Annotated in this window: 44 protein-coding genes (2 of these 44 cut by a window edge); 36 read left to right on the plus strand and 8 right to left on the minus strand. The window is 37.7% G+C overall.

The features are described from left to right. The 5 genes from QME45_00245 to hflX all read left to right on the plus strand — a co-directional run. Window positions 1-603 carry the 3' end of a trehalase family glycosidase gene (locus tag QME45_00245; GenBank protein ID MDI6617089.1) on the plus strand. Its footprint begins 2,109 nt before the window's first position, so 603 of the gene's 2,712 nt are visible here — the last part of the coding sequence; its start codon lies off the left edge, out of view; the stop codon is at window positions 601-603. 132 nt (window positions 604-735) lie between these two features. Further along, window positions 736-1,287, plus strand: a complete 552-nt coding sequence (locus tag QME45_00250; protein MDI6617090.1) for an ADP-ribose-binding protein — start codon at window positions 736-738, stop codon at window positions 1,285-1,287. Between the two features lie 27 nt (window positions 1,288-1,314). Next, window positions 1,315-2,472, plus strand: coding sequence for a glycosyl hydrolase family 28-related protein (locus QME45_00255; protein ID MDI6617091.1), 1,158 nt, complete (start codon window positions 1,315-1,317; stop codon window positions 2,470-2,472). Window positions 2,473-2,873: 401 nt separating this feature from the next. Then, the gene (locus tag QME45_00260) at window positions 2,874-4,172 is read left to right on the plus strand and encodes a D-alanyl-D-alanine carboxypeptidase family protein (protein MDI6617092.1); all 1,299 of its coding nucleotides are present in this window, start codon (window positions 2,874-2,876) and stop codon (window positions 4,170-4,172) included. A 734-nt stretch (window positions 4,173-4,906) separates the two neighbouring features. Beyond that, window positions 4,907-6,169, plus strand: a complete 1,263-nt coding sequence (hflX, locus tag QME45_00265) for a GTPase HflX (protein ID MDI6617093.1) — start codon at window positions 4,907-4,909, stop codon at window positions 6,167-6,169. A 47-nt stretch (window positions 6,170-6,216) separates the two neighbouring features. On the opposite strand, the gene QME45_00270 is transcribed toward hflX, so the two are convergent. Then, window positions 6,217-7,419 carry an MFS transporter gene (locus QME45_00270; GenBank protein MDI6617094.1) on the minus strand — a complete coding sequence of 401 codons (1,203 nt, stop codon included), beginning with the start codon at window positions 7,417-7,419 and terminating at the stop codon, window positions 6,217-6,219. Between the two features lie 5 nt (window positions 7,420-7,424). After that, complete coding sequence (locus tag QME45_00275; protein ID MDI6617095.1) at window positions 7,425-8,270, minus strand: AraC family transcriptional regulator; 846 nt, start codon at window positions 8,268-8,270, stop codon at window positions 7,425-7,427. A gap of 266 nt (window positions 8,271-8,536) precedes the next feature. On the opposite strand from QME45_00275, the gene QME45_00280 reads away from it, so the two are divergent. From QME45_00280 to QME45_00310, 7 genes are all read left to right on the plus strand, one after another. Then, window positions 8,537-9,850 (plus strand): alpha-glucosidase/alpha-galactosidase, encoded by a 1,314-nt coding sequence (locus QME45_00280; protein MDI6617096.1) that lies wholly within the window; start codon window positions 8,537-8,539, stop codon window positions 9,848-9,850. A gap of 167 nt (window positions 9,851-10,017) precedes the next feature. After that, the gene (locus QME45_00285) at window positions 10,018-11,298 is read left to right on the plus strand and encodes a sugar ABC transporter substrate-binding protein (protein MDI6617097.1); all 1,281 of its coding nucleotides are present in this window, start codon (window positions 10,018-10,020) and stop codon (window positions 11,296-11,298) included. A 185-nt stretch (window positions 11,299-11,483) separates the two neighbouring features. After that, window positions 11,484-12,377 (plus strand): sugar ABC transporter permease, encoded by an 894-nt coding sequence (locus QME45_00290; GenBank protein MDI6617098.1) that lies wholly within the window; start codon window positions 11,484-11,486, stop codon window positions 12,375-12,377. A gap of 18 nt (window positions 12,378-12,395) precedes the next feature. Beyond that, window positions 12,396-13,223, plus strand: a complete 828-nt coding sequence (locus tag QME45_00295) for a carbohydrate ABC transporter permease (protein ID MDI6617099.1) — start codon at window positions 12,396-12,398, stop codon at window positions 13,221-13,223. 368 nt (window positions 13,224-13,591) lie between these two features. Next, entirely contained in the window at window positions 13,592-14,254 is a 663-nt protein-coding gene (gene sdaAB, locus QME45_00300) for an L-serine ammonia-lyase, iron-sulfur-dependent subunit beta (protein MDI6617100.1), read from the plus strand. Window positions 14,255-14,265: 11 nt separating this feature from the next. Then, the gene (gene sdaAA / locus QME45_00305; GenBank protein ID MDI6617101.1) at window positions 14,266-15,144 is read left to right on the plus strand and encodes an L-serine ammonia-lyase, iron-sulfur-dependent, subunit alpha; all 879 of its coding nucleotides are present in this window, start codon (window positions 14,266-14,268) and stop codon (window positions 15,142-15,144) included. A gap of 83 nt (window positions 15,145-15,227) precedes the next feature. Beyond that, window positions 15,228-16,145, plus strand: coding sequence for a hypothetical protein (locus QME45_00310; protein MDI6617102.1), 918 nt, complete (start codon window positions 15,228-15,230; stop codon window positions 16,143-16,145). A gap of 166 nt (window positions 16,146-16,311) precedes the next feature. On the opposite strand, the gene QME45_00315 is transcribed toward QME45_00310, so the two are convergent. Then, window positions 16,312-16,545 (minus strand): hypothetical protein, encoded by a 234-nt coding sequence (locus tag QME45_00315; GenBank protein MDI6617103.1) that lies wholly within the window; start codon window positions 16,543-16,545, stop codon window positions 16,312-16,314. A 105-nt stretch (window positions 16,546-16,650) separates the two neighbouring features. Between QME45_00315 and QME45_00320 the strand changes: the two genes are divergently transcribed. From QME45_00320 to QME45_00400, 17 genes are all read left to right on the plus strand, one after another. Then, entirely contained in the window at window positions 16,651-17,259 is a 609-nt protein-coding gene (locus QME45_00320; protein ID MDI6617104.1) for an N-acetyltransferase, read from the plus strand. A gap of 137 nt (window positions 17,260-17,396) precedes the next feature. After that, the gene (locus QME45_00325; GenBank protein ID MDI6617105.1) at window positions 17,397-18,428 is read left to right on the plus strand and encodes a DUF2220 family protein; all 1,032 of its coding nucleotides are present in this window, start codon (window positions 17,397-17,399) and stop codon (window positions 18,426-18,428) included. Beyond that, window positions 18,418-20,034 (plus strand): hypothetical protein, encoded by a 1,617-nt coding sequence (locus tag QME45_00330; GenBank protein MDI6617106.1) that lies wholly within the window; start codon window positions 18,418-18,420, stop codon window positions 20,032-20,034. The genes QME45_00325 and QME45_00330 overlap by 11 nt, the downstream gene beginning before the upstream one ends. 9 nt (window positions 20,035-20,043) lie before the next feature. After that, window positions 20,044-20,760, plus strand: a complete 717-nt coding sequence (locus QME45_00335) for a DUF6063 family protein (GenBank protein ID MDI6617107.1) — start codon at window positions 20,044-20,046, stop codon at window positions 20,758-20,760. Beyond that, the gene (locus QME45_00340) at window positions 20,753-25,147 is read left to right on the plus strand and encodes a hypothetical protein (GenBank protein MDI6617108.1); all 4,395 of its coding nucleotides are present in this window, start codon (window positions 20,753-20,755) and stop codon (window positions 25,145-25,147) included. Before QME45_00335 ends, QME45_00340 begins: the two co-directional genes overlap by 8 nt. 118 nt (window positions 25,148-25,265) lie before the next feature. Further along, window positions 25,266-27,593 (plus strand): alpha-L-rhamnosidase C-terminal domain-containing protein, encoded by a 2,328-nt coding sequence (locus tag QME45_00345; protein ID MDI6617109.1) that lies wholly within the window; start codon window positions 25,266-25,268, stop codon window positions 27,591-27,593. Between the two features lie 27 nt (window positions 27,594-27,620). Continuing rightward, window positions 27,621-29,921 carry an ABC transporter transmembrane domain-containing protein gene (locus QME45_00350; GenBank protein ID MDI6617110.1) on the plus strand — a complete coding sequence of 767 codons (2,301 nt, stop codon included), beginning with the start codon at window positions 27,621-27,623 and terminating at the stop codon, window positions 29,919-29,921. Beyond that, on the plus strand, window positions 29,921-30,445 hold the full coding sequence (locus QME45_00355; protein MDI6617111.1) for a DUF1854 domain-containing protein: 525 nt from the start codon (window positions 29,921-29,923) through the stop codon (window positions 30,443-30,445). The genes QME45_00350 and QME45_00355 overlap by 1 nt, the downstream gene beginning before the upstream one ends. A gap of 47 nt (window positions 30,446-30,492) precedes the next feature. Next, window positions 30,493-32,694, plus strand: coding sequence for an ABC transporter ATP-binding protein (locus QME45_00360; protein MDI6617112.1), 2,202 nt, complete (start codon window positions 30,493-30,495; stop codon window positions 32,692-32,694). 114 nt (window positions 32,695-32,808) lie between these two features. Then, window positions 32,809-33,165 (plus strand): hypothetical protein, encoded by a 357-nt coding sequence (locus tag QME45_00365; protein ID MDI6617113.1) that lies wholly within the window; start codon window positions 32,809-32,811, stop codon window positions 33,163-33,165. A 154-nt stretch (window positions 33,166-33,319) separates the two neighbouring features. Next, on the plus strand, window positions 33,320-34,546 hold the full coding sequence (gene tyrS, locus QME45_00370; GenBank protein MDI6617114.1) for a tyrosine--tRNA ligase: 1,227 nt from the start codon (window positions 33,320-33,322) through the stop codon (window positions 34,544-34,546). Between the two features lie 165 nt (window positions 34,547-34,711). Continuing rightward, the gene (locus tag QME45_00375) at window positions 34,712-35,941 is read left to right on the plus strand and encodes a maltose ABC transporter substrate-binding protein (GenBank protein MDI6617115.1); all 1,230 of its coding nucleotides are present in this window, start codon (window positions 34,712-34,714) and stop codon (window positions 35,939-35,941) included. 107 nt (window positions 35,942-36,048) lie between these two features. Further along, entirely contained in the window at window positions 36,049-36,990 is a 942-nt protein-coding gene (locus tag QME45_00380) for an ABC transporter permease subunit (protein ID MDI6617116.1), read from the plus strand. Further along, entirely contained in the window at window positions 36,987-37,874 is an 888-nt protein-coding gene (locus QME45_00385; protein ID MDI6617117.1) for a sugar ABC transporter permease, read from the plus strand. Before QME45_00380 ends, QME45_00385 begins: the two co-directional genes overlap by 4 nt. A gap of 23 nt (window positions 37,875-37,897) precedes the next feature. Next, entirely contained in the window at window positions 37,898-39,628 is a 1,731-nt protein-coding gene (locus QME45_00390; protein ID MDI6617118.1) for an alpha-glycosidase, read from the plus strand. Between the two features lie 35 nt (window positions 39,629-39,663). Then, on the plus strand, window positions 39,664-41,205 hold the full coding sequence (locus QME45_00395) for an alpha-amylase family glycosyl hydrolase (protein ID MDI6617119.1): 1,542 nt from the start codon (window positions 39,664-39,666) through the stop codon (window positions 41,203-41,205). Window positions 41,206-41,232: 27 nt separating this feature from the next. After that, a complete protein-coding gene (locus tag QME45_00400; GenBank protein MDI6617120.1) occupies window positions 41,233-42,222 on the plus strand; it encodes a LacI family DNA-binding transcriptional regulator in 990 nt (329 codons plus the stop codon). 71 nt (window positions 42,223-42,293) lie between these two features. Here the strand turns inward: QME45_00400 and glgP are convergent, their stop codons facing one another. From glgP to QME45_00415, 3 genes are all read right to left on the minus strand, one after another. Further along, window positions 42,294-43,907, minus strand: a complete 1,614-nt coding sequence (gene glgP, locus QME45_00405) for an alpha-glucan family phosphorylase (GenBank protein ID MDI6617121.1) — start codon at window positions 43,905-43,907, stop codon at window positions 42,294-42,296. 82 nt (window positions 43,908-43,989) lie between these two features. Then, on the minus strand, window positions 43,990-46,308 hold the full coding sequence (locus QME45_00410) for a family 65 glycosyl hydrolase domain-containing protein (protein ID MDI6617122.1): 2,319 nt from the start codon (window positions 46,306-46,308) through the stop codon (window positions 43,990-43,992). Between the two features lie 357 nt (window positions 46,309-46,665). After that, window positions 46,666-47,433 (minus strand): hypothetical protein, encoded by a 768-nt coding sequence (locus QME45_00415; protein ID MDI6617123.1) that lies wholly within the window; start codon window positions 47,431-47,433, stop codon window positions 46,666-46,668. Window positions 47,434-47,722: 289 nt separating this feature from the next. Here QME45_00415 and QME45_00420 point away from each other — a divergent pair, with 289 nt between their 5' ends. Continuing rightward, window positions 47,723-49,066 carry a TrkH family potassium uptake protein gene (locus tag QME45_00420; protein MDI6617124.1) on the plus strand — a complete coding sequence of 448 codons (1,344 nt, stop codon included), beginning with the start codon at window positions 47,723-47,725 and terminating at the stop codon, window positions 49,064-49,066. Window positions 49,067-49,079: 13 nt separating this feature from the next. Then, the gene (locus tag QME45_00425; GenBank protein ID MDI6617125.1) at window positions 49,080-49,748 is read left to right on the plus strand and encodes a TrkA family potassium uptake protein; all 669 of its coding nucleotides are present in this window, start codon (window positions 49,080-49,082) and stop codon (window positions 49,746-49,748) included. A gap of 26 nt (window positions 49,749-49,774) precedes the next feature. Here QME45_00425 and QME45_00430 read toward each other — a convergent pair whose 3' ends face one another. Next, window positions 49,775-50,899: a glycosyltransferase family 1 protein gene (locus QME45_00430; GenBank protein MDI6617126.1), complete on the minus strand. Its 1,125-nt coding sequence runs from the start codon at window positions 50,897-50,899 to the stop codon at window positions 49,775-49,777. Between the two features lie 256 nt (window positions 50,900-51,155). Here QME45_00430 and QME45_00435 point away from each other — a divergent pair, with 256 nt between their 5' ends. The 5 genes from QME45_00435 (at window position 51,156) to QME45_00455 (ending at window position 56,527) form a co-directional block, all read left to right on the plus strand. Continuing rightward, window positions 51,156-52,169 (plus strand): CotS family spore coat protein, encoded by a 1,014-nt coding sequence (locus QME45_00435; protein ID MDI6617127.1) that lies wholly within the window; start codon window positions 51,156-51,158, stop codon window positions 52,167-52,169. 11 nt (window positions 52,170-52,180) lie between these two features. Then, window positions 52,181-52,402, plus strand: a complete 222-nt coding sequence (locus tag QME45_00440) for a hypothetical protein (protein MDI6617128.1) — start codon at window positions 52,181-52,183, stop codon at window positions 52,400-52,402. A gap of 15 nt (window positions 52,403-52,417) precedes the next feature. Next, entirely contained in the window at window positions 52,418-53,404 is a 987-nt protein-coding gene (locus tag QME45_00445) for a hypothetical protein (protein MDI6617129.1), read from the plus strand. Between the two features lie 16 nt (window positions 53,405-53,420). Further along, window positions 53,421-54,455 carry a CotS family spore coat protein gene (locus QME45_00450; protein ID MDI6617130.1) on the plus strand — a complete coding sequence of 345 codons (1,035 nt, stop codon included), beginning with the start codon at window positions 53,421-53,423 and terminating at the stop codon, window positions 54,453-54,455. Window positions 54,456-54,571: 116 nt separating this feature from the next. Continuing rightward, complete coding sequence (locus QME45_00455; GenBank protein MDI6617131.1) at window positions 54,572-56,527, plus strand: PAS domain S-box protein; 1,956 nt, start codon at window positions 54,572-54,574, stop codon at window positions 56,525-56,527. 40 nt (window positions 56,528-56,567) lie between these two features. On the opposite strand, the gene QME45_00460 is transcribed toward QME45_00455, so the two are convergent. After that, window positions 56,568-57,671: the 3' portion of a glycosyltransferase family 1 protein gene (locus QME45_00460; protein ID MDI6617132.1), read on the minus strand. The gene runs 21 nt beyond the window's last position; only the last 1,104 of its 1,125 coding nucleotides appear in the window; its start codon lies off the right edge, out of view — the gene reads right to left on this strand; it ends in the stop codon at window positions 56,568-56,570.

A 57,671-nucleotide genomic window follows, 5' to 3' on the forward strand; every position in this document is an offset into this window, starting at 1 on the left:
AGATTATTAGGGCATTTAAGTTCAAAAAATGAACTGTTTTCAAGAATTGGAATATCGGCTGTCGATCAGTCCGCCCCTTATTATAGAATAGATGGTTACTGGAACGGGACTGTATGGATGCCGCATCAATGGTTCTTCTGGAAGACAATGCTGGACATTGGGCAAGGAGGACTTGCATATGATATTGCAAAGACAGGGCTGGAACTATGGAAAAATGAGGTGGACTATTCATATAATTGTTTTGAACATTTTATAATACAAACGGGAAGGGGAGCAGGCTGGCATCATTTTGGAGGACTTTCGACACCTGTCATGAGCTGGTTTAATGCATATTTTAAACCAGGTCGTTTAACCTGCGGATTTGATATATGGATAATCTCGAAGACGTTTTCAGAAAAGAACAGCAGAATGGATAGTGTGCTTAGATATTTCGGCGAGCCTGGAAGAAAGGTAAATGTGATTGCCGCCATGAATCCCAAATATGAGTATAAAGTCATATGGGATGAGATGGAAGCTCCATGCAAGGTATTGTACCCTGGGATACTGCAGGTGGATTTAACTTTCAAGTCTATGGAAGGGCGACTTACTATCTGCAAAGCATAAAATGGATTAAGCATGCGGCTTAGGGTGAATATATATACACCTTGTGGCTTAAGTTATTAACAGCAGTTATTTTGCAATCTTTGATAAAAGAAAAATCATATTTACATCAAATGCATAGAAAGGGGTCTTGTTATGTTCATATCGCATTTAGATAAGATTACCATAGTGAAGGGCGATATTACAGAGGAAAACGTCGATGCTATTGTCAACGCGGCAAACAGCGGCCTTATGGGTGGCGGCGGAGTAGATGGCGCCATACATTTGGCAGGCGGAAGGCAGATACTTGAGGAATGCAGGGCTATTATAAAAAAAATAGGCAGATTAAAAACAGGTGAAGCTGTTATCACATCAGGCGGAAAGCTAAAGGCAAGGTATGTCATTCACACAGTAGGTCCTGTATGGCATGGAGGAGGAAACAACGAAAAATCTCTTTTGTCCAATTCATACAGAAACAGCTTAAGGATAGCTTCGGAAAACGGAGTGAAAACTATAGCTTTCTCGTGCATCAGTACGGGGGTATATGGGTTCCCGAAGGAATTGGCGGCACAAATTGCGTATGACACGGTTAAAGAGAGCCTCAAGGAATATACCTCGATAGAGGAAGTCAGGTTTGTATGCTTTGATGATTATAATTACAAATTGTATTTGAATTTGCTTGATAATGATGCAGAAAATGGAATATAGCTAAATTACAGATAGGGAGAGGACTTTATGGAGAGCGTAAATGTCAGGGATTTTGGGGCCTTGGGAGATGGAATAAAGGATGATAAAGCTGCGATTCAGGCTGCACTCGATAGTGGTTGCCCGGCCATCTATATACCGGACGGCACATATCGTATCTGCGGCACCTTGAAGATAGGTTCACACAGCCATATTTTCGCCGGACCTTCCGCAAGGTTGGTCGTTTCTTCTTCTTTTCCTAAAAGGCGCGGTGATTTTCTTATAAGCAACAGTGATCCGGGAAATGGCAATATAGATATTTCGATCAAGGGCGGGATTTGGGACGGCAATTTTGATGGCAAAAACAATACGAAAGATAAGGATTTATTCAATCCAAATGCGAGTTCGGGAGCCACAATGAACTTCGTGAATGTCAAGGGTTTGGTTTTACAGGATTTAACGGTGGCAAATTCGGTAACATACTATATCAGGATGTGCAGGCTTGACGATTTCAGAATAAGCGGGATCGGTTTTTCTGCAAAAAGGCTGGCATTTAACCAGGACGGGTTGCATTTTGCCGGAGGCTGTAGAAACGGCGTTGTGGAGAATATCAAGGCGATTACTTATGGAGAAACAAATGACGACATGATTGCTCTTAACGCGGACGATTCCGTAGAGAGGATTGAGAATCTTGATCTTATCTGCGATTGCATAGAGAATATATCATTCAAAAATATTTATGCCGATAATTGTTATACTGCCATACGGATGTTAAGTATACATAATTCAATCCGAAATATTATATTTGAAGACATATATGCCGGATGCCGCACATATGCAATAAATATGGATGCTGCGAGGTATTGCCGTACGCCGTTATTTGATGAAAAGGAATTTCAGGAGGGTGTGGGCTGCATCGATAATGTCAATATAAAAAATTTAAAGATATACTCAACGAATCCCAAAAGTCATGAACCCCTAATCTGCGGCGAAACTCTGGCGGATCATTTTTCAATCGAAAATATGGAACGGCTTTATGATAAAGATGCAAATCCGGATTTACCGACTGCCAAGATAAAAAATGTTTCGGGTACGACTGTCGATTATAAAACGGGTGACAAGCTAAAGAGCATATTCCTTAATAAACATAACGATTGTATTATTATAAACGACGAGATTACAGGTCTCTACATAAATCGTAAAAAATGAAACATTTTGTCGCCTTTTCGTCTGCCGTATTCATTGGGTGCATATAAAATATACACCTATATTCATCTTCAATTTGTAATTTGAAACCAGGCCCTGGCATAAATAGGATTATGCTATTTTGAACAACGAATGAGCATTATGAAAGTTTTGATAAGTTCTTGGCTTTGCTGCCGCAGATAATCCTTAGAGCTTTTGATTGTCTGAGTGAAACGAGTTTCAAAAGCTCTTAGATTATCAAGGTTGCTGGCCTTAGAACTTACAAATGGGTTTTAATTATAAGTTTAATTTGTAAGCTGACAGATGAAAGGGGATTTAAATTGACACGAAGCTTTGTAGGATTGACAGCATTATTTATACTATTGTTTTCACTCATAATCTTTTTTCCGCTAAGAGTCGTATATATGGTAAAAGCTGCTGATACATCGGATATAATCAATTTGGATGCAAGGGGAGCCATACTCATCGATCAGCGAAGTGGCAAGGTGTTATATCAAAAAAACGAAAACGAAAGGCTGTATCCGGCAAGTACCACTAAAATATTAACTGCTCTGGTTGCCCTTGAAAATGGCGACTTGGATGATACTGTAACAGTCGGCAAAGAGGTGCTTATGGTACCATGGGATTCAAGCAAGGCTTACCTCAAAGTAGGTGAGCAGATTACATTAAGAGAACTTCTGATGGGGCTTATGCTTCCCTCGGGCAATGACGCGGCCGATACTATTGCTGTATATATAGGCCGCAAGGCGGCCGGTGATATGTCACTTGACGAGACTAAAGCTATGGACAAGTTTGTTGAGCTTATGAATAAGAGGGCAAAGGAGGCCGGAGCTACCGGTTCACATTTTGTAAATCCCCATGGTTACCATGACGAGAATCATTATGTTACTCCCCACGATCTTGCTCTCATTGCAAGAGAAGCCATGAAAAATGAATACTTCAGGAAAGTAGTAAGTACCTGTAAATATAATGTGGAAGGGGAAAATGTCGTTGACAACGGTCAGGTGCAGGAAAGCGTAGATCACACATGGATAAATAGCAACGAGCTTATAAACAAATCCGGCAAGGATTATTATGAATATGCTACAGGGATTAAAACCGGATATACTACCCCTGCCGGACAATGCGTCGTGTCTTCCGCTTCAAAGGATGGCATGGATCTTATCGCGGTAATTATGGATTCATCCAGCCAGGGGCGATGGGCAGATTCGAAAAGACTTTTAGAATACGGATTCCAGAGTTTTGAAAGTTATAAAGGGGCCGATAAAGATGAGGCTATATCAACATTAAAGGTGGACAATCATTCATCGAGTAGTCCCGAAAGTTTGGTTGCGGTATCCGGCGAGAATTTTATAGATATATTAAGGAAAGAAGAAGCAGAAAAAATTGAAAAGAGTATAGTCTGGAATAAAGATCTCATATTCTCTCTGGATGGGGAAAGAGATAAGATAAAGCTTTTATCTTCTGTAAAGGCCGGAGATGTTATAGGAAAAGAGATATTCACATTAGATGGCAGCGTGCTTAAAGAGATAAATCTTAAGGCAAAGGAAGGTGTGAAAAAACAGGGTATCATGAGTAACAGTATTGTCAGCTTTTTTGCAGGAGTCATATGCGGGGCTGTGGGCATTTTGATAATGCTGAGGAGGATTGCAAAGAAGAGAAGAAGGCTAAGCAGATACGGATACAGAGATTTTAATCTTTAGCCTTGAATCTGGCAAATAAAATATTCTGGCAAAACTTTCATAATGCTCAGTCGTTGCTTAAAATAGCATAATCATATTTATGCCTGATTTCGAATTACGAATTGAAGCCTATGTTAAATTTTGCTTGATTGTAAGTTTGGAATATGATAATATGGAACCAATAAATAGAAAGTGAGGTCAAGGTGGAAATCATGTTCATCAGATTCCGTTATTTAGCTTAAGGAATAACTAAATAAAATAGGGCGATATGCATAAAATAGCATGTATTTTTTGTTTTGCCTTATTTCGAAATCTCTGTAATGAACATTCATGTACACTTTGATATATTTTATAAATATAAGTATGAACGCTCGTGACTTCAGTCATGAGAAGTTTAAAAGCATAGATATGTTTCCGATATTTATAGTGAGTTGAGTTAGAAGTCCCGATGGGGTAAATTTCAACCGGCGTTATCGGTATATTTATAATAGTATATAGGACTGCAGATGAGTTACATTCGTTTGCAGCCTTTTTGTATTGAATTGAGTTGCAGGGATTGTAAAATTAATTTTTAAGTATTGAGGAGGATTATTAAAATGATTATAAAGTGCGGCGTCCACAGCAAAAAACTAAGGGCTTAACGTGCGGTTCATGACACAGTATTTCATATGGCTGGGAGAAACCTTTAAATATGGGAACGAAAAGTCATGATTCCGTAACGGCAAAAATGGCGATATTTAAAGGAGAGATTAATTATGCAAAAAAAAGAAACTGCGCTTTTAATAGGTGTAAATATAAACAATCAGCCCCGTTTCAAAGAGTCGATGGAGGAGCTGAAAAACCTGGCAGTTGCCTGTGAATTGGAAGTCGTAGGCAGTATGGAACAAAACTTGAAATCGATAAATCCAGTTTTTTGTATCGGTTCGGGTAAGGTTAAGGAGGTCTCGTCGTTAGCAGATGAGACTGAGGCTGAGGTCTTGATTTTTAACAATGAACTTTCACCGCTCCAATTGCGAAACCTTGAGAAAGAATTGGAATGCAGAGTTATAGACAGGACGTATCTGATATTGGAGATATTTGCAAAACGTGCCAGGACGAGGGAGGCTAAACTTCAGGTTGAAGTGGCCCGCCTTCAGTATATGCTTCCAAGGCTTATAGGATCCAACGAATCCTTGGGACGGCAAAGAGGAGGGATTGGCACTAAAAACAGGGGGGCAGGAGAGACAAAACTGGAGACTGACCGGAGAAAAATTCAGGCGAGGATACTTGAACTGAATAATGAGCTGGAGCTTTTAGAAAATGAGCATAAAATACAGCGTAAGCTAAGATATGAGTCGGAATTGCCTTCAATTGCGTTGGTAGGCTATACAAATTCAGGCAAATCGACCATTATGAATGCCATGGTCGATATGTTCAGAAAATCCGAAGCTAAAAAAGTACTAGAAAAGGATATGCTGTTTGCAACACTGGACACTACTGTCAGAAGGATTACGCTTTCCAATAAAAGGACCTTCCTGTTGGCTGACACTGTTGGTTTTGTAAGCAATCTGCCTCATAACCTGATTAAAGCATTTCGCTCAACATTGGAAGAAGTGTGTGAAGCGGATTTATTGATCCATGTCGTTGATATTTCAAATCCCCATTATAAGGAGCAGATTGATGTTACCATGAAAACTCTAAAAGAAATCGGAGCAGAAAACATACCTGTCATATACGCTTACAACAAAATAGACCTTGTTGATTTTGATATTCCTCACGATCGATGCGACTGCGTATATATTTCAGCTAAACTTAAAAAAGGAATGGATAAAATGGTAGATCTGATTTGCAGCAAGGTTTTTAGGGAATATGTGCAGTGCAAAATGCTCATACCTTATGACAGGGGAGATATTTTTTCATATCTGAATGAAAATTATGATGTGAAATCTATCGCTTATAAAGACAAAGGGACGTTGATAGACTTAGAATGCAGACAGGTAGATTATAAAAAATATCAGCAATATGTGAGTACAAATTAGCATACGGGTTTAAACATGGCAAGATAGGCATAAAATCCATTTTATGCCTATCTTACTTTTTTATTGAGCAGCATAAACAGTCCGCCTGTAACAGCAACCGGCACTGTAAAGAAAAATGCTGCGTTCCAACTATACTCTTGAACTATGGCTCCGAAGAGAGTCGGTCCCACAACAAAGCCGATATTTTGTCCCATGCATATAAGCCCCATGGCGATACCACTTTTTGAGATGTTATCTATTACTTCAGTGGCGGCTGCAAAAGCACATACAGGCAGTATAGGCGGGATAAAGCCTAATATAATGATAAGAAGTATGAATGAAGATGTTGGTATAAATGGGATAAGTGCAAACAAGCTGGCACTTACTATAAGGCATACTCCACCAAGCACACGCCTTGAACCTAGCTTGTCTGATATAATTCCGGCAATCAAAGAAGAAATTGTTCCTAAAAAACAAGTAATGCTGACCAGACTCGATGCATACGCCATCTCGATGCTTCGCCTGTCGGAGAGATAAATGGGCAAAAACATCTGTATAATTGCATAGCTTATAACATAGAGGCCCATAGATATGAATAAATACCATAGGCTCCTGTTTTTAAGGACAGAGAAAGCATAAATATTTTGGGTATCGGATATTGGCATTGGAGATTGTTTTTGAGAGAAAGCATTTATTTTAAACATTAGCAAAATCCAGATAACAGCAAATATCGCAGTATAAAGTGTGGAAAACCGCCATACGCCTCTCCAGCCCTTAGAGATGATAATCTGTGGGGCAAGGTTATATGTAAGAACCTGACCGATACCGATATAGGAAGAAAAAAATCCCATTGCGATACCCCTTCTTCCGGGATTTACGGTTGTACTGATAATAGAAGGCCCGGCAACGGCTATGAGCGCCATTCCCATTCCTTCGATAATTCGGCTGATTAACAAAAGCGCGAAGGAATCTGAGTATGTGCCGATTATAGAACCTATCAATAAAGATAGCAGTGATACCAGTATGCATTTCCAGGGGCCGAATTTATGAATCAGCAGACCACCCGGCAATGCTAAAATAATACCCGTTAATGAGAACACAGATATAAGCATTCCTAGCTGTGTCTCTCCGATCTTGAAGTACTGCATTAGCTCGGGAGCAATAGGAGAAACCTTGTTAAGATTCAATGGTGCGGCGACGGCAGTTAATAGTAAAATAATTAAAACTAATACCATAGGAGTCTTGCTTTTGTTTTCAATTGTTTTGTTCATGATTGTTATCCTTTTCTTAAATTATTATCGCATGTTTTATTTTTATATTGTAAGGGTGTCATAGCTGTTTCTCTTTTAAAAATTCTAAAAAAATAGGATGGATATTTGAATCCTACAGAACGAGCGATTTCCTCAACTGACAGGTTTGTAGTTTTAATAAGTTCACAGGCCTTGGCAATCCTGTAGTTGATTATATATTGCTGGGGAGATATATTCGTCTGAAGTTTGAACAGCCTGAAAAGCTGTGAACGGTCGACGCCTATGAAGTCTGCCAGTTCTTGAATTGTCAGATCTCTGGAGTAGTTGCATTTGACATAGTTTATAGCTTTTTCCACATAATTTGCATTATTATGCTTTGATTTATTCTGAAATTTGTATTGTTTAATCAACTTGGATAAAAATATATAAAGATAACCGAGTGTTTCGATTTCCGGACAGTTTGGATCTTTTAATGTATAATACATCTTGCTTAATAGTTCTTTTATTACTTTATCGTCATTATGAAATATTATATTATTTGGGCCAAGGTTTGCCATTTCCAGAATTTTTTTGGCCTCCGTGCCGTAAAAACCGATCCAGTAATACTCCCATGGATTTTTCATGGAAGCTTTATACATGGTGCTTACAGAAGGGCAAATCAAAAATCCGTCTCCTTTTGAAAGTTCATATTTCCTTCCGCCGACATTATATTCCCCGCAGCCGCCGACTATATAATGGATCAGATAATGATCGCGGATTGCATAACCATAAGAATGTCCGGGATTACACTTTTCATGACCACATTGATAAACGTCTAATTCGAAAACAGTCTGTTCAGTAGAAGAATTCAAGCAATTATCTAGAACTTTCATTTTTTATATCACACTCCCTATGATATGTCTGCAACAATAATATAATTAATTTTAACTCTGAAAGGTATTTTTTTCAATTCATTTGCAAATTATATGTGATTATATGTGACATTTAAAATATCTAAAATTATTCAACAAGAGTATATAATCCTGCAACATCTGTTTATAGATTTTGTATCTTATTGCATTTATAATTAAGACATAATAGGTACAAAATTTTGAATATTAAATTATATATACAATTTCTGACAATGGAGGTTGAACGGATTATGAAAATAACATTTATAGGTGCTGGAAGCACTGTTTTTGCCAAGAATGTACTGGGGGATTGCATACTGACTCCAGAATTTGGAAAGTTCGATATAGCTCTTTTTGATATCGATAAACAACGCCTTGAAGATTCTAAGAATATGCTTGAAAATATCAATGCAAATGTTAAATCGGGAGCCCGCATTTATGCGACAATGGATAGAAGGGATGCATTGAAAGACGCCGATTTTGTTGTAAATGCCATTCAGGTTGGAGGATATGACCCGTGTACTATTACGGACTTTGAAGTCCCTAAAAAATACGGATTAAGGCAGACGATAGCAGATACATTGGGAATAGGCGGGATTTTCAGGGCACTGCGCACAATTCCTGTTATGGAAGGCATTGCAAAGGATATGGAGGAACTTTGCCCGAATGCATGGTTACTTAATTATGTAAATCCAATGGCCATGATTACCGGCTATATGCAAAGATTTACAGGGGTCAAAACTGTCGGCTTATGCCACAGCGTTCAGGCCTGCGTACCTGGTTTGCTTAAAACATTCAAGATGGAGGACAAACTTGAAGGCTGCAAATGGCAGATAGCAGGTATCAACCATCAGGCATGGCTGCTCAGCATACGCGATAAAAATAATGTCGATCTCTATCCTGAGATAAAGCGCAGAGCAGATAACAATAATGGTGAATACGATGATAAACATGACCTTGTAAGGATAGAAATGATGAGAAGATTTGGATATTACATTACCGAATCAAGCGAGCATACATCTGAATATACTCCATATTTTATAAAATCAAAATATCCTGAGCTTATTAAAAAATATAATATTCCGCTTGATGAATATCCGAGAAGATGCATTAATCAGATTTCCAACTGGCTGAAAATGCGTAAAGAGCTGGTGGAGAATAAAAACCTTAAGCACGAAAAGACCAGCGAATTTGCATCTTACATTATGAAAGCCATATATACAGGAGTTCCATATAGAATCCATGGGAATGTCATAAATAACGGTCTGATAACGAATTTGCCGTTTAATGCCTGCGTCGAAGTTCCCTGCTTAGTCGATGCAAACGGCATATCACCGTGCTATGTGGGAAATCTGCCTGAACAGTGTGCGGCGATTAATCGTACGAACATAAATGTACAGTTATTGACCATAGAGGCCGCAAGGACGCGCAAGAAAAAATATATTTATATGGCGGCCATGCTTGATCCCCATACGAGCTCCGAGCTCTCGATAGATGATATTCGCTCATTATGCGACGACTTAATAAAAGCACATGGCAATTGGCTTCCTGAGTTCAATTAATTTTGTTTATGCAGGTTGGTTACTATGTCAAGAAAAAGTACAGATTAAAATAAGCTAAGTTATCTTCAAATTGTACTATTTATATACTACCATCAAGTGTTGCTTGATTATAGTGAGTATGCAGATGCTTGCTAAATTAAATAATAAAAAAATGGGAGGTAGTTTAAGTGAGAAATGTTAAAAAGTTGTTGGTAATGGTTCTTTGTTTGACAATGATCTCAACATATCTTGTTGGATGCAGTAGTTCAGGATCGAAACAAGGATCAGGTGGAAAAACTACTATAACCTACGCTATATGGGATAAAAATCAGGAACCTGGTATGAAAGCAATGGCAGATCAGTTTATGAAAGAGAATCCTAATATTATTGTTAAGGTAGAAGTTACTTCTTGGGAGCAATATTGGACAAAACTTGAAGCTGCTGCAAAGGGCGGCTCCTTACCAGATGTGTTTTGGATGCATTCAAATAATTTTTTAAAGTATGCTAAGGGCAATATGCTGATGGATCTTACTGAAAAGATCGCTAACAGCAGTTTAGTTAAAAACAGCGATTTTCCTGAAGGACTTGTAAAGCTCTATACGTTGAACGGAAAACAATATGCAATTCCTAAAGATTATGATACTATAGGTTTGTGGTACAACAAGAAATTATTTGATGCAAAGGGCATTAAATATCCAGATGAAACATGGGATTGGAATAAATTACGAGAAGTTGCAAAGCAGTTAACGGATACTAAGGCCGGAGTTTGGGGCTTTTTATCGCCGGTGGATACCCAGGAAATTACCTATGATCTCATGTATCAGAATGGAGGATATCCAATTAGTGATGATAGGACAAAATCTGGCTATGATATGCCTGAATCCATTGCAGCTATTAAATTTGCAGTTGATCTTTCATTAGTCGATAAAGTATCACCAAAACAGACTCAATTCACAAATACATCAGCAGCACAATATTTTGAATCAGGTAAGGCTGCTATGGGTTACTTTGGATCATGGATGACCAGTGAATTTTTTGCAAATGATTACACTAAAAAGAATTGTGATGTAACAGTTTTACCAAAAGGTGTAAAACGGGCTTCTATATATAATGGACTTGGTAATGCCATATCGGCAAAGACAAAGCATCCGAATGAAGCTTGGAAGTTTGATGAGTATTTAGGAACAGAAGAAGCAAATAAGATTCAATCACAATATGGTTCTGCTATACCAGCTTATAAGAATATGACTGAAGGTTGGATAGAGCATTTCAAAGGTTTCAATGTCAAGGCTTATCCTGATATGTTAAGTTATGCAGTACTTTTTCCAAATAACTGGGAGGGAATGTCTACATTCTTCCAGCAGGAAACTGATGGTCTTAATGCAATTTATGGTGAAAAGACTACGGTTGAACAGGGAGCCAAAGATTTAGCAGCAAAGATGAATGCGGATATAGAAGCTACAAAATAATTATACTAAACAAAAATCTTGATAACAGTTGGCATACTTATACTAACTGTTATCAAGGTATTTATAGGGTAAAATTGTTGCTGTATCTCCATCACAGATAGGACTGACCTAAAATTTTTTTGAAAGGAGTAGGAGACGTGAAAAAATTAGCTACAAAAACAAAAATTAAGCCTGGTTCACAAAAAATGTCTAAACTAAGTAATAATAAAGTAGCGGATTATGCTTGGGGCTATTTCATGATTGCTCCCACTATAATTGGTCTAATTATATTGAATGTATGGCCTTTGATTCAAACAGCTTATTTAAGTCTTTGCAAATTTACAGGCTTTGATCAGCCGAAGTTTATAGGGTTAGGTAATTTTATAAAATTATTTCATGATAAAGAGGTAATACAGGCTGTTTATAATACTTTAGCTTATACTGTGATTGCAGTACCCATAGGAGTACTTCTGTCACTGATTATTGCAGTGCTTTTAAATTCGAACATTAAGGGGAAAACTGTTTATAGAACTCTTTATTTTCTGCCTGTTGTTTCCACTCCTGCTGCGGTAGCAATGGTATGGAAATGGCTGATGAATTATGATTATGGTTTAATAAATTATGTTCTTTCAAAGATAGGTATACATGGTCCTAACTGGATAAGTGATCCTCACTTTGTGCTTGCTTCTTTAATTATTGTTGGTATCTGGAGTAGTTTGGGGTACAATATGGTTATACTCCTTGCAGGACTTCAGGAAATTCCTACAACTTATTATGAGGCTGCCAGTATTGACGGTGCAGGTGCGGTAAAAAAGTTTTTCTCCATAACAATTCCGATGGTTTCACCTACTTTGTTCTTTGTCGTTATAACTACAATGATCAGTTCTTTACAGGTTTTTGACTTGATATTTATGATGATAGGCACATCAAATCCAGCATTGCCTAATGTTCAATCATTGGTTTTTCTTTTTTATAAATATTCATTTATGATTTACAATAAAGGATATGGTTCAGCTATTGCAATATTGTTATTTATAATCATAATGATATTCACATTGATTCAATTAAAATATCAGAAAAAATGGGTTCACTATGAATAAAGTATGGAAGGTGAAATAATGAATAGAGGTAAAATAAATTCAAAGATTATTATTCATGTCGTTTTGATAATAGGTTCATTTATTATGGTACTTCCATTTTTATGGATGTTTTTAACGTCAGTAAAAACTCTTTCAGAATCAATGCAGATGCCACCTATAATTATTCCTAAATCTTTTAGATGGCAAAATTATGTAGATGTATGGAACCTGCTTCCATTTGCTAAATTTTATATAAATACATTTGCCATGGTATTTTTTAGAATAGTTTTTGCTATAGTTTTCAGTTCAATGGCTGCCTATGCATTTGCAAGAATTAAATTTCCGGGCAGAGATATGTTGTTTATGATTGTTCTTATACAGATGATGATCCCTTCTCAGCTATTTGTTATACCTCAGTATTTACTTGTTTCAAAACTTGGCTGGCTTAATACAATAAAGGCGCTGGTAGTACCTGGTTTTGTCAGCGCATTTGGAACATTTTTGCTAAGACAGTTTTTCCTTACATTGCCAAGCGAACTTGAAGAGGCAGCCATATTGGATGGGTGTAATAGATGGCAGATATACTGGAAAATTGCAATGCCTCTTGCAAAGTCGGGAATGGCTGCTCTCGGTATATTTACTGCGCTGTTTGCATGGAAGGATTTGATGTGGCCTATGGTTGTCAATATGTCTATTGAAAAGATGCCTTTATCAGCAGGATTGGCAAGTCTTCAAGGACAATATTCCACAAACTATCCACAATTGATGGCGGGTTCTTTATATGCAATTATTCCGATGATTATACTATTTATTATATTTCAAAAGCAATTTATTCAGGGTATTGCAACAACTGGTTCTAAAAGTTAACATTATCTTTAAATTTTGGTGGATAATTAGAGCTAGTTTTTAGTTTGTCGGACACTAAAAAAATATCATATATTTATATTTAATAGTAAAAAAGGACTATCGCTATTTTTGATAGTCCTCTCTTTGCTTAGTGTATAAAAGTTGTAAAAACTCGATTTATTATAAAGGAGAGAAATAAAGGAAACAATAATTGACTTTTTATAAAAAATAATATATTGTATGCTATATGGATTTCAGTTAAATGGAAATAATACGGTTAATATCCGGTTTGATAAATTGAAGACGGATTTGAAAGAGGGATCGATGATGATGGATAGCGTTCAGTATGCGGTTGCATTTGAAAAATTGATTTCTATATGTGGTGCGCCATGGATGTGTTAGATATCATAGGCCCGGTTATGATCGGCCCGTCCAGTTCCCATACGGCGGGAGCTGTGCGTATCGGAAAAGTTGCAGTCTCCCTTCTTGGCACAAAGCCGGTAAAAGCTGAGATCATGCTTCATGGTTCATTTGCAGAGACATATAAGGGACATGGGACGGATAAGGCACTGCTAGCTGGGATAATGGGAATGGAACCGGATGACGAGCGTATCAGAAATAGTCTGGAATTGGCCAAAGAAGAAGGGCTTGAGTATCGGTTCGGAAAAGTATATATTGAAAATGCACATCCTAATACGGCACGTATAATCCTCTGGGATAAGGATGGACGTACCTGCAGCATTGAAGCTGCGTCGGTAGGTGGCGGCAGTATTCTGGTGAAAAAGGTAAATGGCATGAATGTTGAATTTTCCGGACAGTACGAGACGTTGATTGTACTGCATGAGGATGTTGCGGGCATGATTGCCGAGGTTACATATTTCATGGCGGAGAGAGGTATAAACATCGGCTCTTTCCGCTGCGTAAGGAAAGAAAAGGGTGGAGCTGCCGTAATGATAATCGAGTGCGACAGCGTAGTCCCGAAGAGTGTCGTGGATGAAATCAGAAAGCAACCCCATGTGTTAAGTTGTGTCAGAGTAGAAAAATTAAAGTAAAGGGAAAAAATATGTATCAATATGATTCGGTTGATTTTTTAGTTAATGAGGCGGAAAAAAATAATAAAAAAATTTCAGAATTAATTTTAAAAGAACAGGCAGAAAGAATGGAGATAACACGGGACGACCTTTATAGCAAAATGGAAAAGCGGTTTGAAGTTATGGAGGAGGCCGTAAAGAAGGGGAGTATGCCTGGGTTGCGCTCTGTCAGCGGTTTAAGCGGCGGAGACGCCTACAAGATGAAGTGCCAGGTCGATCGTGGTGAAAATCTTTGCGGACCACTTTTTGGCCATGCGCTGACGAAAGCTTTGGCGGTATCGGAACTGAACTCATGCATGGGAAAGATTGTGGCAGCGCCGACGGCCGGTTCCTGCGGCATTATTCCATCTGCCGTCCTGACGATTATGGAAGATAAAAATATAGACCGGAAGGATGCTGTGATGTCGCTGTTTACAGCTTCGGGAATCGGCATAGTGATTGCCAATAAAGCAAGCATATCGGGGGCGGAAGGTGGCTGTCAGGCGGAGTGCGGTACTGCATCTGCAATGGCGGCCGCTGCAATTACAGAGATGGCGGGAGGAACGCCGAGGATGATATCCAATGCTGCTGCCATTGCCTTAAAGAATATCCTGGGGCTTGTATGCGATCCGGTTGCAGGGCTGGTAGAAGTGCCTTGCATCAAGAGAAATGCCATGGGTACGGCCAATGCGCTGACAGCCGCGGAACTGGCGCTTGCAGGAATAGAAAGCCGCATTCCGGTGGATGAAGTAATCGAAGCGATGAAAAAAATAGGGGATATGATGCCTTCCTGCCTTAAAGAGACTGCACAGGGTGGACTGGCAGATACGAAGACCGGGCGTTTTTATAAAAAGGCCGGGTTTGATTTATAAGCTGGGCAAGAGCACCTGTGACTTGAGTCAGGAAAGGTTCAAAGCGGAAGCAGATGTGAATTACAAATGAAAGGGGAAAATATATGAACAGCAGCGATAAAAATAAATTCATAGCAGAAAGTTTTGATGCAATGATTCATGGGCAGTTCACAAAGTTCAAGGAAGATAATACTAAAACAATCAGGAAGGCTGTTAAAAAGGAAGATTATAAAGGATATGAAGAGATCATTACAAATGCAATCAAGGAATCCTTTAAGGCTATAGAAGGATGGGAGAAAACAGCTTTTGATGAATTTGGCGGACAGACACCGCAGCAGTATTTTATGAGTATAAATGCTTTGGATGACTTTCTTGATGTTATGGCTGAGATGATTGAAAGAGATGCTGCTATGTTTCCTGTTTCGCTGACAGACAGCATCAAAAAATTTAGCAAGAGTTTTGAAGCTGAAATACTTACTAAATTGGATATGATCGTGCCGGATAAGGCAGGAAAACTGACGCCGATGCAAAAGGCAGAGATCAAGGCGGCTGACATTATAGCTCCTGAAAAGGAGGTAGAGCCTTTATCCAGGCTTTTATTCAAACTTGATAAGAAGAATGTAGATGAGCAAACAGTCACATATATAATGGATGGACTTAAAAACGCAGGCGAAGCTTCCATACCATGCCTTATAGCTATGTGTGAAAAGAGCGGACATGAGGGGCTTATTTATGGACATTCCATCACAGCACTTGCAAATATCGCATCAGAGCATAAGACTGAAGAGATATACAGGTATTTGAAAGAGTGTTTCAGAAAAAGTAAAACGAAAATTATCGAGGCAAATGCTCTTGGCATATATGGAGATGGAAGGGCGGTTGTCGCCATCCGAAGCTATGTAGAAAATGATGTACCGTATATGGAGGATAGCGAGTACCAACGTTATAGGAATATTATTTTAGACCTTGGCGGGATGGTGGATGATTTAGACAACGCATTTGAAACTTTTCATCGTCGGTAATATAATTCGGTTTAAAGGATACCCTGGAAACTTTGGAATAGTTCTTATAATAAATAAATGGGGTTTAACCCCATTTATATTGTTTTTACTATTTCTTATACCTAAAAACAAGATCATTGTAGATTTAAATGGAAGATAAAATAGTTATAAATATTATAGCCTCAATTTAATCCTTTTTCAAAAGACCAATTGCAGAAATTACTAAACCTGAAAGTGCTATTAAATATTGAAAACCACCAAAATTGGAATTAGAGTCGAGAGCAAGTATGCTTCCAAATAAAGTTATATTTATTCCCATCAACATTATTTTAAAGCCAGATATATCTTTCTTTAATGATAAAATAATAAGACTTGCTACCAAACATAATAAAACCAAAACTAAAAATAGTATAACTGCCATTTTTATTTTTTCCCTTTTAATTCAAAAAATATTGCTATTGTTTATATAGATAAATTATATACTAAATATTTACAGCTATCAAAAAATCATTTGGAGTGGAATAACATGAATATAACGATCAGATTAGAAAAAGAAAGTGACTATAGAAGTGTAGAATATATGACAAGAGAAGCATTTTGGAATGTGTACAAACCAGGATGCGATGAGCATCTGATTGTGCATAAGATAAGGAAAGTACCGGCATTTATTAAAGAATTAAGTTTTATAGCATGTGATAATGATAGGATTGTAGGAAATATAGTTTATTCAAAAGCAAAAGTGGTCGATGATGAAAATAAGGAATTTGAAGTTTTGTGTATGGGACCGATAGCGGTATTGCCTTCTTATCAAAGGCAAGGTATCGGTTCTTTGTTGATGAATTATTCTATTGAAAAAGCAAAGCGATTGGGATATAAAGCCGTAATTATTTTTGGGAATCCCGATTATTATCATCGTTTTGGATTCATTAATGCCAAGGAATATGGTATTCAAACATCTATGGGTAATAATTTTGAAGCATTTATGGCATTGGAACTTTGCAGCGGCGGACTGAATGGCATTTCCGGTAGATATTATGAAGATGAGGTCTTTAAAACAGGGAAAGAAGAATTGGAGATTTTTGAGAAAGAGTTTCCTCATAAAGAGAAATGCATTACGGATACTCAGCTGAAGTAAATATACGCAGGCATTGTTGCTGCCGCGGTAAAATGCTGAGTGATTATAGAAAAATTTTGCAAGACTTCAGATGGTGGCAAATTGAAACATCATATTATGATATAATTATAGATAATATGTCTAAGGGAGAAGTTTGAATGAAGGATATAAGAAAATATAATTATAAGCGTATAGATACACTGAATATGCAAAAATATCTTTCAATAGACGATTATAATGAGTTCGTGAAAGTTATAAATGAGCTTGAAACGAAAAATATAATAACTCCGGTAAAAAGTAGCAAGTTAAATGGGAAAAGGCCTCCGTTATATAACAGATATAATATATTGCCGGAGCAGGAAGATTATTCCGCCATTTATGATGAGCTGATGCATAAGCTGAACTATCGCTTAAACAGTGAATATTACTTAAAACATCCAAAACAGTATGAGAAAGACAGACCGTATGTGCTGAAGCTAAGCGGTTTTTTAAATGACAGGAGATATCTTTTGAACATGCCGATATCGGAAAATGAAAGGTCTTTTCAGATATGGAACAGGGAGAAATATCTAAGGTCCGGCGGCGGAAAAAGGTTGCTGAATAATCTCAGGTTTCCAATCGAAATGCTTAATATATATTCTACAACAGAACCCCTTGCCTACTTTTCAGTCAACAAAAACACTCCTCAAAAAATCCTTATAATAGAAAACATGGATACATTTTATACTATGAGACGATATTTATTGACAGATGGGGAACCCATATTTGGTGAAAATATTGCCACGGTGATGTACGGAAGAGGGAAGGATATATGGAGGACATTCAATGATTTTGGCGTGTGCATGGAGTCATACCTTTTGTGCAGGTATAATGAAATATTGTATCTTGGGGATTTGGATTATGAAGGGATACTTATTTTTGAGGAGCTTCATGAAAACTTTAAGGTGAATTTTTTAATCCATCCATTTGTAAAAGCATATAACTATATGGTGGACAAGAGCATAAAAGAAAATATGGACCTTCCAAAGAGCAAGAAGGGGCAGAATAAAAATCTAAAGGGTATTTTTGTAGAGAGTTTTCCGCTAAATTACAGGGAAAGGATAGATGGCATACTCGAATCCGGGAGATATATTCCCCAGGAGATAATCAATTTAGGAGACCTTAAAATGGAGAAAATAGATGAATCTTGATTTTTTAAAAAAATTTAGTACGAGAATGAAAAAAGTCGGAATGCATACATTGATAGATTATAACAGTATGTTTAAAAATATGTGGAAGAGTTATGGCTTTGAAGAATCATACGAGTATATAAACCTGATATATGCGATGCTGATGTTTATAATGGAGCAGTCCTTAAAAGACGAGGTATGCACTATAGATGATATTGCATCTTATATAGACGAGCTGAACAGCAAATTTTTCGGGAAAAGTTTAACTTATGAGCAGTGCAAGAGCCTTGGTGATTTTATAGTAAACACCATACTATGCGACGAGGGTAGGGCCATGTACTTCAAGGGTTATGATTTTGAGGCAAAGAAGTATGTAGACATACATATATCGTATGTAAGCAATAAAATAGTTTATATAAACGATACTGTGAGGAGGACTTCCTACTATCTAACCGACGACGGTTATTCGCTTCTTTTAGGCACTTTAGAGGTAGAAAACAATATGAAGCTTACCATACAGGAAATGATATTCAAGCTTCACCTGGAAAAGGCCGATTACAGCAAAGCAGTGGATGATATAAAGCAGATATTCAACCTGTCAAGGATACAGCTTCAGAAAATTAAAGAAGGCATCAGGAGAATAAGGGAGAATGTACTCGATTTTTCATCTGAAGAGTATGAGACCACATTAAATGATGATATGGCAATCATAAAAGAGCAGAGGAATAAGTTCAAGGCATACCGTGAGCATGTCAAGGAAAAAATTGAAGAATTTTATGAACAGGGCATAGGCAGAGATAAGTTGAATGACGAGGATCTTGACAAGCTCAATAATTTAGGCACGATAAATGAATATTTATCCAGGGTGATTGGGGAACAGCAGAAGATATTGAGTACCCATTTTGACTTTAAACATGCCTACTCGGAGGCTCTTACGGGAATGACAGCTGTAGCTGCCATAAAAAGGATAAATTTTGCAGGCGAGATTTATGAGCCGATACTCAATGATGTTTCAAAGCTTAAGACACTGGATAAAATATTAAGGCCGTTATATATATCGAAGCCCCACCAATTTTACAATATCAATAAAAGCATCCAGTATCAAAGAGTTATAAGGGAAAGGGATGATGATATTGAAGAGGAGCTGTCCTCGGATGAAGATGTATTTATGGAAGAAAAGGAAAGGGAACGCAGGGAAAAGCTGCTCAAATACAGGGGAGTGCTTGAAGTGCTGTTTGAATATCTGATAAATTTCCAGGATAGAAAGGTATATTTGAGTAAAATTGCAGAAGATATACGGAAAAATAGAGATGTGAAAGGGGCATTTGTGCCGTCAGTTGAAATATTCAGGGAAGTTATGATAGAACTTTTGAAGTCGAATCACATAAATATGGAGGAGCTTAAAAGAGAATCAAAGAAAAGCATTCGGGATGACAGTCCCATAGATTTTGAGTTCAATAAAACAGTTATGGAAATTGTGGAGGAGGATAAAAAATTTTCCAATATAAGGGAGATAGATATCAGTAAGGCTATTGACAGGTCACCTGTTAAAATCTATGGTATCCAAACAGATAAGGGTTATGTAAAGACTGTCATATGCACGGACATAGAATTTAAGGTAAATTAGGAGGCAACAATGTATACGGCTGAACAAATATCAAAGTCATCAAAAATATTATATTATCTTATGCAGCACGGAGAGCTTTCAGACGATAAGGAAAGGGAATTATACAGGACATACAGCGAGAATGAAGATATAATGAATCTAGTCAGGCTCCAGGGCGCTGAGTTTGGATGCGCTATACAAAAGTACAGCGGCGTAATATATTTGATTCCAAATGAGGAGAACGATTTTCTGGGTTATTCAAAGACGGACTTGAAAAAGGAGCTTTGCAGGTCAAATGCCAATGACAAGGACTATTATCTTTCGCAGTTTGTGATACTTACTCTTTTGGTTGAAATATATGGCTCTTCGGGGAAGAGCAGCAAGTCGAGGACATTTATAAAGTATGGGGAAATTTTAAACATTGTAACGGAAAGGCTGAGCAAGGCGGCGCAGAGCGAGAACATCGACGACTTGGAGAAAAAGAGCGGCATAGCATTTACGAATATATCGGAGCGGTGGGAAGCCCTTAAAAGTTCAGACAAGGCATCGCTATCTAAGACAACTAAGGAAGGCTTCGTAGCGACGATACTTAATTTTCTGGAAAGCCAAGGCCTCATAAATTTCATAAGGGAAGATGATATGGTACTTCCAACTCCCAAATTGGACAATTTTATGGATTGGAACATATTAAACAGGAATAACTATAAGAGAATACTACAGGCTTTCAAGGAGGCAGCAAATGAGTAAGATTAATGCGGTAAGGATAGTAAATTTGAATTACAATAAGAATACCATGAGGATAAACGATGAAACGTTTGAATTCGGGGGAGAGAGCACATTGGTGTCCCTAAGAAACGGTGGAGGGAAAACCGTATTGGTGCAGATGATGATGGCTCCTTTTGTAAATGCCAGATACAGGGACCTTAAGGACAGAAAATTTGAAAACTATTTTATATCGCCGATTCCAACGTATATACTTGTCGAATGGCTCCTTGACAATAATTCATCCTATGTCTTGATCGGTATGGGCATCAAGAGAAGGAGCGCTTCACCCGATGATGAATCAAGGGGGGCTTTGGATATATTCACATTCATCCATGAATACAAAGAAGGGAACGAATATGATATACATAACTTCCCCGTGACTGAAAAGACCGAAAGGGGTTTTAAGGTTAAAACATTTTCTTATATTAAAAAGGTTATGGATGGAATAAAGGCAGACAGACAATATATCTTTGACTATTTTGATCTTGATATCGATTCCCAGAGAAGAAAATATTTTGATATACTGAAACAGTATAATATAAATCACAGGGAATGGGAGAGCATCATAAAGAGGATAAATCTTAAAGAATCGGGATTGTCGGATTTGTTCCAGGATTCAAAGACCATCCCAGGGCTTGTGGAAAAGTGGTTTTTGCCTACGGTAGAGGATAAGCTAAACGATAAAGACGATAAAATTAAAAACTTCCAGGAAATAATGAAAAAATTCATATATCAGTATAAGGAAAATGAAAACAAAATATTGAGAAAGAACGGCATAAATGAATTTAAAACATTTTCATCAAATATAATGAAATCATCCCAAGAATTCAGATCTGCCAAGATGAATACCCAAAGGATTAAAAATGATATTGCAAATCTTTACGCCTACATAGTATCCCGGATAAAAAGTATTTCTGATGAAAAGGTATCCTTGGAGGAAAAGCTTGCCGGACTTCGTGAAGAGATAGATGAGATAGAGTATGAAAGGCTTTCATTCGAGTACTATGGGTTGATCGGAGAGATAGATAAGCTTGTGGCAGATGAGCGGGAACTTAAGGTATATATGGAAGGATGTGAGACCCGGATAAAGCAGAGTGAGGATAAAATTGCCCTTCAGGAATGCGCAAAGTTGTATAAGCAATACAAAGAGGCATCAAGAAACGTACAGCAGTATGAAAATATGCTTGATACGGCTAAATCTGAGGATCAGGTGAAGCAGAAGGAGAGGAATAATCTTGGATTTACACTAAGGAAATTGTATGATGGTATAGTCGAAAATCGAAAGAAGAAATTGTCTTCAAAGACTGACGAGAAGCTGAATACTGAAAAGCTTATAGGGGATCTGCGTTTGAATGAAGAGAAACAAAACGGCAGAATTGCAGAACTGACAGGAGAAAAGGCATCCTTGAAGAGCAATATAATGTCTTATAACAAGGAAGAAGACAATTTCATAAAAAAATATAACCAGGTTTTAAGGCGCAATATCATCGGAGAGTATGATAGCATCGTACTTGATTCATATAAAAAAGGTTTTAAAGACAGAATCGATAAAACGGACATAGAATATGGAGAAATGTTAAGGGAACAGGAAAAGGTAACACAGGAGCTGCCGCAAAAAAGAAAACAACTTGAAGATGAAAAGCTTAAAAAAATACAATTAAACGCAAATTTTAAAGATGCGAAAAAAGATGCGGAAGCAATGGAAAAATCCGTAGATGAGATAAGGAAGATATTATTATATAGCAGTATGGAAGAGAACAGAGTCTTTGACAGGGAATATATACTAAAGCAGCTTGCACGGAAAATAGAATCATTAAAAGCCGATAGGGATGTGCTCTCCAAACAAAGGGATGGCCTTGAGAAGGAAAGAGGGATGTATGAGACAGGGAGAAATGTCAGACTGTCCGATGAAATAGAGGAAAGGCTTAGAATTCTTGATATACACATTGTTTTTGGACTTGAATGGCTTAAAAAACAGTATCTTGCGAGAGAAAAGAAGGAGGAACTCATAAAGAAGAATCCATTTTTGCCTTACTCCCTGATAATGACAAGGGATAATTTAGACAGGCTAAAAAATGAAGAAGCGGAAGTGTTTACTTCATTTCCTGTGCCGATAATAGAACAGGAAAGGCTCGAGGACAGCCTCGACGTCAAAGTTGCAAATAATGTTTACACACTTGGGAATATTAATTTTTTTATAGCATTTAACAGCAGGATACTAAATGAAGAGGAGCTAAAAAAGCTTATTGACGTGTTGAGTTCCAAGATAGAGGAAGTTAAGGGGTTTATAAGTATCAAAGATGAAGAGATAGGCAAATATACTGGCGATTATAAAAAGGTAGAAGACTTTAATATAGGGAAAGCCGATATAATAAATATGCAAAAAATGATAGACGAGATCCGGAATGATATCGATGATAACAGCACTGAAATCAGCCTTTTAATTGATAAGGTTCATTTTCTTGAGGAAAACCAGAAAAAGCTGGATAAGGCTGTTAGAAATATAGAGGATAGGAAAAGGGATTTAGAGGATGAAAGGAAAGATTTTTCAGCTCTCATGGATGAATATGGCAGGTATTTAAAAGATAATGAACAATTCAAAGAAAAGGAAATCGAACTGCAAAAGGCAAGAGATGCTAGGGAAAAGATAAACAGTGATCTAAAAAAGCAAGAGGCATTGCTAAATACAATAAATGAACAGCTTACCAACCTTAAAATAAAATTCAACGATGATAATAATAAGGCCGGACAATATCTTAACTTTAAAGAAGGCGAGATAGTTGATAGGGATATTGAGGACATTGAAGCGAGGTATATTTCCCTTACGCAGAAAATCGGTCTTAAAGTTAAACAGCTTGAAGATGTGCTCAGTGAGTTTAGAAGGAATTTTAAGGACTATGAGGATGAACTCATTAAGAAAAGCGATGAATATGGATTCCAAGAAAGCCAGTACAGCATAATCTCATACGATCAAATCGCACTGAAGACTCTTAAAGCTGAGAATATTCAATATGAAAGTGATCTCAAAAAAGCAACTGCAAAACTTCATGATATTGAGATAATAAAAATTCAGAAGAAAGACAAGCAAAGATATAAACTGGATGAGATCCATTCCATGGGAAGAGAGACTCCTAAAGACAGGATGTATATAAGCAATCTTGATTTTAAAGGGAGGAAAGAAATCAAGAGCAGGGAGATAAATGAATGCAACAGGGATATAAAAGAAAAGGAGGATCTTTATATAAACCTTAACGATACTAAAAATAGGATGAATGAATATGCTGATTTTGTAGTATCAGAGCCCAAAACTCCTGATTACCCGTTAGGACAGGTGGATGGCATAAGGGAGGAACTTAGAAAAGCATATATGGAAAGCATCGGAGAGGAAAGGGGAAAGGAAAACATGCTATCCGACTGCTGCCAGGAGTTATCGATGGAAGGCAGGTTTTCAAGGGATGAATTCTTTAAAAATACAGTTGATACGCTTTTGGAGATAAAGCACAATCCGGAAGATGTCATAAAAACTCTGAAAACTATAGATGAAGTACATGTAAAAATGCTAAAGCAGCTGGAGACGGATCTTTCGAAAGTGGAAGAGGAAAAAAGGAATATAATCGATATGTTTTACGAATATGTGGAACAAGTATATGAGCACATAGGGAGAATAGACGATAATTCGTCGATTAATATAAACGGAAAATATATAAAGATGCTGAATATTATACAGCCTGACTGGGATAAGAGAGAAGAGCAATACAGGATGTTATCGAGGGATTTTGTGGAAAATACTACAAAAAGTTGCCTCGATGAGCTATCCAAAGGCGAAAATATCGAGGAAATACTGTCAACAGAGATTACAACCAAAAAGCTATATGATTATATAGTCGGTATCAGCGAGATAGACATAAGGCTTTACAAAATCGAAGCTTCAAGGCAGGTCCAGATAAGTTGGAACCAAGTATCCGAAAACTCCGGAGGAGAAGGATTTTTATCTGCATTTGTAATCCTAAGCAGCCTTTTATCTTATATGAGGAAGGAAGAAAGCGATATATTTAAAACTTCAGAAGAAGGCAAGGTTATCATAATGGATAATCCTTTTGCCCAGACTAATGCTGAGCATCTCTTGAAGCCCCTTATGGAAATAGCAAGGAAAAACAACACGCAGCTTATATGCTTTACTGGTCTTGGAGGGGATTCAATATATAACAGGTTTGACAATATATATGTCCTGAATCTCGTTGACTCGAAATTTAAACCTGGAATGCGGTTTATCGAAGGCGAACATAAAAAAGGTGAGGAAATGACGAATATGACTTCATCCAGATTCAAGATACAGATGGAGAAGACGGAACAATTGAGACTATTTTAGGGGAAATGTGCTATAATTTGATAAATTGAAAGAAAATATAAAATATATTGATTTGTATGTATTACATATATATACTAAAAGAGGATAATTCAAACGGAAACGTTGGGTGGTGAATCTGGTGTATTCAAAGGATTCAAAATGGATAAGCTTTAAGGGCGCACCTTGCGATATCGCAAAGATATACTATTTTAAAAGGATTTTTGACGCGAAAAAGGGCTTAAGTCTTATAATAAGGGTTAGTGCGGACAGCAGGTATAAGCTGTATTTCAATGGAAGACTTGTATCGACGGGGCCGTGCAAAGGAAATGAGTGGACAACCTATTATGAAACAGTCGATCTTTCTTCATATATTAAGGACGGGAGAAATGTTATTGCTGCAGAAGTTATGCACCTGCCGGATGTGAAGGCCTGCAATAAAAATAACATGGGGCTGTGTGGAGTTGCAAGGACTTCAAAGGCAGCTTTTCTGCTTGATGGTGTGGTTGCAGATCAAAATGGCACGGCAGTTGAAGATATCTGCACCGATGGGAAATGGTATGTGAAGCAGGTGGACGGGATTAAGTTTATTTCCCCTGTATCGAGTGTATATGCATGCATTTTTGAAAAAGTGGATTGTAATAAGGCAGATATAAACTGGAAAAAGGATCCAACCACCGACGGGTGGTCAAGCCCCGAAATACTTGGCAGCTCATTTATAAATCGAAAATCTTCAAACCTCTGTGGCGAGTTGACGTTTTGGTACCTTAAGGAAAGGCCCATACCCAAGCTGTATAGGACCAAAAGGAGATTTTTAAATGTTACGAATACCAACTTTGGCAGAAGAGACTTGAACGGTTTTATAAATGATAAATATGAATTAAAGATTCCTCCTAATAAATGTATTTTTTTTGAATTGGATGCAGGTGAACTTACCACGGGATATATTAGAGTAAGGCTTAAAGGCGGAGATAGGAGCAGCATAAAGATAATATATTCCGAATGCTATTTTAAGTGTGACGATGGCAAGTATAAAAAGGGAATCAGGGATGACATAAGCGGAGTAATCATCGGCGATTACGATATAATAAACGTTGGTCGGCGGAAGGCAGACTATGAAACATTTTGGTTCCGGACATTCAGATTTATACGCGTTGAGGTTAAAACCGGAGCCGATGGGCTTACGCTTCAAAGATTGGATTATGATGAGACAGGATATCCCTTAATTGTGAAGGGAAACTATGAATCTTCCGATGCGACCCACACCAGGATGTGGGATGTAAGCATAAGGACATTGAAGAGGTGCATGCACGAAACATATGAGGATTGCCCATACTATGAGCAGCTTCAATATTCTATGGACAGCAGGCAGGAAATATTATTTACATATCAGATATCAAATGACGACAGGTTGGCCCAAAAGTGCATAGAAGATTTTCATAGTTCCCTTATGCCTTTCGGACTTCTGCAATCGAGGTATCCGAGTGAAATAAGGCAGATAATCCCGGGATTCTCGCTACACTGGATCTTCATGCTTCACGATTATCTTATGTATCGTGGCGATATCGATTTTGTAAAGAAATACAGGCCGACAGTGGATGCAATATTGGGATGGTTTGACAGGCACCTGACAAAGCAGGGTATAGTCGGACAAACAGGATACTGGCCCTTTGTGGACTGGGTTGACGGATGGGATTTAAATAGCGTGCCTCCTGCAAACAGGAAAGGGCCTATTACAGTGTACAGCCTCATGTATGCATCAGCACTCCAAAAGGCCGCTGAGATATTTAAAGTTACGGGAAGAAAAGATGTTTCAAAGGAATATTTGCTAAGAAGCAGAAATATATTGAATGCTGTAAAAGAATATTGCTGGGACAATACAAGGGGAATGCTTAAAGATGGCCCTGATGTTTATGAATTCAGCCAGCATACGCAGATATGGGCCGTGCTTTCTGGGCTTTGCGACAGGCGGGGTGCTAAAGATTTGCTGCTTCGGACAATGAAAATGGATATTCCGAAAGCATCCTATGCCATGTCCTTCTATCTTTTCAGGGCTCTTGAAATAGCCGGACTTTATGATAGGATGGATGAACTTCTGGATAAGTGGAGAGATCTTCTGGATTTGAACCTTACAACCTGGGTTGAAGACCCTGTAAATCAGAGAAGTGATTGCCACGGCTGGGGCGCACTGCCTCTTTATGAATTTCCAGCGGTTATCCTCGGTGTGAAGCCGAAAGACGCAGGATATAAAGTAATAAATATATCTCCCCATATATGCAATTTGAAATATGCAAAGGGGCATGTTTGTACTAAATTCGGTATGGTTTTTGTAAGCTGGAATATAGACAAGAACAGGTTTTATATAAAAATAACTTCACCCGCTAATATAGAAAAGGAAATAATATTGCCGGATGGAAAACATGAAAAATCATATAATGCTAAGATTTCATTAGAATGCGATTTAATATAGAAAATGAATCTTCTGGAGGGTGGATCAATGGAATACCCTGACAAAATACCCGAATATATAAGGAACGTTTTTAGAAGGCATGGAATAAATATCGAAGACATAATTATTTCCGCCAATGCTGATATTTCCATCGATGAAGAATACTGCGATATATGGATTGTACTCGATGACAAAAAATTGGCGATGCTTAAAGGAAAAGATAAAAAAGAGAAGATAAAACTTTTTTCGGGATTTAAACTGAAAAAGAATGAAAACATGAATAAGCATGAGTGGGTGGAGCAGAGTTTTGAAATATTTCCGTTAGAAGATATAGAAAGCCTGAAAGCCGAAAACATGGTTTCAACCGGAGTGCTTACGGCAAAAATTCATGGTGAAGATAAGGAACTTTGCATGTTCAACAGAGGAAATGCCAAAAAGATTGCGACATTTGTGAAGCTGTTTGGAAAAATAAAAAAGGATCAAAAGCTTAACGAGGAGGATCTCAGGGAAGACGATGATAGGGCATACTGTCCTAAATGCGGGATGCTTTACCCCGACCCAAAAAGAAAGATATGCCCAAGGTGTATGGACAAGAGGTCCATCTTCTTAAGAGTGCTTTCTTTTGTACCGAAATATAAAAAAAAGATATCGTTTATAGTTCTATGCATGTTTTTTAATGTCGGGCTCAATCTTTTAAGCCCTTATATAGGAGGAAGCGTTCTGTTCGATCAGGTGCTTATAAAGGGCGGGAGGCATTACGGACAGGTAGGGCTTATTGTACTTGTAATTGTAATATCAAAAGCATTCGCCCAGATCGCTGGAATATTCCAGGGGCGTGTCAACTCCACTCTAAGCGCCGAAGTCATTTTTGATCTTAAGACGCAAGTTTTCGATGCAATGCAGCACCTGTCATTGAGCTTTTATAGCAAAAAAGAGACCGGCAACCTTATGACAAGAATAAATGGCGATGCCGAAAATCTACAGTCTTTCTTCCACGATGGGTTCCCGTATTTTATCGTAAATGGGACCATGATCATCGGCATAAGTATAATAATGGTAACTATGAATCCTAAGCTTGCGCTGCTTGTGCTAATACCGGCGCCGGTTGTCGTTTATTACCTTAAAAAGATGTTCCCGGTATTATGGAGAATGTACCATAAAAGGTATATAAGCAACAGCAAGCTTAATTCCCACATAAATGATTCGCTCAAGGGCTTTAGAGTGGTTAAGGCCTTTGGAAAGGAATCTGCTGAAGTAAATAAGTTCAATAAGATAAACCAGGGAGTGTTTTCTGTGGATTTAGGCCTTGGAAACCTTACAAACGCATTGTTCCCGTTCATGTGGTTCATTATGGGAATAGGTTCGCTGCTGGTTTGGGGGGTCGGAGGATATCAGGTTGTAAAGGGTGAGCTGACATTTGGCACTCTTGTATCCTTTATAGGCTATATAGGCATGATTTACGGGCCCCTTCAGTTTATGACGCAGATTGTGGATTGGTGGTCCAATTGTATGAATTCTGCACAGAGGATATTTGAAATAATAGATTCCGTACCCGATGTGGCAAATTCTCCTTATGCAAAGAGGATGCCTAATATAAAGGGCGGTTTGGAGTTTAAAAACGTTTCATTCAGCTATGAGCCCAACAAGCCCGTGCTTAATAATATAAGTTTTAAGGTAAATCCGGGAGAGATGCTTGGCATAGTCGGGCATTCCGGCGCAGGGAAATCTACAATTGCCAACTTGATCGACAGATTGTATGATGCCGATGAGGGCGGCGTATATATAGATGGGGTGAATATAAAAGACATCGATTTAAAGGATTTAAGGGGACAAATAGGAATGGTTTCGCAGGAGAGTTTTTTGTTTATGGGAAGTATAGCCGAAAATATAGCGTACGCAAAACCCGATGCAACCATGGACGAAATAGTATATGCCGCAAGGGCTGCCAATGCCCATGATTTCATAATGGAATTTCCAGATGGATATGATACCGTAATAGGAAAAGCCGGAAGGGATCTTTCAGGGGGCGAAAAACAGAGAATATCCATAGCAAGGGCAATACTTCATAACCCCAGGATACTTATACTGGATGAGGCAACAGCTTCCGTGGATACGGAAACCGAAGGGAAAATACAGGAATCCCTTGAAAGACTTGTTGAGGGAAGGACGACAATATCCATAGCGCACAGGCTTTCCACCCTTAGAAATGCAGACAAGCTTGTTGTCGTTGAGAATGGGAAAATAATTGAATCGGGTACTCATATTGAGCTTATAAATAAAAAAGGCACTTATTACAAAATGGTGCAAAAACAGAGCGAGGCTTTAAAACTAAGGGGGGTTGGTGATTGATGGAGGAGCAATCCATTGTCGATGAAGCAAAAGGAGCAGGCGAAATAAGATTTTTAAAAGCAAAGGATACGGCATTTACGAGGACGCCTGGCGGTTTTTTGGCTCTTAAAATAAGTAATGGCGAAAGTTATCCACGTGTTAATCTTTTCAGATCCTTCCCCTTTAGCCATCCTAAAGAATATATTTCGGTGAGGGATGAAGAAGATAAAGAGATAGGGATAATAAGGAACATAGAAGATTTTCCCGATGACGCTGTAAAACTGTTTGAGGAAGAGTTTAAGAGGAGATATTTCGCTCCTGTGATTAAGAAAATCAATTCTGTTAAGGATGAGTTTGGATATTCATACTGGGATGTGGATACGGATGCGGGAATATGCCGTTTTACAGTTCAAGGAAGGTATAATGTAATATCCTTAGGAAACGGCAGGGTAATCATCTCCGATGTCGACGGCAATCGCTTTGAGATACCAAACTACAGGCTGCTCGATGAAAAAAGCATAAAGAGGCTTGAGATATACCTGTAAGCTAAAATCAATATCGTTTTATTTTAGACTTCAAAAGGAGAAAAAGCATGAGATTATTATTTGAACTTCCGCAAACAGAAAAGCGCGCAATAAATGAGAAGCTTAAAGGCGAGCCCATATTATACTGTACTCCTTATGATATAGGAGGAGACGGCAACCTGACGGAAGGATGGATTGTAATAACGAGGAATAAGCTTTTCAACATTCATGACGGCGAAATAATTTTGAATGTTAATATTAAGGAAGCAAAAAACTATAAATCGTATGTCATGGTGGGCAATGGCATACTGGAAGCCGATATAAATGGAGAGACGATGATAATAGCACGATATAGCATGAAGCATGTACCAAGATATGCATATATCGCAAGGATATTGAACTTGCTTGCAGAAGGTAAAAAGATAAACATAAAAAGCGATGAAGACGAGAATATCTGTCCAAAGTGCGGGAGAGCTCTTAAAAAGGGTTCAAAGGTATGCAGGCACTGTTTGAACAAAGCGGCGGTTTTAAAAAGGCTTATGGGGATGGCAAAACCTCACTGGAAACTTTTGGCCATAGCTGTTGCTCTATTCTGGGTTCTTACGGGAATATCCCTTGTTACCCCGTATGTACACAGGTTATTTATTGACAATTGTCTGCTTCCTAAAAGTACCAAGGTAAAGCCGGGTTTGTCGTCGATCTTATTCTATGTAGGACTTATCACATTATTGCAAATATTGAACACTCTCGTAACTTATGTCAGGGGCAAGGTTATGGTAAATGTGGGCAGCAACCTTTCGGCTGAACTTAGAAATATGGTGTATAAAAAAATTCAGTCGTTATCGCTGGATTATCTGAGCAAAAGAAAAACAGGCGACCTCATGAACAGGGTAACAAAGGACACCGAGAGGATAAAGGGATTTATACAAAATCAGGCGGTATTCGGCATAAACCAGATATTGATACTTATAGGTATCTGCATAATACTTTTCGCTACCAACTGGAAACTTGCACTTATGATAATACTGCCGATGCCTGTTGTTATTTTATTTATACGTATAACCTGGAAAAAGGTACATTCGATGCTTCATAAACAGTGGAGGTCGATGGATAAGGCAAATTCGCTCCTTCAGGATATTTTAAGCGGGATAAGGATCGTAAAGTCTTTTGGACAGGAAGAAAAGGAAATAGAAAGGTTTAAGTCGGCGAGCAGAGATTTCGCTGATTGTTCAGGAGGCAACGAAAAATACTTTAATACTATATTTCCGGCGATCAACTATGTAATGGGTGCGGGACAGTTTTTTGTCATGTATTACGGGGGAAAGCTGGTGCTCAAACATGAGATGCAAATAGGAGAACTTGTTCAGTTTACCCAATACGTAGGCATGCTTTATGGTTCGTTGAATTTTATGAGCTTTCTTCCGAGAATGTTTGCCGACGCCATGACTGCAGTCGAAAGGATTTTTGAAATAATAGACGCCGAGCCCGATATCAAAGACAGCAAGGACGCAAAGCATAAAGATATAAAGGGCGAAATTATTTTAAAAAATGTAACATTTGGATACCATTCCTACGAGCCCGTACTTGAGAATATAAACATGGATGTAACTCCCGGAGAGATGATAGGTCTTGTTGGACATTCCGGTGCAGGTAAATCCACCCTTATAAACCTTATAATGAGGCTTTATGATGTGGACGATGGGGAAATACTTATCGATGGGGTTGATATAAAGGATATTTCACAGAAGGATTTAAGGTCGCAGATAGGAGTGGTCCTCCAGGAAAACTTTCTTTTCACGGGTACGATACTGGAAAATATAAGGTACTCGAAACCGAATGCTTCGCTGGAAGAGATAATAACAGCCGCAAAAATTGCAAATGCACACGATTTTATCATAAGATTCCCGGATGGATATGATACAATGGTAGGAGAAAACGGGCATAACCTTTCCGGAGGAGAGAGACAGCGCATTTCAATTGCAAGAGCCATATTGAATAATCCTAAAATACTTATACTCGACGAGGCTACCGCTTCCCTTGATATCGAAGCGGAACAGCAGATACAGGAGGCCCTCGGCAGGCTGGTAAAAGACAGGACAACTTTTGCGATAGCTCACAGGCTTTCAACATTAAAAAATGCCAACAGGCTTCTGGTAATCGATAGAGGTAAACAAGCGGAGATGGGGACTCATGATGAACTGATACGCAAGAAAGGCATATATTACAGGCTTGTAATGGCACAGAGGCAGATGACGAGGGTAAGAAAATAATATGATGTCCCGGTAACAACAGACACCACTTTGACGCATAATATAGAATTGTAAACAGATATTTTATAAGATTTTATAAAGCAGATTAAATCATTGTTCAGGTGGTGTTTTTATATGAACCCGAGGGCTAACATTATTGTATTTGGCTTATGGGACGGACTTGCAGGAGGAAGAAGCAAACATAAAAAACATTCCCATGGCAAGACGATGGGATATCTTTTTAACGACCTTGTAAACTATCTAAAAAACTCGGATATTGGCACGGATGTTGATATAAAATTTGTCGACCTTATGGTAGACAATATGGATGATTATTATAGAACCGTAAAAATGATTTATGATGAGGGATACAAGCTGCCTTATGTAATGATAAATGACAGATTCATGTTTTACGGGTGGATTCCGAAAGATGAAATATATAACATAACAAAGCACTATCTGGAAATAGGCTATATATACGATGAGCATTAAATCATCCTCCAAATACAGGATGATTTAATGCTCATTCGTCGCTCAAAATAACATAGAGTTCATATTACGAATCGAAGGTACATAATATTTTCACTTGTCATTATCCTTGTTAATACCTTATAATGTGTTTATAAGTATTACAGGAGGTTTTAAAATGTCTAACGTATATGAAACACTTAAGGAAAGAGGATTTATTCAGCAAGCTACAAATGAAGATGAAATAAGGGAGTTGCTTGATAAAAAGAAGGTAACTTTTTATATAGGTTTTGATCCTACGGCGGATAGCTTGCATATCGGGCATTTTCTTGCCATGATGGCCATGGCGCATATGCAGAGGGCCGGGCACAGGCCTATAGCACTGATCGGAGGCGGCACTGCAATGGTCGGTGATCCGACGGGCAAAACGGATATGAGGAAAATGCTTTCAAAAGATCAGATAAGGCACAATGCCGAGTGCATAAAAAAACAGCTTGAAAGGCTGGTAGACTTTTCGGATGGGAGAGCTATAATCGCAGATAATGGGGATTGGCTTTTAAATCTCAATTACGTAGATTTTTTAAGGGATATAGGCGTATATTTTTCTGTAAATAAAATGCTTACTGCCGAATGCTTTAAATTAAGGCTTGAAAAGGGACTATCATTTTTGGAATTTAACTACATGCTCATGCAGGGATACGACTTTTATCAACTTTTTAAAAGATATGGATGCGTGCTTGAGATGGGCGGGGATGATCAGTGGTCGAATATACTTGCAGGAGAAGATTTGATAAGAAGAAAAGAAGGAAAGAGTGCATATGGCCTTACATTTACGCTTTTAACAAACAGCGAAGGCAAAAAAATGGGTAAAACCGTTTCAGGAGCAGTGTGGCTGGATCCTTCAAAAACAAGCCCTTATGAATTTTACCAGTACTGGAGAAATGTAGATGACGCCAGTGTCAAAAAATGTCTGTCTCTTTTGACTTTTTTGCCGATGGAAGAAGTAAACAGACTTGGTTCTCTTAAGGATCAGGAGATAAACGAAGCGAAAAAAGTGCTGGCCTACGAAGTTACAAAGCTTGTTCATGGAGAAGAAGAGGCAAATAAAGCGAGAGCTGCCGCAGAATCGCTGTTTGAAAATGCAGGGGATGTTAAATCTGTCCCCGGTACAGTCATAGATATAGATAATCTTGAAAGTCATTCAAAGCTTTTGGATATGCTGACCCTTACAGGTTTGACTCCGTCGAAGGGTGAGGCGAGGCGTCTTATAAAGCAGGGTGGTATTTATATAAATGACGAAAGGATAGACGATATAGACAGAAGAATATCAAAAGATGATTTTAAAGATGGCACCATGATGATAAGAAAGGGCAAAAAAATATACTTTAAGGTTACATTAAAATAAAGCTTGAAGTTTTTTCTTCAAGCTTTATTTTTTATCCTTTATAAAACGGTATGTTATGAATTGCAGAAATGATAATAATAGTTTGACAATTTTATAAAAGAGTAATATAATAAAATTGTGCAAGCGATTGCATAGATTATTTTAATAATAAGGGGGAAACTTTTTATGAAGGGTATTAAAAAAATAGTTTCTGCAGCGTGTGTTTTAGCATTAGTATTAGGCATTTTTACATCTTGTGGGAAAAAAGATAATAATACTTCTGGAAAATCTCCGGCAAAGGAGAGTAAAAATTTAATTGTTTGGTCCCATCTTACAGATGCGGAAGTAAAAGCATTAGACCCTATTGCACAGGAATGGGCAAAAAATACTGGTAATACCGTAAAAGTACAAGCTGATAAAGGCGATTTTCAGGCATATCTTCAAGCTGCAAACAGCAGTAAGGCACCTGATATAATGTTTGGTATCGCCCATGATAACCTTGGTACATTTCAAAAAGCCAAACTTCTTGAAGAGGTTCCTGACGGAACGATAAATAAATCTGATTATGTACAAATGTCTTTGGATGCTGTTTCTTATGACGGAAAAATGTACGGAATACCATTATCTATGGAAACATATGGACTTTTCTATAACACCGATAAAGTGCAAACGCCTCCAGAATCAACGGATGATCTTATTTCTCAGGGGCAAAAATTAGGTTTCCAGTATGATATAAATAATTTCTATTATTCATATGCATTTATTGCAGCAAATGGCGGATATGTATTCAAGACTAACAATGGTTCCCTCGATCCTAAAGATATAGGTCTTGGAAATGATGGAGCTGTAAAAGGATATCAGCTGATAGCAGATTTTATTCAGAAATATAAGTTTATGCCTGCAACGATTAAGGGAGATGATGCAAAAGCTGCTTTTCAGAATAAAAAGATAGCGTTTTATATAAGCGGCCCTTGGGATGTCCAGGGATTTAAGGATAAGGGAGTGAACTTTAAAGTTGTGCCGCTCCCCAAAACTAACGGACAGCCTACGCCTTCATTTGTTGGAATTCAGGCAGCATTCGTTAATTCAAAATCTAAAAACAAAGATGCAGCATGGGATTTGTTGAAATACCTCATAAAGAATTCACCTATGCCTTTATTTAAGATCGGAAACAGGATACCTGTTTTAAATTCAGAACTTGATAAGGATGAAGTTAAAAGCAATGAAATAATGTCGGCGTTTGCTGAGCAAGCTAAATATGGAACACCTATGCCGAATATACCTGAGATGGCGGCGGTCTGGAAGCCAGTTGGAGATAATCTTACACTTTTATGCGCCGGAAAATCAAAACCAGCTGATGTCGCCAAAAATATTGTCAACCAGGTAAATCAGGGAATTGCACAACAGCAAAAATAGGAACTTATTATGAGGGGGTTTAAAAACCCTCTCTTTTAATAAATGATTTTTATGATTGGAATAGATGTAGTAATTATATAAAAGGCGCCCGCCTTTAGGAGGGGAAAATGAAAGCTAAAATAAATAAAAACAGGCAAAATGCCTATAATGCGATAAGACCATTTATATATCAGTCACCTGCTTTGATATCAATTTTTTTATTAAGTATTATGCCTATTGGAATTACATTTTATTACGCATTTACAAATTATAATTTAAACCATCTTTACGATTACAAGTTTGTGGGCTTTGATAATTTTGTACAGATTATAAGCGGACCTTTTAAGAGTATATTTTTACCGGTTTTAAGTTGGACTATTATATTTGCAACTGTATCCACATTTGGATGCTTTATAATTGGGCTTCTTATAGCTTTGCTTTTAAACAATCCTAATATGAAAGAGGCTACTATATATAAAGGAATTTTAATTATCCCTTGGGCAATTCCAGGAACTATCGCTACATTGACATGGCAAGGTTTATTAAACGAAAACTATGGAGGAATTAACCTTGTTTTGCAGAAGCTTCATATTATTTCTAAGGCTATTCCGTGGTTTACAGATCCAACATGGGCAAGGATAGGTATATTGACGGCAAATATATGGCTGGGATTCCCGTATATGATGAATATATGTATTGGTACGCTTTCACAGATACCGGACAATTTTTATGAAGCTGCTGATATTGAAGGCGCAAATTGGTGGCAGAAATTTATTAATATAACATTGCCTTCGATTGCAAGTACTTCATACCCTCTTTTGATTTCATCATTTGCTTTTAATTTTAATAACTTCGGGGCCGCATGGTTGATAATGGAAGGTCTTCCTGCAAAAGTAGGATCACAGTATGCTGGCTACACCGATATATTGATTTCTTCAACATATAAACTTGCAATGCAATATAATATGTACAATATCGGTTCAGCGTTATCCATATTGATATTTATTATTATCGGTTCTTTGAGTTTTGTTAACTTGAAGCTTTCAGGTGCATTTAAGGAGGTAGAATGATGGAAAGTATTGTAAGAAACACTGGCAAAAATAAAAGAATAAAATTTCATCAGAAGCTAAGGCCTGGAGAAATACGTAAACTATGGTTTCAAAGAATAACTCTATGGATAATAATTGTAATAACTCTTTTCCCTGTTATTACTGTTGTGTCAGCTTCGATGGCAAAAGGCGATGCGTTTTCTCAGGGAAGCATATTTCCGCAGCACTGGAGTTTTGATAATTATATAAAAGTTCTCAAAGAGACTGACTTTAAAATATGGGTTAGGAACAGTCTGTATGTTTGCTTCAGTGTAGCAGTCTTGCAGCTTTTAATGACTGCAACTGCAGCTTATTCTTTTTCAAGGATGAAATTCTGGGGAAGAAAAGGCGAACTTTTGGGTCTATTGATACTTCAGATGTTTCCAGGTATGATGTCTGTATCCGCTATACTTGGCATTGCATATAGATTTCAATTTATGGATCAATTATGGGCGTTGATATTGGTATGTGCAGGAGGAAATGCCTATAATATTTGGCTTTATAAGGGCTTTATAGATGGAATCCCGAGAGAATTAGATGAGGCGGCGATGATAGATGGCGCAAGCATCTGGAAGGTATTTTGGAAAATAATAATACCCCTTTCGAGATCCATGCTTGCGGTTATATTCCTGTTTAGCTTTATTGGAGTTTATGGTGAGTTTGTATTCACAAGCGCACTTATAAAAGATAGTTCTTTATACACCGTAGCATTGGGCCTTCAGATATTTATTAGAAATCAATTTTCTACAAATTGGACTCAATTCTCGGCAGCAGCTATAATGGCATCGCTTCCCATTATGATAGTATTTATGATGCTGCAAAGGTTTATAGCAAAAGGATTGGTTGCAGGAGCACTTAAGGGATAAAAATTAAGGATAGGAGAATTTAAATGAATAAACAGGCGATATTTCATATAACTGATGTACCATATGCTTATGCTGAAGATGAAAATAATCTATTTTTAATGCTTAGGGCTTCTCAAGGGGATTTAAAAAGCTGCAAGGTTTTATATAAAGACAGGTATGACTGGCAAAATCCATTTCACATTGAAGATATGGAATGTAAAAACAGCGACGGGTTGTTTGACTATTTTGAAACGAAAATACATGTTGATGGAAACAGATACAGGTATAATTTTAGAATTGAGGGGACAGATGGAGAAGTTTTTTATTATAATGAGAGAGGATTCAGCAAAGAGCCCGAAGAGGAAAGAGGAGCATTTCAATTTCCCTTCATTTCCCCGGCTGATGTGTACAAGAAAGTGAAATGGGCACAGGAAGGGATCATCTATCAGATTTTTCCGGACAGATTTTATAACGGGGATAAGGGAAATGATCCTGAGGGGGTTTTGCCTTGGGGCGGGGCTGTAGACCGTAAATCTATGTTCGGAGGGGATTTAAGGGGCATAATGGAGAAGCTTCCGTATCTTAAGGATTTGGGAGTTACTATATTATACCTTACCCCTGTATTTCTGTCGTCTTCAAACCATAAATACAATACAAAGGATTATTATAAAATAGATCCCCACTTTGGAGATATCAAAATTGCAAAAGAATTAGTGAAAAATGCTCACAAACTCGGGATTAAGGTTCTTTTCGATGCGGTATTCAACCACTGCGGGAGCGATTTTTTTGCATTTTCGGATGTGCTTTCCAAGCAGGAAAAATCAGCATATAAAGATTGGTTCTTCATAAAAAGTTTCCCCGTATCGACAGACAAAATTAATTATGTGACATTTGCAAATAACGTGTCCACCATGCCGAAGTTGAATACCGGCAATACCGAGGTAAAGAAATATTTGCTGGATGTCTCAAAATACTGGATAAAAGAAACAGGTATAGATGGATGGAGGCTTGATGTATGCGACGAGGTAGATCATTCCTTCTGGAGGGGATTTAGAAAGGTCGTAAAGAAGGCAAAGCCGGATTCATTTATTGTAGGTGAAATACAGCATGAAGCATGTTCATGGCTTAAGGGTGATCAGCTCGACAGTATAATGAATTATCCATTCAAAGAAGTAATGACCGATTTTTTCGCAAAGCGTAAAATTACCGCAGAGAAATTCGATAATGAGCTCTCGGCTGCAAGGGCCCTATATATGAAAAATATAAATATGAATTTATTGAATCTTTTAGACAGCCATGACACCCCGAGATTCCTGACTGAATGCGGGGGGGATGTCTGCAGGATGAAATTGGCCGTCGCATTCCAGTACACTTATATCGGCATGCCTTATATATATTATGGAGATGAAGTGGGCATGTTGGGCGGAAATGATCCTTTATGCAGAAAATGCATGATATGGGATGATAGCAAACAGAACAAGGAGCTTCTGGAATTTTACAGGACATTAAACCATATAAGAAAAGAGAACAAAGCGCTGGTGTATGGAGATTATAAAACCATATATAAGAATAAAAATATTATTGCGTTTAAGAGAATGCTGAATAATGAAAAGATAATAGTGATTTTAAATAACAGCGATGATGATTTAAAAGTAAGAATAGAGGGTATTGCCGGAAGTTATCTGGATTTATTAAACGGCAAAGAGGTAAATATTGAAAATAATATAGAGCTTCCGGGAAATGGCATAAAAATATTGAAGGCTGCTTTGCTGTAGTTGGAATCGGTATAGGCTAAAAAGGGGGAGGCAAGGTGCAAAAGAGTTATTCAAGAAGGATAGCAAGCTTTATAATTATTGCTTTTTTTCTGATGCCGGTAAAAGGTGTTTATGCTTCAGGTAGCAAATATAAAATTACACAGGATGATATGATATATTTTATAATGACGGACAGATTTTTTAACGGAGATAAATCGAATGATGCAGATGTGGATAAAAATGACCCTTCAGCATACCACGGCGGCGATTTTCAAGGCATAATAGATAAGCTGGACTATATTAAAAGCCTGGGCTTTACAACAATATGGATAACACCTGTTGTAAAAAACCAGCCGGGAGGTTATCACGGATACTGGACAGTGGATTTTTACAAGACTGATGAGCATTTGGGGACTATCGACAAGTTAAAGGAACTTGTGCAAAAAGCCCATTCAAAGGATATGAAGGTTATTGTGGATCTTGTTGTAAATCACACAGGGCAGCAGCATCCGTGGGTAGACGATCCAAAATATAAAGACTGGTTTCATGAGAATGTCGATATATCAGATTACAATGACCAGAAGTTGGTCGAAAACGGATGGCTTGCGGGATTGCCGGACTTGAACCAGGATAATCCGGAGGTTAAAAAATATTTGATAGATATGGCAAAATGGTGGATAAAAGAGACCGGCATCGATGGCTACAGGTTGGATACGATGAAGCATGTCTCGAAGAGCTTCTGGAGGGACTTTACATCAGAGATTAAAAAGGATTATCCTGATATTTATCTAATCGGTGAAGTATTTGACGGAAACATAGATTATGTATCAGATTACCAGAATACCGGAGTAGATGGGCTTCTGGATTATCCTGCTTATTTTGCAATAACGGATGTGTTTAAAAACGGCAGTCCGGAGATGAAACTTGAGGATGTGATAAATAAGGGTGGCAGTTATAAGAATAGATATCTGCTTGGCACATTTATAGATAATCACGATGTACCAAGGTTTATAAATGATATAGATAAGAACAGGGATGAAAAATTAAAGCAAGCTTTAGCTTTTATGATGACGTACACAGGCATTCCGATTATGTATTACGGGACGGAAATCGGGATGGATGGCGGTAAAGATCCAGACAACAGAAGGGATATGGAATGGTCCGTAAAGTCGCCGATAATGAATTACGTAAAAAAATTGTCCTCCATAAGGAAAAACAACAAATCTTTAACGAGAGGCGATATAAAGGTTTTGGAGACAGACAGCGATATCCTGTGTTATTCGCGAAGTTTCGAAGGCAATACAATAACAGCAGCATTTAATACGTCGGACAGTGAAAAAGATGTAAGCATAAAAGTTTCGGAGTTAAGCATAAAAAATGGCGCCGTTTCTGATTTGCTTGATTCAGAGAGGGCAAATATCAAAGATGGCACTCTAAATTTCAAAATTGAGCCTTTAGGGGTAAGGATACTGAGTTGTAAAAGCAGCAATACGAATTATCCGATAGTAATCTTGCCTATTGCTGCTGTATCGCTGGCTGTAATTTTGCTGCTGTATATTTGCAAAATCACACTAAATAAAAGACGAACAGACAAATAAAAAGTTGGATATAGGAAGTGATAGATTATGTGTGCCACATTAAAGGATGTTGCCAAAGCCGCAAATGTCTCTACCTCTACTGTTTCGAGGGTAATAGCAAATAACCCTAAAATAAGCGAAGAGACTAAAAACAGAGTCACCGATATAATAAAAAGAATGAATTACCATCCGAATGCTATTGCGAGGAGCCTTGCAAATAAAGCTACCAGGATACTTGGCATAATTCTTCCAAATGAAGCCGATGATTTATTTAAAAACCCATTCTTCATACAGGCGATGACCGGCATAAGCATATATGCCCAAAGCAGAGGATACTATATTATGTATGCATTCGGTAAAAGTGAAAAAGAAGAATTAAGCCATATAAAGCGCTATATTTCAAGCAGGCTTACGGATGGCATAATACTGCTTACAGCACGGCACAGCGATAAGTGCATACAATATTTAAAGGAGAAGGAATATCCGTTTGCAGTAATAGGGAGGCCGGAGGAGCCGGAAGGTGTTTTGTGGGTCGACAATGATAACTTCCAGGCCATGTATACGGTCGTCAATTTCCTCATACAAAAGGGGCATACGGCAATAGGGTTTATAGGCGGGCCCCAGGATATGATCATGTCAAGGGACAGGCTTAAGGGATATAAGGAGGCTTTAAGTACTAACGGCATATCCATCGATGAAAAGCTGATAGTCCAGGAGAATAATTTCACGGAGCAGTGTGGCTATGCTGCCATGAATGAAATATTGGATTATAAAATTCCCTCGGCGGTGGTCGCAATAGATGATCTGTTTACATTTGGCGCCATGAAAGCCGTAAAGGACAGAGGCATGGACAAAATCCCAATGGTAGGGTTTAATAATATACCTCTTGCCGCATATCAGCCTATACCTATTTCCTCGGTGGATATAAATGCAGAGGAGCTTGGATATAATGCTGCACGGCTGCTCATTGAAAAGCTGGAGAATGTAAAAATGGTAACAAATCATTATATAGTTAAGACTCAGCTTATAAAAAGGTAAAATTGCAGGGCACGGTAGTTAGTTCAACTCTTTGTGCCCTGCAATTTTAGCATATTTTATATTAATGGATTTCAAATCTCATACATATTTTCAAAATACTCTTCAAGGGTTCTTTTTATAGAAAATTTATCCTTTGTGCTTAATATACTGCTTTTCATCATTTCAATCCATTTTGTACGGTTGCTGTAATATGTGGGTATAACTTTTTCCTGAAGCACCCTGTAAAGGGCTTTTGAATCATGCTCATAAAGTTCCGACTCATTTTCAGACTCGTATCCGCCGGCAAACTGCCAGCCGTTGATTCCGTCCTGACAGGCTTCAGGCCACCATCCGTCAAGTATGCTTAAGTTGAGTACGCCGTTCATTGCAGCTTTCATGCCTGAAGTACCGCTGGCCTCCTTGGGCCTTACAGGATTATTCAGCCATACGTCGCATCCCCTCGTAAGCATCTTTCCTATAGTCATATCGTAGTTTTCCAGGAATATAACACTTTTTGGATACTGTTTTGATATATTTACTATATCGCTTATTATTTGTTTTCCCGTATCATCCAAGGGATGGGCTTTGCCTGAGAATATCATCTGTATCTTTCCGCCATTTAAAAGGGACCCTATCACTGAGCTGTCCTTAAATATAAGGTTGCTTCTTTTATATGGAGCCGCTCGTCTTGAAAAACCTATAAGCAGGCAGTCTGGGTTTAGCTCTATGCCGTTTCTTTCCTTCACAAACCCTATGAGCCTGTTTTTATTTTTCATGTGTGATTCAAAAATATCTCCATTGCCTGCTGCAGCAGACAGCATATCCGGATCTACCCATGTAGGTATGTGAATACCGTTTGTGATGCCTATGATATCAGACCTGTTTTTAACATTTGCCCACATTATGTTTGCCGTTTTCATATGAAGCTTTGATACGGCATTGGAGATTTTAGACAGCCTGAGCCCGGCGACTGTCATATTGAATGGATCGCCGCCTATTTCAACGAGTTTATCGGCTTTAAGTCCATCATTTGCTCCCATATACAAAAGCCTGTCTATATAGTGCGATTCATTTCCTTCGATTACCGGAGTATGGGTGGTAAATACTATCCTGTTTCTGACGGATTTGAAAGCTTCCTCATAGGGGATGCCCTTTTCAATTTTTTCCCTGATAAGCTCCAGGCCGGCGAATACTGCGTGGCCTTCGTTGAAATGGTAAATATCAGGCTTTATCCCAAGGGCTCTTAATGCCCTGACGCCACCTATGCCTAAGACCATTTCCTGCGCAACTCTTTCTTCACCGAACCATCCATAGAGCTGTCCGGTGATCCATGAGTCCTCATTTTCAGGAAGGTCCGTATCCAGAAGGTACAGAGGAGCATTGCCAAAGCAGTCCACCTTCCATACTTTGCAATAAACATCTCTCTTTCTGATGCTTACCTTTACCTTTATACCTATGTCTTTCAGAAAGTCATAGTTATAATTATGGTACTCATCATAGGGATGCCCATCCCTATCTATTTTTTGATCAGTATATCCTTGTTTCCACTTGATGCCTATGCCGACTATGGGAAAACCATAATCTTTAGCGCCTTTTAAATAATCGCCTGCGAGTATTCCAAGTCCGCCTGCATAAATTTTGAATGAAGAATCAAGTCCGTATTCCATGGAAAAGTAAGCAACTGTGGGTAAACCATTTTTAACCAATCTTATCCCTCCAAGCTTAAGGGACACTTTTGAGCAATGTACCGGATATATACCGGAGCTACATGTCCCTTTGATAATATTTTTATATAATATTGTTTTTCTTAACATTGACGGTTAAGATGCCATGCTGCGGCATGGCGTAAACTTTATCGAACATATTTATATTAAAGGGAGACCCCTTTTCTTGTTTTACTGTAACTTTGTGCTGATCCACGGTTATTTTAAGCAGGTGTTCCCTGAATAATATTTTAAAGGAATAACTTTTCCATCCCTCCGGCGCAAACGGATTCAGACATAATGTATTATTTTTTATCCGCATACCGCCAAATCCGTAAACTATGGCCATCCATGTGCCTGCCATGCTGGTTATGTGCAGGCCATCCTGGGTATCGTTGTTATAATTGTCAAGATCCAGCCTTGCCGTGCGAAGATACAGCTTATAAGCCTTCTTTTCATAACCTATCTCTGCTGCCATTATTGAATATATGCAAGCGGAGAGGGAAGATTCATGTACTGTTCTTGGCTCGTAAAAATCGAAATTGCGCTTCTTGGTTTCCATATCAAACCTGTCACCCAATAAAAATAATCCCATTATCACGTCCGCCTGCTTTAAAAAACATGATCTTAATATCCTATCCCATGACCAGTGCTGGTTTATGGGCAGATCCTCCGGCGGTATGTCCGATGCAAGTCGCTGCTCTTTATCCATATATCCATCCTGTTGTTCAAATATTTCGAGTTCTTTTACATAAGGGTAGTACATATTTAAATAAATATGCTTCCATTTTTTCATCTCTTCATCCGATAAGCCAAGCTTTTTAACTAGCATCAAATATTTTTCCGGGTATTTTCCTTTTAAAATATCGGAGACTCTTAGTGTGTATTCAATATTCCATGCCGCCATGGTGTTGGTGTACCAATTATTATTCACATTGTTTTCATATTCGTTGGGGCCTGTAACCCCAAGTATCATGTACTTGCCCTTGGAAGGGTTGTAGGTAACTCTCGAAGCCCAAAATCTGCTTGTTTCCACAAGAACTTCAAAACCGTAGTCGACAATGTATTCTTCGTCGCCTGTATAACGAACATAATTGAATATTGCATATGATATTGCAGCATTCCTGTGTACTTCTTCGAATGTTATTTCCCATTCATTGTGGCATTCTTCGCCATTCATCGTCACCATGGGGTATAAAGCGCCGCTCAGCCCTAATTTTCTGGCATTCTCTTTTGCCTTTCCAAGTTGATTATATCTGTACATGAGGAGATTTCTTGCTATGCTTTTTTCTCTTGTACTTAAATAGAAAGGAAGGCAAAAGGCTTCCGTATCCCAATAAGTGCTCCCTCCGTATTTTTCCCCTGTATACCCTTTAGGACCTATATTAAGTTCGGGATCATCTCCTGTATAAGTTTGATTGAGTTCAAAAATATTAAACCTTATCCCCTGAAGTGCAGCGGCATCACCTTCAATCGATATGTCGCTTTCAGTCCAGCGGTCCTCCCAGGTTCTGGAATGCTCATCAAAAAGTGTATTGAATCCTTTTTCCCGGGCTTTGGATGCCATTTTCAAAGCAGTATCTGAAAGTGTGGAAACAGCATGGTACCTGCTGCTGGCAGCGGCTATATATTTATATAATGTAATTGTACTGCCGCTTTTTACATCGACTCCTATCCTGTTTGCAATGTATTTTTCTTTAGTGATTATATCAGTTTTGCCATCGATGGGGGAGTTATCCAGAATCATGCTGTATGCCATTGCCGATGAAACATAGAAATCAAGCTTTTTAGTTTTCATGGTCAAATATCCTGAGCCATAACTTACATCCCTATCCTGCTCTTCCCAGAATTTTTCATTATAGTTAGAGTCCTCATTGGATACGTCTCCGTCTATATATGGGATGAATGTGATTTTACTGTTACAGTCAAGAGGTGTTATGCTGTAGGATATAGCCGCTGTTTCAAAATCCACGGCACTTAAAAATCTTTTTACTTCGATTTTGTATTTTTTATTCATGAAATCCGAAATGGTAAATTTCCTTAAAAGAAAGCCGTGTTTCATGTTTAGTATGCGTTTAAAATCTATAACCTTTGCCTTTGCAAGGTCTAAATCTTCGCCGTTAATCAAAACGCCTATTCCTATAAAATTCGGTGCGTTGATTACTTTTGCAAAGTATTCGGGATAGCCTACCTTCCACCATCCGACTCTTGTTTTGTCCGGATAATATACCCCCGCAATATATGTTCCTTTCAATGTATCGCCTGAATAATTTTCCTCAAAATTTCCCCTGATGCCCATATGGCCGTTGCCGAGGCTCATTATACTTTCATAGAATCTATTGTTTTCGGGATGAAAACCATTTTCTACAATATTCCATTCATCTATTTCCAGGTATTGGTTCATACTTTTTCCTCCAGTATTAATGCAAATATAAATGCAAACGATTGCACAAAATCTACAAAAAAATAAGCTTTTACAGAATAATTATAACATTAAAAATTTGTTTAATCAATTCCTGTTTTAAAACGGTTTTTCGATTCGTAATATGGGCTCTATGTTATTTTGAACACTCATTCCCAGATTCAAGTTTTGTAAGTTCTAAGGCCGCAGCCTTAAGAATCCATAAACTTGTTCAGGGCAGAATCAAAACTCACTTAAGTTCAGGCATTGATTCTGCTTATCCTGAAGCTAAAGTTAACAGACTCTAAAGACTTTCAGCTAATTGCTATTTCCATAATGTTCTTCAAATATATATCCACTTTATATTACCTGCTTTAGCGATACATAGGCGGTGGTCTTTATGATATCCCTTGCTTTTGAATCCGGTATGCCTTTTGAAATAAGGGCATTATAGATATCTGTCGTGTTTATGATTTCATCGATTGTTTTTGGAAGATTCTCCTCGATATTTGCGGAAGATAACTTTCCGGTTATTTCTTTAATTATATGCTCGGCTATTGAGGTTACAGCCAATCGTGATTCGTATAATGATATACCATATGTGTTTAAGATTACAAATACATCTGTAGTATTTTCAACTATTTTAAGCACCCTGTCTACTGCAGGGTCAATTGAATTTTTTACTTTCATGTTTTTCAGCACAAAAATAATGAGTTTGAGAAGTATGCCTCTTAAGACGCATACAGGAACTCCGAAAGTCAAAAATATGCGCTGGAATATAGGTTTCCTTGACAGTAAAGTGGCAAGCAATTTTTCCGCGTACCTTTCTGCAGGTTCGGAAGGATGTTCAGACATATTTGCATTTTTTAAAACATAGCCTATTACCGATTTTAAAATCCGTCTTACAAAGAATTTGGGCATTCTGTATCTTGAAAGCTCTGTAAAGCTTTCGGACGATTCCGATTCGAAAAGCGAAAGAAGCCTTGCCGTATCGCAGGATAGCTGCCTCGTCATTTGATCACCTGAATTACCGAATTCATCGAATTCAGCCATTGGAGGCATATATGGTATCATATAAATTACAGGACAGAATGTATGAATGTAATATTTATAATTGTTGATAGACAAAGTATTTCCTCCCAAATCAAACTACCATTTTTATAATATGCCCCTTGATTTTATATGTTACCGGTGATTGATGCGAAAACAACGGGCTTTTTCTTAGCTTCTTGATGTACCCTGCCCATTAGCAGCTGAAGTAATATTCATTAAATATAGAATATACATTAAATTGCAATAATGTATTGACTGTAAAATTTAAAAGAATATAATATTAATTATCACTCATGGATAAGCTTTGCTTCTATGGGAATCTATTTTGGTTTTTTATGTAGAATAATTAATTGGATGTGGGGATATGCAGATCGAATTAAATTCTAAAAGAAGATTAAAACCTGTGCAGATTTTAGCTATTGGCTTTGCGTTAGTCATTCTTTCAGGAGCGGTGCTTCTTTCACTGCCGATTTCGTCCAACGGCGGGAGGCTTACGCCGTTTGTGGACTGCTTGTTTGTCGCGACATCCGCAGTTTGTGTTACAGGACTCGTAACTGTGGATACATATACGAACTGGAATTATTTTGGCAGGACAGTCATTATGATCCTCATACAGATAGGCGGGCTTGGCTTCATGTCGTTTGCAACCCTGATAGCATTATTCTTGAAGAAAAGGATAACTCTTCATGAAAGGCTTGTTATGCAGGAAGCCATGAATACATTTACACTGCAAGGCGTCGTAAGGCTTATTAAGAGTGTGCTGATTTTTACTTTTGTTGTTGAATCATGCGGCGCCATATTGTTGTCGACACAGTTTGTTCCGGTTTATGGATTTTTAAAGGGTATATATTATGGGTTATTTCATTCGGTATCGGCTTTTTGTAATGCCGGTTTTGATATAATAGGAAACTTTAGAAGCCTTACGCCATATGCAGAAAATTCCGTTATTATCATCACGATTGCTTCGCTTATAGTAATCGGCGGCCTTGGGTTTTCCGTTTGGAAAGAGCTGTTCCATTATAGAAAAGAAAGGAAGCTTTCGCTGCATTCCAAGCTTGCAATAACTATGACAGCGATATTGATATTTGGCGGAGCATTCCTGATGTTCATATTTGAGATGAGCAATACTAAAACTATTGCCAATATGCCTGTAGGGGGGAAGGTATTGTCTTCATTTTTTGCTGCTGTTACTCCTAGGACTGCAGGATTCAACTCAATATCCACTTCCGGGATGACTCCTGCCGGAAGATTTCTGACGATAATTCTCATGTTTATAGGGGGGTCTCCAGGGTCAACAGCAGGAGGTATTAAAACGACAACTTTCGGAGTGCTTATTATGACAATTATTGCTGCTATAAAGGGAAGAGAGGATACGGTGGTATTCAAGAATAAAGTAGGAGATGATACTATAAAAAAGGCTGCTGTAGTTGCGACGCTTGGCATCGTCCTTGTTCTAACCGTATCAATGGTATTATCCATTACTGAAGTTGGAGCTTCTCTTGAAGATATTTTATATGAAGTCACGTCGGCTTTCGGGACCGTCGGTTTAACGTTAGGTTTGACTCCCAAGCTTACTGTGATAGGCAAACTGCTAATTTCATTTACCATGTTCTGCGGCAGGGTGGGCGTTATTACACTGGGCCTGGCTATAGCTCAAAAGGCTAATAATATGATCCATTATCCTGAAGGGAAAATATTAATCGGATAGGGGGGTATTTCTCATGAAGAAAAAGCAAATTGTGGTTATTGGTCTTGGAAGGTTTGGAGCATCTGTTGCCAAAAACCTTTATGATCTTGGATATGAAGTATTGGCCATCGACTCTCGAGAAGATGCCATACAGGAGATAGCGGATAATGTTACTCATGCGGTGCAGGCTGACAGCACGGATGAAAAAAGCTTAAAGGAGCTCGGCCTCGGCAACTTTGATGTTGCGATTATCGGTATAGGTTCGGATGTGCAATCGAATATAATGACGACTATCATAGTCAAGGAGCTGGGAGTAAAATATGTTATTGCAAAGGCCGACAGCGATCTTCATGCTAAAGTTTTGCGTAAAATCGGTGCCGACAGGATTGTGTTCCCTGAGAGGGATATGGGCGCAAGGGTAGCGAACAATCTTTTTTCAGCCAGCATACTGGATTATATAGAGCTGTCTAAAAATTATAAGATATTTGAGATAGTTGCACTTGATGAATGGGTCGGGAAGGCTCTTTATGAGATTAATATGAGGGCCACATATGGTATAAATATAATTGCTATTAAAAACGGTGATAGTGTAAATGTATCTCCGGGTGCCAATGATATCATCCATAAAGGCGATTTACTGATCATTATAGGAAGCACTGAGGGCATCAGCAAGTTTAACGGCAATTATTCCATCTGGCAATAGCAGAAAATAAGGGGCTTTCCGGCTCCTTATTTTCTGCTATTGTACAGTTTTTCATATATTTTAAGAGTTTCAGCCGCGGTTTTTTCCCAGCTGAATTTTGATGCCTGCTTAAATCCCTTGCTTATAAGGTCAATTTTCTTGTTATTATCCTCCAGCACATCTTCCATTGCCTTTGCCAGTTCTTCAGTATCGAAGGGGTTTATTAAAAGTGCGGCATCGCCGGCAACTTCGGGTATGGATGATATATTGGACGTTATTGTCGGCGTACCGCAGCACATTGCTTCAAGAACCGGAAGGCCGAAGCCTTCATAAAGTGAGGGGTACACGAACAAATCCGATGCATTATAAAAATACGGAAGGTCGCCATATGGTACGTATCCTGTAAAAAATACTTTATCATCTATGTTAAGAGTCTGTGCAAGCTTTGTCAAAAACTGATGATCGTCTTTTGACGAACCTATTATGGTTATGCAATAATCTTTCGAAAGATTTTTATATATCATTGAAAATGCCACTAAAATCGATTTTACATTTTTTCTCGGACTGAATCCTCCTATATATAATATCATGTTTTTGTTTATGCCATACTTCTGTCCTATAAATTCGGATGCCGCTTTTTTGTCCATTGGAGTAAACATTTCATCGGCAGCAAGGTAAGTTACGGCAATTTTTTCATCGGGAACATTGAATATTCTCATTATATCCTTCTTTGACCATTCAGATACGGTGATTATCATGTCTATATTTGAAATTACCTGGGGCATCTGTGATAAAAACTTTGTAAGATAGCTCCTTCCAACTGTTTCAGGCATTATATAAGGTATGAGATCGTGTATGGTCGCTATATAGAGACAATATTTTGACTGGGGCAAACCCATACCGTTTTGGGGAACATGATATATATCGACATTTTTACTCTTTAATACCTGCGGTATATAATATTGTTCCCAGAACCTGTGATGCTTTTTGCTGGACAGGCTGATTTTTGCGTTATCTCTTTTAAAGGGACTATACTCACTGCCGGACCAGAAAATATAATAATTGTTCGAGCCGTCTATCGTAAGAAGGTTCTTTAAAATCTGTCTTGTATATGTTCCGATACCTGTTCCGGCGTACCATGAAGCGCCTCTACCATCAAGTGAAATTAGCATTTGGTCCGCTCCTTTAAATACAAAAAAAGAATACCTTAATCTATAAATATTAAACATCCCGCGCATATGTGCATATATAGATTTATATTTTAACCTTGAAATGGAAACTTCAAGTTGGGTGCATATTTTATATCTGAAGAATATTATGGAAAGAGCAATTAGCGGAAAGTCCGCTTTTGCCAAGTCACATTTGAAAAGCCTCTTCATATAATGAAAATAGAGCATTTGTTTTACTGAAAAATTGAGAGGCAGAATAATGGAAAACTGTAATAACGATGCGTTAGCAGAGTATCTTTCAAAAAAATATGAGCTGGATATATATGATGTAGTACAGGTTAAAAATGTTTTTAGAGTATATGCAAGGCAAGGAGATAAGTGTTTAAAAAGGGTAAAGTTCGGGAAGGAAGATTTCATGTTTATATTATCCTGCATGAAACACTTAATGAAAAACGGCTTTAAAGGGATACTGCCATTTATACCGACAAAGGAAGGGAAAGACTATATAAAGCTTGAAAATGGATATGGCTTTTTAACGGACTGGATGCAGAGCAGAAACTGTGACTATTCAAATCCTGTGGATCTCAAAATGGCGGCCGTAGCATTATCGAAGCTTCATAATGCATCAAGGGGATTCATATATGAAGATTGTAAAAATAGATACGGATGGGGCAAATGGATAGAAAAATTTAGTTCACGTCTGAATGAAATGAATTCATTCAAAAAAATCATAGGACAGAAAAGCGAGTTTACCAGGTTTGATTCTGTATATGCCGATAATGTGGACTATTTTATGGAAATGGGTATTAAATCCATAGAACATGTTAAGCAGTCAAAATATTTTGACCTTATGGATAAGGAAAAGTTAAATAATTCATTTTGCCATCATGATTATGCTCACCATAATGTGTTGATTACCCCCGATCTATCCGTGTATATAATAGATTTCGATTATTGTATATGTGATACGAGGCTGCATGATTTATCAAGCCTTATAATAAGAAAAATGAGGCATGGGAACTGGAATATCGAGAAAGCTCAATATATAATAGACAGCTATCTTGAGGAAGGATATATGGCGGATGATGAAATACCGGTTATCAGTGCTTTTATAGAGTTCCCCCAGGATTTCTGGCAGGTTGGTCTTCAGTATTATGTTGAAAAATTAAAATGGAGTGAGGATCAATTCAATAAAAGGCTTAATAATGCGGTAAATGATAAATATGACAAAAAGAAATTCATTGATGAGTTTAAATATTCAATAAAGATATAGGAGGGTCTTTCATGTCTATAAATGACACTAATAACGAGAATGTAATAGTTAATAGCGTCGATGAATATGATAACAGGGTAAAAAATCTAAAAGATGACCTGAAGAGATTAAAAAAAATAAAACGCCAGCAAAATAAAATAAATAAGCTTGAACAAGAAAAATCTGAAGTCTTAAAAAAAATAGAAAGAAGAAGAAAAAGGGAAAACAAGATCAAAAGCCATAAAAGGCACTGAACTTGGAGGGGTAATATGCCGGATATTAGCGATTTAAAATTAAGGATTGAAGTGGAATACGGCATCAGGGTCAAGGATATATTCGAATTTAAAGATGAGCTTTTATTTTCATCTTCAAATAATATTTATTTTTTGCGGAAAGACAAAATGAAAGAGACGGATTTCATATCCGTCGGGGGGCTTTATGAATATCTAAAAGCCAATGGATTTAAAAACATGCTAAAAGCATATTGTACTATTAAGGGTAAATATTATATTAAAAGCTCGAATGAATATTATATGATATTTGATCATATAGATAGTGAAGATTTTTCGATTTTCAATGATGGAAAACTTATGGCAAGATTTCTTGCTAAGTTCCATAAATGCGCAAGAGGTTTTATGCCACCCGCGGGAGGTAGAATAAAATCATACTGGGGAAGATGGACAGAGGAATATTGCAAAAAATATAAGGATATAAAAAACTTTGAGGAAAAGATGGCATCGATTGATAAGAAGACAGCCGCAGACGAAGCCTTTTTAAAAAGCCTGGGAAAATATATGGAGAGGATGCAAAAATCTATAAGTATGCTTAAATCAGACGGATATCTTGATATAGTAGAGGAAAGCATGAAAGCACATGAAGTTTGCATCAAAAGCTTTAAGCAATCATATTTTTATAAGAATGAATCGAACATAAATATAAAGTATTTAAATAAATGCGGATACGATATATATGAGAAGGATATATCGGATTTTATGTGCAAGATAGTTGAATCGGGCATGGATGATATTAAGGATTTAAAAGAATTAATATATGTTTATAAATGTGAAAATTTTTCAAGAAATTACAATAAGGATATTATAAGAGCGTTTTTATTATTTCCTGAGCAATATGTCAAAGTTTGCTGCAAATATATGAAGAACAATGATAAATTTGCACAGGAGAAATATATCGAAAAATTAAAATGTGCGGAACATATCGAAGATAAAAAAATGGAACTGGTGGATGCCTTGAACTGACATGGAGGGTGGTAATTTGGAATTGTCAAGATATAGAGATAAATCTTATTTAGTAAACTATGAACTGACTATAGATATATTTGAATCATTCGGGCTGATTGTCGATGATATAGTTCCGGTAAGATCGGTATTCATGCTTTATACCAATAAGGGAGCAAAGATATTAAAAAAGATAGACTATAGCTTGGGCGAGCTTGAATATATAAACTCCCTTATGCGATATGTAAATAAAAACGGGTATAAGTATATTGCCCCGTTTATGAATACAGTCGACGGTAACTTTTATCTAAAGAGGCCGGACGGGATATATGTTGTCATAGATTTGATAGAAGGAAGGGAAGCGGATTTCCAAAATCCGATAGATTTATCTTCAGTTTCAAAAGCGCTGTGCAGATTCCATAATTCAACACGGGGATTTACATGCACTATTGAAAAGAGAAATAATTTAAATAAATGGATTATGACATTTGAAAGGAGAGCATCGGATCTTGTAAAATTCAGGGAAATAGCTTCACTCCATGAGATAAAGACAGGTTTTGACAATCTTTACCTTAAATATGTAGATGAATATTTAGATGAGGCGAAAGAATCGATTACCCTTTTGAAAGAATCACCATATCCGAAACTTTGCACCGAATCGTATAATAACAAAAACGTATGCCACCATGATCTGGCATATCACAACATAATAATAAACAGCGAAAATGATGTGTACCTGGTTGACTTTGACTATTGCATAGCCGACCTCAGGATACATGATATAGGAAATCTGATAGTTAAAGCAATCAAAAACTGCAAATGGGATATAGAAAAAGCTAAAAAGATCATAGAAGATTACAGCAGCGTCGATGCTTTAAAAAGTGAAGAACTGCAAGTTTTATATGATTTTTTAATTTTTCCGCAGGATTTTTATGATATAAGCAGATGTTATTATATGAAAACAAAAAACTGGGATGAATATGATTTTTTATCGAGACTTGAAACAAAAGCAGGATATTATGATGACAGAAAGACATTTTTCAATAATTTTAAGCAAGGAATTGCATTTTAAGCAAATTCCTTTGCTTTTTTGCAGGAATTTTAACAAGTACGTAGAATAATAACGTAAATAGTAAATAATGGAAATTATCCATTATAAACTTAATTTACATAGGAGGAGCATCAAATATGATTGATGTGAATAATAAGATGGGACAAACTCCCGGTACTAAAAAGCAAAAACAGATAAATGAAAACGCTCAAAGCTTGAGGCTGCTCATTGAAAAGAGTTCCGGTATAATGAGTATTAATGATACAAAGGGGAATTTCGTCTATTTAAGTCCATCCCTTGCGAAAGTCACGGGTTTCTCCTGTGATACGTTCAAGAATACAAATCTATATGATTATATTCATCCGGATGATTTACCAAAAATTAAAAAGATTTTCCCGAATATACTGGAATCTCCCGAGAAGGAGGCTTCTATAACTGTTCGTTTCAGGAATAAATCCGGCGGTTGGAATGATTTTGATGTAAGTATAAAAAACTTTATCGATGTTTCATGCATTGGGGGAATATTGATGAATTATAGAGATGTCACAGAACGAAGAGCATTTGAGAATAAGCTGACATCGGAAAAGGAAAAGCTTGTGGTAACACTAAAAAATATAGGTGAAGGTGTTGTTACAACAGATATAAATGGCAGGATTATCTTGATGAATAGTGCCGCAGAAGAGCTTACAGGATATACACAAGAAGATGCAAAGGGGAAAAACGTTGATGATATTGTAAATATCGCAGATGAGAAAACCGGTAAAAGATATGAAAGCGTAATCGATAAGGCGTTGACATCAAGATTGGTCAACGGATATGAAAGCCATACGATACTGATAAGCAAAAATGGGGAAAGCCGGATCATATCGGACAGCGGAGCTTATATTAAAGATAAATATAATAATATTACGGGCACCGTTTTGGTTTTCAGGGATATAACAGATAAAGTTGCCATTGAACGGGAGATATTTAAAAATGATAAGATCGAGTCTATAAGTTTACTGGCAGGAGGACTGGCCCATGACTTTAATAATATACTAACAGTAATATTGGGGAATATTTCTCTTGCAAAAATGTATATAAAAACAGGTAAAAAAGATAATGCCATAGACAGGCTTACGGATGTGGAAAAGGCTCTAAACCAGGCAAGGAAACTTACAAAACAGCTTTTGACATTTGCAAAGGGTGGAGCACCTGTAATCAAACCGGTTTTGATCACCAGCCTTGTAAGAGATACTGTAAGTTTTGCACTGTCAGGATCAAAAATAAAATATGAAATTATTGGAGAAGACGATGTATGGCCTGTTGATATAGATGAGGGGCAAATAAGCCAGGTGATAAACAACCTTATAATAAATGCAAAACAGGCCATGCCTGATGGGGGATTAATAACGATAAAATATGAAAATATAGTTGTAGGTAAAAAGCCGAGCCTCCCATTAAAAACCGGCAGGTATGTAAAAATATCCTTTAAGGACACAGGTTGTGGCATATCAAGTGAAATAATACAGAGAATTTTCGACCCATATTTTACTACAAAAGCAAACGGAAACGGGCTTGGACTTTCGATGTGCTATTCCATATTGAAAAAACACGGCGGTTATATTACAGTGAAATCTGCATTGGGAAAAGGTTCGACTTTTTTTATTTATCTTCCCGTATCAAAGCAGAAAACATTTGATACGCAAAATGACCAGCAGGTACTTCGTGGAGAAGGCAGAATACTTATAATGGATGATAATGAAAGCATCAGGGATACGGCAGGGAGGATTCTTGTAAGTCTCGGGTATGAAGCATATTTTGCAAAGGACGGAGATGAAGCCGTAAAATTATACAGTAATATGAAAGAAAAAGGACAAGCTCCTGATGTCATACTTATGGATCTTACAATACCTGGTGGAACTGGAGGAACGGAGGCTTTAAAGAGGATTACTGCCATAAATCCTGAAGTTAAGGCTATAATAACAAGCGGTTATCCGAATGATCCTGTTATCACAGATTATAAAAAATACGGATTCAAAGGTGCCATTGTAAAACCTTTTAATGCGTCGGAACTCAGCATAATACTCCATAATGTCATGAACAGACAATAAAAAAATGCTCATCAAATTGAGCATTTTTTTATATGGTGATTTAGGCTTTAGCAAACTGTGATAAAACTTTAAGCGTTTCTCTTGCAGTCTGCTTCCATGAAAATTCTCTGCTTCTTTTGAAGCCGTTTAGAGAATAATGTTCCCAGAGTTTCGTATCCTCAAGTATTATATGCATTGCCTCCGAGAGTTCGTCTATATCATATGGGTTTACAGTCATGGCGCATCCGTCGACGATTTCCGGGATGGATGTTACATTTGATGTTATTGTAGGTGTAGCACATGCCATCGCTTCGAGTGGTGGAAGGCCAAATCCTTCATAAAATGAAGGATACACGAAAAGTGAAGCCCCATTATAAAATATAGGCAGGTCATTTACAGGTATATATCCTGTAAAAACGACATAATCATCTATCCCAAGCTTATTTACGAGTTGTCTGTAATCATCATACGATTTGCCATGTTTTCCGACGATTACAAGTTTCTGGGGTTTTGACAGTTTCCTGTATATTTTGTAATATGCCTCAATAAGTCCCTTTATGTTTTTTCTTGGGCTAAATCCTCCAAGATAGAGTATGAAGTCGAAGTCGATGCCGTATTTTCTTTGCAATAGCTGTTTTGCAGTATTTCTGTCCATAGGATAGTAAATATTCTCGGCCGCAAGGTGTGTGACGAAAATCCTGTTTAAGGGAACTCCGAGTGTCTCGGCTATATCCTGTTTTGAGTATTCCGAGACAGTTATCACTGCATCTGCAAGCTTGATTATACCTGGCATCTTCTCTAAAAATATTTTAAGATAGTTGGGGCCAACTGTTTCCGGAAGCTTATATGGTATTATATCGTGAAGTGTTATAATAAACGGACAGTTTTTTTTATCCGGAAGACCGATGCCATTTTGGGGAACATGATAAATATCCACACCGGTATCGGTAAGAATGTTTGGTATATCAACCTCTTCCCAGAAATTTTCCTTTTTCTCCTGGCTGACAAATTTGAAATTAAAATTATTGCCTGGATGTATATCGGAATAATTTTCTTCAGGCCAAAAACATAAATACGTGTTTTTGCTATCTATAAGGTTTAAATTATATATGAGCTGATAAGTGTACGTCCCTATTCCTGTGCCTCTGTACCACCTGGCAGCACG

The organism is Clostridiales bacterium, assembly GCA_030016385.1.
GTDB lineage: Bacteria > Bacillota > Clostridia > Clostridiales > Oxobacteraceae > JASEJN01.

Bases quoted from the DNA above. Each gene is read 5' to 3' on its own strand.
- QME45_00330 (MDI6617106.1), top strand. From the start codon at position 18,418: ATGAATCTTGATTTTTTAAAAAAATTTAGTACGAGAATGAAAAAAGTC.
- QME45_00435 (MDI6617127.1), top strand. From the start codon at position 51,156: ATGGAAAACTGTAATAACGATGCGTTAGCAGAGTATCTTTCAAAAAAA.
- QME45_00290 (MDI6617098.1), top strand. From the start codon at position 11,484: ATGTCTAAACTAAGTAATAATAAAGTAGCGGATTATGCTTGGGGCTAT.
- hflX (MDI6617093.1), top strand. From the start codon at position 4,907: ATGCAAAAAAAAGAAACTGCGCTTTTAATAGGTGTAAATATAAACAAT.
- QME45_00260 (MDI6617092.1), top strand. From the start codon at position 2,874: ATGGTAAAAGCTGCTGATACATCGGATATAATCAATTTGGATGCAAGG.
- QME45_00295 (MDI6617099.1), top strand. From the start codon at position 12,396: ATGAATAGAGGTAAAATAAATTCAAAGATTATTATTCATGTCGTTTTG.
- QME45_00445 (MDI6617129.1), top strand. From the start codon at position 52,418: ATGCCGGATATTAGCGATTTAAAATTAAGGATTGAAGTGGAATACGGC.
- sdaAA (MDI6617101.1), top strand. From the start codon at position 14,266: ATGTATCAATATGATTCGGTTGATTTTTTAGTTAATGAGGCGGAAAAA.
- QME45_00310 (MDI6617102.1), top strand. From the start codon at position 15,228: ATGAACAGCAGCGATAAAAATAAATTCATAGCAGAAAGTTTTGATGCA.
- QME45_00390 (MDI6617118.1), top strand. From the start codon at position 37,898: ATGAATAAACAGGCGATATTTCATATAACTGATGTACCATATGCTTAT.
- QME45_00360 (MDI6617112.1), top strand. From the start codon at position 30,493: ATGAGATTATTATTTGAACTTCCGCAAACAGAAAAGCGCGCAATAAAT.
- QME45_00455 (MDI6617131.1), top strand. From the start codon at position 54,572: ATGATTGATGTGAATAATAAGATGGGACAAACTCCCGGTACTAAAAAG.
- QME45_00385 (MDI6617117.1), top strand. From the start codon at position 36,987: ATGATGGAAAGTATTGTAAGAAACACTGGCAAAAATAAAAGAATAAAA.
- QME45_00250 (MDI6617090.1), top strand. From the start codon at position 736: ATGTTCATATCGCATTTAGATAAGATTACCATAGTGAAGGGCGATATT.
- QME45_00275 (MDI6617095.1), bottom strand. From the start codon at position 8,270: ATGAAAGTTCTAGATAATTGCTTGAATTCTTCTACTGAACAGACTGTT.
- QME45_00400 (MDI6617120.1), top strand. From the start codon at position 41,233: ATGTGTGCCACATTAAAGGATGTTGCCAAAGCCGCAAATGTCTCTACC.
- QME45_00315 (MDI6617103.1), bottom strand. From the start codon at position 16,545: ATGGCAGTTATACTATTTTTAGTTTTGGTTTTATTATGTTTGGTAGCA.
- QME45_00335 (MDI6617107.1), top strand. From the start codon at position 20,044: ATGTATACGGCTGAACAAATATCAAAGTCATCAAAAATATTATATTAT.
- QME45_00430 (MDI6617126.1), bottom strand. From the start codon at position 50,899: ATGCTAATTTCACTTGATGGTAGAGGCGCTTCATGGTACGCCGGAACA.
- QME45_00420 (MDI6617124.1), top strand. From the start codon at position 47,723: ATGCAGATCGAATTAAATTCTAAAAGAAGATTAAAACCTGTGCAGATT.
- QME45_00380 (MDI6617116.1), top strand. From the start codon at position 36,049: ATGAAAGCTAAAATAAATAAAAACAGGCAAAATGCCTATAATGCGATA.
- QME45_00440 (MDI6617128.1), top strand. From the start codon at position 52,181: ATGTCTATAAATGACACTAATAACGAGAATGTAATAGTTAATAGCGTC.
- QME45_00375 (MDI6617115.1), top strand. From the start codon at position 34,712: ATGAAGGGTATTAAAAAAATAGTTTCTGCAGCGTGTGTTTTAGCATTA.
- QME45_00410 (MDI6617122.1), bottom strand. From the start codon at position 46,308: ATGAACCAATACCTGGAAATAGATGAATGGAATATTGTAGAAAATGGT.
- tyrS (MDI6617114.1), top strand. From the start codon at position 33,320: ATGTCTAACGTATATGAAACACTTAAGGAAAGAGGATTTATTCAGCAA.
- QME45_00325 (MDI6617105.1), top strand. From the start codon at position 17,397: ATGAAGGATATAAGAAAATATAATTATAAGCGTATAGATACACTGAAT.
- QME45_00255 (MDI6617091.1), top strand. From the start codon at position 1,315: ATGGAGAGCGTAAATGTCAGGGATTTTGGGGCCTTGGGAGATGGAATA.
- QME45_00355 (MDI6617111.1), top strand. From the start codon at position 29,921: ATGGAGGAGCAATCCATTGTCGATGAAGCAAAAGGAGCAGGCGAAATA.
- QME45_00270 (MDI6617094.1), bottom strand. From the start codon at position 7,419: ATGAACAAAACAATTGAAAACAAAAGCAAGACTCCTATGGTATTAGTT.
- QME45_00320 (MDI6617104.1), top strand. From the start codon at position 16,651: ATGAATATAACGATCAGATTAGAAAAAGAAAGTGACTATAGAAGTGTA.
- QME45_00340 (MDI6617108.1), top strand. From the start codon at position 20,753: ATGAGTAAGATTAATGCGGTAAGGATAGTAAATTTGAATTACAATAAG.
- QME45_00350 (MDI6617110.1), top strand. From the start codon at position 27,621: ATGGAATACCCTGACAAAATACCCGAATATATAAGGAACGTTTTTAGA.
- QME45_00365 (MDI6617113.1), top strand. From the start codon at position 32,809: ATGAACCCGAGGGCTAACATTATTGTATTTGGCTTATGGGACGGACTT.
- sdaAB (MDI6617100.1), top strand. From the start codon at position 13,592: ATGGATGTGTTAGATATCATAGGCCCGGTTATGATCGGCCCGTCCAGT.
- QME45_00425 (MDI6617125.1), top strand. From the start codon at position 49,080: ATGAAGAAAAAGCAAATTGTGGTTATTGGTCTTGGAAGGTTTGGAGCA.